The sequence below is a fragment of the Mesorhizobium huakuii genome, from assembly GCF_014189455.1.
GTDB classification, from domain to species: Bacteria; Pseudomonadota; Alphaproteobacteria; order Rhizobiales; family Rhizobiaceae; genus Mesorhizobium; species Mesorhizobium huakuii_A.
The window spans coordinates 2,935,639-2,989,789 of the sequence record NZ_CP050296.1; the positions used below are offsets into that span (position 1 = coordinate 2,935,639).

Genomic DNA, 54,151 nt, shown 5'->3' on the forward strand with positions numbered 1-54,151 from the left:
CTTCCTGATCGTCGTCTTCCGCGACCTGACTGAAGGCATCGTCGTCGGCTTCGCGCTTGGCTCGATCCTGTTCATCGACCGCATGGCCAAGTCCGTCGCGGTCGAGGCGGATCTGCTGCAGGACGATGTCGCCGACAGCGTCAACGCCGCCGGCGCCTATGACGCCAGCGAGGCGAGCGACGCCGACACCGTCGTCTACCGCATTTCGGGCGCCTTCTTCTTCGGCGCCGCCTCCACCGTCGGCAGCGTGCTCGATCGCATCGCCGACCAGCGCAGGAATTTCATCCTCGACTGTTCCGCCGTGCCGCTCTTCGATTCGACGGCGGCCAATGTCATCGAAAGCGCGGCCCGCAAGGCGAGCCGCGCCGGGGTCCGCTTCGTCATAGCGGGTGCGGCGCCGCAAATACGACGGATGCTGATCAACCACGGCGTCAAGCGGCCACTGGTCACCTACGCCGCGTCGATCAAGAACGCGCGGGCGCAACTGGCGGGGACGCCGGCGCGTGCTGTCACGCACTAGGTGGCGGTTCAGATGTCAGCTCCCGCAATTCTTCCGCGTGCGCCTTCGCCAGGTCGGCCATGCTGTCGAAGCGGAAATCCACCGTCGGTACGTCGCCGGGGTTCATCGTGGCGCCGAAGCCCTGATCCGCATGCCGGCGATAGATCCAGCACGATGTCAGGCCGAAGCGGTTGGCGGGAGCGTGATCGTGGAACATGCTTTCCGCGGTGTGCAGGATCCCTCGCTTCTCTATCCCGATTGTACCGAGCTTTTCGAGCATATAGTCGAAGTTCCGGTCGGAAGGCTTGTAGGAGCCGATATCTTCCGCGGTATAGATCGCGTCGAAATCCACGCCGAGCTTCTTGTTGCTGAACGAGAAGCTTTTGTTGTCGACGTTGGAGAGGATGATCAGCTTGTAGTGCTTTTTGAGATACTGCAAGGCTTCCGCGGAGTCGGCAAAAGCCGGCCAATCCTTCACGCTTTCGCCATACGCCACGCATTCCTCAGGAGTGACGATGACACCCCACTCCTCCGCAAGTCGCTTGTAAACGATCGGCAGGAGGTCGCGGTAGCGTTTCCCCGGTGTCCATTTCTGCTGGCTGGCTTCGTGCCGGGCGTGCGCCTCCAGAATGTCGTTGCGGCTCAAGCTGCGGGCCGCCCGTTCGGTCAGCGGTTTCAGGCCGTCGATCATGCCGGATTCCCAATCGATCAGAGTGCCATAGCAGTCGAAAGTCAGGGCTTTGAAATCTGTGAGCTTCATGGGTTTGCCTCCTGTGATTGTCCATGCGTGAAGCGACGCCGGCGTGGATCGCGATCAATCGTAAGGCCGATTTCGCCTCGGGGATTAGCCGATATGCTGCTGACTGGGCTGAAAGTCCTTCAATGCTGCCCTGCCTGACGAGGTGAACCAGACGCCGAACAGTGTCACCGCAAGGCCAACCAACATCGCCTTCGAAAGCGGCTCGCCAAATAGCGACCAGCCCCAGAGCATCGTCACCGGTGGGCTGAGATAGATCACGCTGCTGACCTGTGAGGCGGTGTAGAGGCGCAGGCTTGCATAATACGTGCCGTAGCAGAAGAAGGTCGAAAACAGCACCAGCCAGGTGATACCGAACCCGAAACGGGCATCGAGGGGTGGCATCAGCCCGCCATTCCATTTTGCGCAAGCGGCGAAAAGGATTGCTGCCGTCAGGCATTGAATGCACAGGCTCTGATGGATGGGCATATTGATCGTCCCCATCCGCTTCTGCACCACCGTTGCCAGCGCCATAACCGTCATGGAAGCAACCGTCAGCACATAGGCCCAGACCGGGGCCGTCCCGAGGGCCAAATTGTCCAGCGAGACGATAAGCACGCCAACCACGCCGAGAGCCGTTCCGGTCCATTGTCTGCCGGTCAACCGGTGTCCCAGGACCGGCTGCGACAAGGCCGCAATGGCGAGAGGCACAAGATCGGAAATCAGCGCGACAAGGCCAGTCGGCACGCGCTGACCGATGGCAAGCGCGAATCCACCGAGATAGAGGAACATCGTCGCCGCGCCGAAGATCATCTGCTGGACCAGGGCAAGGGCGCTTATGCGCGGTCCGATCAGGAGAGCAAATGGCAAGAGGATCAATCCGGACATCAGTGTCCGCCAGAACAGCACCAGCATGACATCGGCATTCTCGCTGGCATAGCGGATGCCGACGAAGCCGGAACTCCAGCTTATGACCAGCGCCGTTGCCATCATTGGCCAGACGAGTCGATGGGTTTTGGTAGGCTGGAGCGTCATGGCGTCTCTTCGGTCAGGCGCCCGTATCCCGGAAGCGGATCACGGCCGATTTCGGCGCGGACTATTGACGGCACGCACGCGCCTTTGCACATGACAAATTTCGATACGATCATGAAGAAGCCCCAAAACTGGCATACGAACTTGCCTAAAGCGCATCAGAGGATCAGAAATTGACGCATCATTTTGGTTCCGAGCGAGGATTGTCATGGCCGGACTGATGAACCGCCGCTTGGATGTCGACGCCTTGCGCGCACTGGTCGCGATCGAGAAGCATGGCGGCGTCACGCGCGCGGCCGAAATTCTCGGCCTGTCGCAGTCGGCCGTCAGCCACAAGATCAGGAGGCTCGAAACGAGCCTCGACTGCGAAATCCTCACCCGGAAGGCAAACGCGCCGATATTCACCACGGCCGGACAGGATCTGCTTGGCTATGCGCGGCGCATTCTGGGCATCCATGACGAGGCGGTGCTCAGCCTGTCGAAAAGCCCGCTGCAAGGCAAGATCGCGCTGGGAATGACCGAGGATACGACCTGCACGGACCTGTCGCGCATCCTTGGCCGCTTTCGCCGGCTCTACCCGGAGGTGAGCGTCCGCACGCAGGTGCGCATGAGCCTCGTCCTGCAGGAGCAGCTCAGCCAGGGAGCCCTTGATGCCGCCATCATCCAGGTCTTCCAGCACGAGGTCCGCCCGGCCGATATCCTGCTGTTCCGCGAGACGCTGCATTGGGTGAAATCGCGCGACCTGGTGCTGTCGGCGGGGAAGCCGGTTCCGTTTCTGTCCTTCGACGAAAATTGCTTTTACCGGCGCTGGGGCATCGATGTCGGGCAGGACGAGGATAGAGTGTTCGAGACCGTGTTCGAATGCTCCAGCGCAGCCGGAATTGTTGCAGGCGTGACCGCAGGGCTCGGCGTCGCTCTCCTGAGCCAGCGCTACCTGCAGCCCGACATGGAGATCGTCGACAGCCAATTCCCCAAGCCTCCGGACCTCGCCTATGTCATCAGGCGCGCCCGCGCCCCCCCGGAACCCCGCGCTCGAGACTTTGGTCAGGGAGATCGAGGCCGAGGTAAAGCGTTACGGGGTGCTGCAAATCGCCGTCTGAATGCGCTGCGAAAGCCGGCCGGTCTCCTATTCCTGAAGCGATCTCGGACCGCTGACGAACGGGCTGCCCCTGACGTAGAACCGCAGCAGGCGGTCGGCATCCCTAGTAATGCCGATCCGAGTGCTCTGCCCGATCTCGCCGGGGTCTTGGCCATCCTTGGCGAGCCACAGAGGCCCTTCCTGGCAAAGGTCGATCCCGTCGAGCGAACGATCGATCCGCAAAGCCGCTGCCAGCCGTCCCGGCCCGCGCGCCAGGTCGCGCAAGCGCTCGACGCCGCGATTGCGCTGCATGATTTCAATGCCCTCGAGCGGCTCGAGCGCCCGGATCAGCACGCCGGTGCCGATCCCCGGCATCTCGCTCGAGACATTCAGCATCATGGAGACGCCATAGGCGAGATAGACATAGGCGTGGCCGCGTTCGAGGAACAGCGGGCGGTTGCGCGGGGTCATCCCCCTGAAACCATGCCCGGCGGCGTCGCCGACGACATAGGCCTCAGTCTCGACGATACGGCCGCTGACCATGCCTTCCGGCAGGTCGCGCACCACCAGCTTGCCGATGAGGAAACGGGCGAGGGCGACCGTGTCGTCAGGCAGCGCCGAACGGGCGATCGGCGGATAATGATCCCTATGGTTCACGGTATCCGCTCGACCCATTGCGCGCGCGACGGTCCCGGCTCGAACGAGTTGCCGAAATACTGGGTCTCGCGGGCCACCTTGCCGTCAAGGAATTCCATGATGCTGACGGTATAGGACGGCCGCCCGTCATAGGTCAGGACATATTCGGTGACCCAGAGATCATCGGCGCCGGTGATCCGCCGCACGCTGAAGCGCTTGCGGTTCGGCTGCGCGGCGCGGGACGACTGGATGTTGCGTCGCCCGCGGATGCGCTCGCCCGATTGCGGATAGTCGAGCACCGCATCCGCCCGGTAGATATCGTGCTCCATCTCGAAGTCACCGGCATCGGAGGCAGCCCAGTGATGATCCAGAGCCGCCCGGATATCGCGATCGTCCATGGCAACCTCCTTGACCATCGCCGTGGGATGGACCGTCGTAGCACGGTCCATCCCACGGCTGTTAGCGGGGTGCAGTGGAGGCAGGGCCTCTCAATCGAGCTTCAGCGCCGCGACTTCGCCCTCGTTCATCAGCGGCACGTAGAGGATCGACTTGCCGTCGGTGCCGATGTCGGCGCTGCCCGGCTTGAAATGCGCCACCGCTTCCGGCGCACCGCCGGCTCTGTAGCGGTAGAGCGTGCCGGTCATGTAGGCGGTGGCATAGATGCTGTCGCCAATGGCGATGACGCCGTCGAGGTCGGCGAATTTCTGCGCGCCGGGCAGCGGTGAAATCGCCTTGCTGGCGAGGTCGACCGACAGCAGCCCGCCCGGCTCCGCCGTGCTGAAGTCGGGCTTGATACCCTTGCCCCAGGAGGCGACGATCAGCCTGTTACCATCGGCGAAGACGCCGTTGGGCGAGGCCAGCATCGGGTCCCTGACGAACAGCTCCGGCTGGTCACCATCGATGCGGTAGATCGTGTCGGCCAGCATGTCGCTGACATAGACCTTGCCTGTGCTGTCCGAGGTCATGTCGTTGAGGAAGACGGCATTCGGCACCACGATGCTGGCAACGAGCTTGCCGCTGGCGAGATCGACGACGCGGACCTTGGTGATGTCGGCGACATAGAGCTTGCCGCCCGATATCGCCATGCCCTTGGGCGCGTCCATGCCGTCGGTCCAGTGCTGGGTGATAATCTTGCCGTCCAGGGACAGCACCGACAAATAGCCGTTGCCGTCGGCCTCGCCCGGATTGCCGACGATGTTGGATACGACGATGCGATTGTTGGCGGCGTCGAACAGTGCCGATTCCGGCTGTTCGAGGCCCGTGACGCGCCAGAGTTCGCCGGCCCGGGCGGCTGGCGCGGCGGCGATGCCAATGGCGGCGGCAAAGACTGAGAGGATGAGGCGGTTCATGGCTGTTCTCCTGTGATGACAGGCGGAGAGCTAGGATTTTCGATACTTTTCTGGAAGCTCGATTACCGCTAGTATCGAATATCGATACGAAATCGCTGGCAAGAGGTGCATGCCATGAACGGCCTGATCTTCGAGGCGCTGAAGCGGACGCTGAAAGCCAGGGGTGTCACCTATCGCGAGCTTGCCGAACGCATGGGCGTTTCCGAGCCGACGGTGAAACGCATCTTCCACGAGCGCAACTGCAAACTCGACCGGCTGATGGAGATCTGCATCGCCGCCGGCGTCGAGTTGGAAAACGTGCTGGGGTCGATGAACCGCGGGCCGGGACCGGTCAACCACATCGCGCCCGAGATCGAGCGCCGGCTCGCCGGCCGTCCGGCGCTGCTGTTCATCTTCGTCATGCTGTCGGAAAAATTCACGCCCGAAGGCATCATGCGTTCGCAAGGCCTGAGCGAAGCCTCGATGTTCCTCTATCTGCGCGACCTCGAGGAGCTTGGCCTGATCGCGCTTGGCCGGGGTCTTACGGCAAGATTGCTGGTCGAGACGCCGATCCAGTGGAATTTCGAGGGCCCGCTGCGGCCGCTGTTCGAGATGACCAACAAGAATTTCATCGGCTGGGCCATCACCCATATCGACAAGGAGGCGACCTTCGTCAGCTTCTCCAGGCGGATGCGGCCGGAGACGGCGGAGATGGTGCGCCGCGAGGCCGAAGAGTTGGCCGAGCGCGCCAAACTGCTCGCCCATCACGACCAGCACACGACGCCCGAGGACGGGCTCATCGGCTACAAATTTACATTTGCCTTTGGCGCGACGCCGTTCCAGGCGATCATGCCGATCGGCCCGCACCCGCGCGATGCCGGTGCACAGGTGGGCAGGCCGCGTATGCCGGCATAGCGATTGGCCGGCCGAAGGCTCGACGGCCTCGGCGTCTCAGGGCACACCGCCCTTGGGTTGAAGTCGCGCTCCAGCATCGGTGATGGCGAAAGCGGTGGCGGATGGGTACAAGATCTTCTGGCGCAAGGGCGGATTGCGCTGAATCATAAAGATACGATTCGCAATATCTCCGGCCACTCTCATTCCTGAAAGACCTTGCTCTTGCCCCTCCTTGTCGCTGCCTCCGCATTCATTGGCGCCTGGATAAGCCTGGTCCTGCATGAGTCTTCTCATGCTCTCGCCGGACATCTGGCAAAATTGCAAATAAGAGAAATTCATCTCGGCTTGGGACCAACAGTATTCCGCACCCGCCTGCTGAGAATGGAGGTCAGCGTAGGAACTATTCCGCTTACGGGCTGGGTGAGAACGGCTCCTCAACTATCCTTTTCGAAGCCCGCTAACCTGTTTTTTGTGGCCGCTGGGCCGATTATGGACATTGTTTGGTTGGGTGTTCTGAGCGGTGGAATGACTATCTATCGCGGCACAGAACTTGCAGGCACTATCTTGGCGCCGGCCGTTATAGTTCAGATGATGATAGTCATCGGCAACGGTCTTCCGCGTCATGCCAAGGTTGACGGCCAGCGAGTGCCCAACGATATGCTGGCCTTGTGGAAAATTGCCCGAGGTCGCGATCCGTTCGAGGTGCTCCGGCAGCAGTATCTGAACCGATTGCGGCCGTATATGAGTCCGGACGATCCTCCGTGGCACCCCACGGGTCAGTCGGATCGCGTTGCTTTCCATGTGTTCAAACCTGACCTGACGTACGAGGACATTACAGCGCTCGAAGATGAGCTGACCCACACGGCGTCCGCAAGCGAACGACTTCTCCTCATTGACGCCGCCGCGACGAAAATCCTCGCTCAACCTACCCAGCCGAACTCTCGTCTCGATGCCTTACTCGACCGCCTAACGGAAAGTGCCGTCGCCATGTCTCCGGAGCTCCCTACGCTGAAAGGCACACGCGGCGCGGCGCTCGCCCGATTGGGGCGCCACGAGGAGGCGCTGAATGTCCTTGCGCAGGCCGATAACTCCAACGACTTCAATCGCTGCTTGAATGCGGCCTTCCGGGCATTGGCGCATTCCCACGCCGGTCAAAAAGAAATGGCCGCCGCCGAGTTTGAGACATCCATCGCCATCTTGCGATCTCACGACTGGGCGGGCGGGATCGCCCATAAAATAGTAAGCGCTGTCTGCGTAGAAGCCGGATACCCCACTCCCTAAGAGTGCGAAACGCCGAAACCGTCTGCAGAAGACGGTCCACCTCCAAGCTAAGGCACCAGCAACGAGGCAAGACCATGATCAGGCCGCGTTCGCTTCTTCCTGCGGCGCGGCAAGATCGTCGCGCGCCTTGCGGGCCAGTTTTTCGTCGAGCGCTTGGGGCTGTCGCCGAACAGCTCGGCGGCCTCGGCAAGACACGATTTTCTCAGGCTCCCTTCCGAGCGCTTCAAGAGCTTGCCGAGAAGCTTTGTGTCCTCGCGTGGTCCCAGCGGCTCACCGCTCCGGCGGCGCCGACTGCCGCCATTCACCACCAGCTTGCCGCCCGGACCAGCCATGCGACCAGCGATGCCGACCGCCCCCGTCGGCGCGTTGGGATAGAACAGATCCGCCACCAGCATTCATGATAGAATTCGCAGACTGATTTGCCAGACCGTAGAGGGCGGGTTGCCGAATGCGTGACACGTCCCCGTGAAATCGAAGTGAAGCCTATGCCGACCGCACCAACACTTGAACGTCGCCGCTATTCGCGCCTGAAAAATTTGCGGGCGCGCGCAGAACGCCAGGGCGCTGCATTGCAGTTCTGGGCGCGTACGGCATCGCTCGCTGTGATCTCCTGCTTCTTTTCATTGATCAGCCGCTGGGATGCCTCACTGCTCTTCGTGCTGGCGGGCCTCGTGCTGTTCCAGCTCGTCGGCCTGATCCAGTTTCTCTTTGCGCGCCGTCGCACGGCGCCATGGTGGATCGGTTACCTCGTCGGTACGCTGGACATCATTCTGTTGACCATTCTGCTGGTAACGCCCAACCCGTTTTCCCAGGAGGTCGCGCCGGCCGCGATGCAACTGCGCGAGGGCAGCTTCAAATTCCTGCTGATTTTCGTATGCCTTGGCGCGCTGACCCTTTCGACACGATTGGCGCTCTATCTCGGCGCGCTCGCGGCCTTGACGTGGACGATCGGGGTGGGATGGGTGATTTCTCATCCAGGAACCGTCATCCCGGCGACGAACCTCTATTCGCTGCCGGTGACAGAGCGACTGAACCTCTATCTCAACCCCAATTTCGTCGATACATTCGCGCAGGCGACCAACGTGTTGGTTGTGCTGATTATCGGCGCGATCATGGCGCTGGTCGTCTTTCGTTCCCGACGTCTGTCGGAAGACTATGTCAAGGCAGAGCGCGCCCGCGCCAATCTCGCCCGGCATTTTTCGCCCAACGTCGTCGACCAGCTTGCCACGGACGACGAGCCGTTCGGCCCGGTCCGCCGGCAGGATATCGCGGTGCTGTTCGCCGACATCGTCGGCTTCACACACTATTCCGAGGATCATCCGGCCGAAGCAGTGTTCGAACTTCTGCGCCAGTTCCACCGTCGCATGGAGCAGGTCGTTTTCGACCACCATGGCACCGTCGATAACTATATCGGCGATTGCATCATGGCGACATTCGGGGTTCCGCAAGCCAGCCGTGACGACGCGACGCGCGCCATCCAGTGCGCTGAAGCGATGATCGCCGCTCTCGAAGACTGGAATGTGCAGCGTGTGTCCAGGGGATATCCGCCGCTGGACGTTCGCATCGGTGCACAATATGGCGCGGTCGTCATCGGCGCGGTCGGCAGCGAGCGCAACCTGTCCTTCGCGGTCGTGGGCGACACCGTCAACGTCGCCAGCCGTTTGCAGGCGCTCTGCCGTGAGCTTCAGGCGAATATTTGCTTTGGGTCACGACTGATTGAGGCCGCGAAGGCGGAATCGCCCACGACACGGTTGAATGCGCGCGATCATGGACCGGTGAGCATCCGCGGCCGGGACGAACCGGTCCATGTCTGGGTCGAACGCAAAGCCGAAAACCAGGGCGCTGTTGCGGTTTCGGCATGATCTAGGCCGCCATGTGAAACGCCTGCACCTCGACTGGCTACGCCGCGCTATAGGGGCATGTCCTGACCCAGGCCGAAGCCATCACGTGTCTGAGGCGATTGCTCCAGCCTTTGCGGCTTCGGCGTCTGTGCTGGCCTTGTCGTCCCAGACCATCTGCCGGTAGTCGAAGCCATATTCCAGCGTCGGCTTGACGATGCGGAAAAACGGCGACAGGTCGAAGTCGCGCGGCGTGTAGAGCGAGTGGTGGCGAATGTGCAGGATTTCCTTGCGCATATAGGTCGACTGCGCCGAGGCGCGGCCGGGCGCGCGAGTGATCTCGGGCAGGATCGGGTAGTGGATCTGGCCATAGGCCTCGGCGATGAGCGAGGAGCAGATGGCCCGCGTCGGGTCGCCGGAGCCGAAGGCCAGCATGCGCCGGCGCCAGCGCACCGGCACCGGCGGCGTCGGCAGGAAATAGCGCAACATGTCGAAAATGTTCTTGAGGTCGTATTTCAGGCCAAGCTTGCCGATCATGAAGGCGACCACCTTGTCGCGGTCCTCCGGCGCCAGCCCGCTCGCCCGGCAGATGCGGGTGTTGTAAGTGCGATAGCGCGACAAGGGTACGGCGACGCAGCCTTCGCCCATCGTCACCTCGATCAGCCGCGCCGCTCCGTTCCGTCTTGCGGCTCCGGCAAGGCATCGCCGACATAGAAGGCCGCGTGCGACCAGGTCGACTGGGTGAGATACTTGATCGCTGCCGAGATCTTCTGATTGCCCTCGATCAGCAGGATGTCGCCCGGCTCCAGCGTGCGGCGCAGCGTTTCGGCGTCGGACGGGGTATAGGGCTCATAGCCGGAGGATTCTTCCTGCAGCCGGCCGGCGAGCCAGCGGCCAAGTCGGTCCAGGAGGGTGTCGCCGGGCGCGGTCATGATAGAGCGTGACTAACACGGGCCGGCAGGCAAGTGCCAGCGCGCCCGTGCTTCGTCAGCTGGCGGCGGCGCTCGTCTCGTCATGCGGCGCCGGGCTGGCCAGGTCGTCGCGCGCCTTGCGGGCCAGTTTTTTCGTCGAATGCTTGGGGCTGTCGCCAAACAGCTCGGCCGCCTCGGCAAGACAGGATTTTTTCAGGCTCTTTTCAGAACGCTTCAAGAGCTTGGCGAGAAGCTTTGTGTCCTCGCGCGGCCCCAGCGGCTCGTCGTCGGCCTCGAGCAGGGCGCGCAGGACGAACAAATCATGCAGGTCGCCGAGCCGTTCGCCCAGCGCGTCGACCGCCTTGCGCCGCGCCTTGATCGGCGTCGGCCAAAGCCTGCCGAGCAGCGACAGGTGCATGCCATGCGTCTTGGCCGCCTTGCGCAAATCGTGGAAATCATCGGCCGCGCCGCGCGCGCCGGCCCTGTCGAGCGCCTTCCTGGCGCGGCGCAAGGTGACGCGGGCGCCTTCGGCAAGCACGTCAGCCGCCTGTTCCGGCTGGTCGGGCAAGGCGAGGCTCTCGATCCGCTTCACGCCGTCTTCGCAGGCGGCGGTCGCAGCGCCGATCGCCGCTTCGAGGCCGGCGCCTTCATGCAGATCGTGCTGACGCGCAATCAGCCTGTCGCGCACGGCATCGAGCCCGCCATCGGCGCATTCCTTGGGGAACCCTGCCGCCAGCCGGTCGATGGTCTCGATCAGCGCCGTCGCCTCGCGTGGTCCGGCAAGCAGCGCCGCCACGTTGCGATAGCACTGATTTTCGGTCGTGCAGAATGTTTCGTCACCGGAATGAACCAGGCGCAGCAAGGCACGCGCGCTCTTCAGCCGCTTGCGGCATTTGTGCAGTCCCTGCTCCGGCCGGCTGCGCGCCGCATCCAGATGCTGCAGCGCCTTGCCGATTTCCTCGGCAAGGATGCGCCTGACCTCGCCGGTCAGCGGCAGGCGCGGGTCGATGCGAAAGCTCATGCGGCGATCTCCGGTATCCCCCGAGGGCGAGCGACGCGTTGTAGAATTTCTGCTCGCCGGTCACTTCACGGCCAAGCCAGTCAGGCAGCATTTCGTCCGGCACATCTTCCGGAGTCTCGAGTTCGGCCACCACAAGTCCCGCGAGTGCGCCGCCAAAGACATCGACTTCATAGAGATAGCCGCGATGCGTAACATGGTGACGTGTCTTCTCGATGACACGCCCAACGGCGAAGTCCAGCATCTCCACCGCCTCGGCAAGCGGGATCGGATATTCGAACTCGTCGCGCTCGCGCCCCCTGCTGCCGAATTTGAGCGTCAGCTTGGCGGAAGCGCCGTCGCTGATGCGGATGCGGACGGTCCGCCCAGGCGCCGTGGCGAGATAGAACTGGAGAATGCGGATATCCGCCTCGACCAGGTTCCGCCATGCGGTGCTGGAGACCAGGAACTTGCGCTCGACTTCCTTGCCCATGGCCGCGCACTAAAGCGTTTGCCGCGGGCGATGGCAAGACAACTCTGCACACAAGTTGACTTTAATCAATCGATTGATTAAAGTCTGGCCATGATCAAGCTGCCTGACACCAAAAATCCACGCCGCGAGACCTCTCCGGCAGATCTGACGCGTGCCGCTCTCGTCCGCGCGGCGCTGAAACTGTTCGGCCGGCAAGGTTTCGACGGCACCTCGACCCGCGAAATCGCGGCGGAGGCGCAGGCCAATATCGGTTCGATCGCCTATCATTTCGGCGGCAAGGAAGGCCTTCGTGCCGCCGCCGCCGACTATATCGTCGAAACCATCCAGACGGTTGCTGGCCAAGCGCTGGGCGCCGGCCAGGCAGCGATGGCGAGCGATCCGGAAGCGGCACGCGCGCAGCTGTTCGCGGCGTTGGAGCGGATGGGCAGCTTCATCCTGGCGCAGCCGCAGGCCGGCGAGATCGTGCAATTCGTGCTGCGCGAGCTGTCGCATCCGACGACCGCGCTCGACCGCATCTATGACGGCGTGTTCGAGCCGACGCATCGCCGGCTGTGTCTGATCTGGGAGCAGGCGACCGGCGAGCCGGCCGAAAGCGAGCGGACCCGGCTCACCGTGTTCACGCTGATCGGCCAGGTCATCTATTTCCGCATCGGCCGCGAGGCGGTGATGCGCCGCATGGGCTGGCACGACATCGGCGCCGCCGAGGCCGCCAAGGTCGTGGCGGTCACGACGGACAATCTCAGCGCCATATTGGCCGCCCGAATGCGATCAAAACCCGCAATGGGATCAAAACCCCCAAGTGGATCAAAACAATGAGTTTTCTCTGCTCCTTGCCGCTTGCCGCGCAGCTCCTCAGTGCCTGTGCCCCCGCCACGCCACTCGCCGTCGGCTATGTCGAAGGCGACTATGTGCTGCTGGCACCGATCGAGGTGGCGCAGGTCGAGACCGTCTCGGTCAAGCGCGGCGATCGCGTCACATCAGGCGCGACGGTGGTGACATTGGAAAGCGCCGACGCCAAGATCGCGGTGGCGCAGGCGCAGGCGAGCCTCGCCCAGGCGCAAGCGCAGCTCGCCGACCTGCAGGTCGGCAAACGGCCGGAAGAAATCGCCGCACTCAAGGCACAGGTCGACATGGCCAAGGCGCAGGCCGACGATGCCAAGCGCAAATACGACCGCGCCGCCGACCTGTTCAAGCGCGGCACCGGCACCCAGGCCGACTACGACACCGCCTCGGCGACGCTGGAGACCGCAGAAGCCCAGGTCGGCCAGGCCGAGGCCAATCTCGCGGTCGGCGGCCTGCCGGCGCGCGCCGAGACGATCAAGGCCGCCGACAATCAGGTCAAGCAGGCGCAGGCAGCACTCGAGCAGGCTCAGTGGCGGCTGTCCAAGCGCACGCTCGCGGCGCCCTCGCCCGGCCGCGTCAACGACGTCATCCGCAATCCCGGCGACACGGCCGGCCCGACCGCGCCGGTCATCTCGATCCTGCCTGACGGCGCCGTGAAGCTCAGCGTCTATATACCGGAGGCCGCCTTCTCCTCGGTCAAGATCGGCAGCCTGCTCGCCGTTCATTGCGACGGCTGCGGCGACGGCGTGAAGGCGCGCGTCAGCTATGTCTCGCCCGATCCCGAATTCACCCCGCCGGTGATCTATTCGCTCGAGAACCGGCAGAAGCTGGTCTATCTGGTCGAGGCACGGCCGGAGGGCGATGCCGGCTTGCTGCAGCCCGGCCAGATCGTCGACGTCGATCTTGCGGAAACGGCAAAATGAACGCCATCGACGTTCATGGCCTGGTCAAGCGCTTCGGCGACAAGACCGTCGTCGACCACGTGACGATGTCGGTCGCCGAGGGCGAGATCGTCGGCTTCCTCGGCCCGAACGGTTCGGGCAAGACCACCACCATCCGCATCATGTGCGGCCTGCTGACGCCCGACGAAGGCGAAGGCACGGTGCTGGGCTTCAACATCCGCACTGAGTCGCTCAGGATCAAGCGCGAAGTCGGCTACATGACGCAGAAATTCTCGTTCTACGAGGATCTGACGATCGGCGAGAACCTCGAATTCGTGGCCCGGCTCTACCAGCTGAAGCCGGTAGGCGAGTACGTTGCGAGGACGTTGGAAGAGCTCGGCCTGACCTCGCGCCGCAACCAGCTGGCCGGCACGCTGTCCGGCGGCTGGAAGCAGCGGCTGGCGCTCGCCGCCTGCATCATGCACAAGCCGAAGCTGCTTTTGCTCGACGAACCGACGGCCGGCGTCGACCCGAAGGCGCGGCGCGAATTCTGGGACGAGATCCATCGCCTCGCCAGCGGCGGGCTGACCGTGCTGGTCTCAACCCATTACATGGACGAGGCCGAGCGCTGCCACCGCATCAGCTACATCTCCTACGGCAAGATGCTGGCCACCGGCACCGTCGCCGAGGTGGTGAAAAACGCTGGCCTGACCACCTTCGTGGTGCAGGGGCCACAGCTCGCCAAGGTGGCGGAAGAGCTGCAGGGCCGCCCCGGCGTCGACCAGGTGGCGCCGTTCGGCGCGACGCTACACGTCGTCGGTTCCGACAGGAAGAAGCTCGAAGCAGCGCTTGCCGACGTCGAGAAGGAGCACAAGGGCGTGACGGTCGCGCCAGGCGAAACCAGCCTCGAGGACGTCTTCATCCAGTTCATGTCGGGGTCGAAGGACAACATGGCATGAACAGCATCTTCTCCTTCGCCCGGCTTGGCGCGCTGCTGATCAAGGAGTTCATCCAGATGCGGCGTGACCGCATCACCTTCGCCATGATGCTCGGCGTGCCGCTGCTGCAGCTGGTGCTGTTCGGTTTTGCCATCAACAACGATCCGAAGGGCCTGCCGACGGCGCTGGTGGCGATGAGCAACGACCAGTATACGCGCGCCATGGTCTCGGCGCTGCAGGTGACGGGCTATTATCGTTTCGACCATGTGACCGAGAGCGCCGAAGAGGCGGAATTCCTGATGGCGCGCGGCGACGTTTCCTTCGTCGTCACCATCCCGGCCGACTTCGCCAGCCGAGTCGAGCGCGGCGACAATCCGCAGATCCTGATCGAGGCGGACGCCACCGATCCCTCGGCGGCGAGCGGCGCCATTTCCACGCTGAGCACGGTGGCGAGCCAGGCGCTGCTGCGCGCGCAAGGCATGCAGGCTGCCGCTGCCGAGGATGCCAGGCAGCAGCTGCAGGTGGTGGTGCACCAGCGCTACAATCCCGAAGGCATTTCGCAATACAACATCGTGCCCGGCCTGCTCGGCGTCATCCTGCAGATGACCATGGTGATGATGACGGCCATGGCGCTGACCCGCGAAACCGAGCGCGGCACGATGGAAAACCTGCTCGCCATGCCGTCCAGCCCGGCCGAGATCATGCTGGGCAAGGTGCTGCCCTTCCTCGTCGTCGGCGCGGTGCAGGTCGCGGTGGTGCTGGTGGCGGCGAAGCTTTTGTTCGATATCCCGTTCGTCGGCAGCCTGACGCTTCTGTTGTCGTCGGTGCTGGTCTTCGTGCTGTCGCTGGTGCTGCTCGGCTACACCATTTCGACCATGGCCCGCTCGCAGATGCAGGCGATGCAGCTGACCTTCTTCTTCTTCCTGCCGTCGCTGCTCTTGTCGGGCTTCATGTTCCCCTATCGCGGCATGCCGGGCTGGGCCCAGGCGCTGGGCGAAATCTTCCCGCTGACGCATTTCCTGCGCATCACCCGCGCGGTGATGCTGAAGGGCGCCGACTTCCATGCCATCGCCACCGAGATCGGCTGGCTGGTCGTGTTCGTGCTGGTGTTCGCCGGCACCGCGCTGTTGCGGTTCAGGCGCACGCTGGATTAGAATCAAAACCCATTCACTCTGAACGACCGAATTCGAATATTCCTGCTTTCGAAAGAAGGTCCGGAAATCCAGCTTAAAAAGCGGCGAGCAAGCCCGCCGCTTTCCAAAATGCGCCGCCTGCCGTCAGTGCTCAAATTGCGGCTTGATACTGTTCGTCGTTGGGATTTCCGCCTTGTCGCCCGTCGCCATGGCATGGCTGCCCATGATGGCCGTGTTCCGCACTGTGATGGACTGGGTGTGGAACTCGGCGGCGCCGGCAGACGCCTTGGTGCTGTTGGTGGATCCATAGTGGTCGCTTCCGCCTGCGGCAAACGCGGTGCCGGCAGCAACTAGAAACGCGGCTGAAAGAGCAATCGTTCTCATGGTGAACTCCATTGTCAGGTTGTGAGGTAGAGCGGCGGACGCTCCGACCAGGTCGGAGCCGCCGCTCCAAATTTCTCTGGGTCAGGCGACCGCTTTCTCGGGGTCGGCGCGAACGATGACCGTGTCCATGACCGGCAGGATCTCGTCCGCTGGCATGCCGACGCGGCTGGCGTGCTCCTTGATCGACTGGGGATCGCGAGCTTGGTAGATGCAGACGGTGCCAAGCCGACCGTCGGCCTCCTTGACCACGTAGCTGCGAATCCAGCGGACGCGGTCGGGCATCTCCTCATTGCCGATGCGGCCGGATTTCTCGGCCGCGGCCTTCAGCTCGACCGGATTGCCCCAGGCGGTCCTGCGGCGGATGACATAGAGATCCATGGTCTTCTCCCTGGTTTGTGGATCGAATTGGCCGTGAGACGGTGCTTTCCCTGAAGTCGCCGGCGACGTCCAATGGCCTATTAGCTATAGTGCCGCGTTCGGGGCTTGAATGACCGGGCCGCCGGAACACTTGACCGACTGACGGAAGGGAATTGATCTTGGACGCGCTTGGGGAAGTGCTGCGTGCCGTCAAAATGACGGGCGGCGTTTTTCTCGATACCCATTTCACCGCACCTTGGTGCGTGTCAGCCAGGTTCACTTCGGACCAGTGCCGCCCTTTCCTGACCGACGCCGTCCAGATCATCGCCTATCATTATGTCATCAGCGGCCGCATGCTGGCCACTGTCGAAGGCGAGAGCCCGTTCGAGGTCCGCGCCGGTGAAACGGTGGTGTTGTCCCGCAACGACCCACACCTGCTCGGCAGCGCCCTGGATATGCGCCCGGTCGGCACCGAGCATCTCATTCAACCCGGAGAGCGCGGCGGCCTTGCCCGAATCGTTCACGGGGGAGGTGGCGAGCCCACGCGGCTCATCTGCGGCTTTCTCGGCAGCGACGAGCAACGCAATCCGCTGATTGCCACGCTGCCACGGATGTTGAAGGTCGACATGGTAACGGCGGGCTCAAGCGACTGGATCGAGGCCTCTCTGAACTTCGCCCTCAAGGGCCTGCAGGAGGGTCAGGTCGGCTCGCCAGCGGTGATGTCTCGCCTTTCGGAGTTGATTTTCGTCGAAGCCGTGCGCAGCTACGCGGCGTCGCTTGTGCCAGAGCAAAAGGGATGGCTCGCCGGCATGCGCGACCCGGCCGTGGGGCGCGCGCTCGCCCTGATGCACGCAGGGGTGAACCTTCACTGGACCGCGGAGCAGCTGGCGCGCGAGGTTGCGCTCTCCCGCTCGACTTTCTCCGATCGTTTTGCCGGCCTCGTCGGGATGCCGCCTATGCGCTATCTCACCGCCTGGCGCATGCAACTCGCCAAGGAGCAGCTGCGCAGCGGCCATCGGTCGATCGCGCAGGTGGGCTATGAAATCGGCTACCAGGCGGAGGAGGCTTTCACCCGCGCCTTTAAGCGCGAATTCGGGATACCGCCCGCGGCATGGCGGAAGGCAAAGCAGCTACTGGGATGACCGTACACAGGAAGACTCCGCGCCAACCTGCGCACTGCAGATAGCGGCCCGACGCCGTTGCATCGCGGCCAATCGCGACTTTATGCAGCGGCCATGATCCCGGCGTAAGTCCCGAAATCGACATTGCCGCCGGACAGCACCACGGCAACACTTTTGCCCGACAGCTCGATCTCGCCTGACGACAGCGCCGCCAGCGCGACGCAGCCGCCCGGCTCGACCACCAGCTTCAGATAGGCCATGGCGTCGCGCATCGCCTGTGCCGTCGCTCTGTCGGAGACGGCAATGGCGCCGGCGAGGTTCTTGCGGTTGATTTCGAAGGTGATGGCGCCCGGCTCGGCGGTCAGGATCGCGTCGCAGATCGAGCTGTGACCCGGCTCGTTCGAAACCCGGGCGCCGGCGGCGAGCGAGCGTCGCGTGTCGTCGAAATGCTCCGGCTCGACCGCCCAGACCGCGGTGCCGGGCGAGGCATCCTTGACCGCGACCGAAATGCCGCTCGACAGGCCGCCGCCACCGCAGGGAATGACGACAGCGTCGAGGCTGACGCCGAGCGCCTTGGCCTGGCGCATCAGTTCGAGGCCGATCGTGCCCTGGCCGGCAATGATGGCCGGATCGTCGAAGGGCGGCACCAGCACCATGCCCCTGTCGATATAGGGGCGAACCACGGTCATGCGGTCATCGCGAAAACGGTCGAAGGGCACCACCTCGGCGCCCATCTTGCGGACATTGCCGATCTTCATCGCCGGCGCGTCCGCCGGCATGGCGATGACCGCCTTGACGCCGAACATGGCGGCGGAGGCGGCGACCCCTTGCGCATGATTGCCGGAGGAGAAGGCGACGACACCACGGTTGCGCTCCTCTTCGCTCAGCGACGACAGCTTGTTGTAGGCGCCGCGGAACTTGAACGAGCCGGTGCGCTGCAGCGTCTCCGGCTTGAACAGGATACGCCCGCCGAAGCGCCTGTTCAGTTCCTGCGATTCGATCAACGGGGTTTCGACGATCAAGCCGGAGAGGCGGGCTGCGGCGGCATGGATGTCGGCGATGCCGGGAGGGGTGATGGCGGTCATGCGAGGTCCAGCAAAAGAAAGTTGCGTCCTCGCATGATGCCCGCAAAGGCACATGGCACACCAATGAAAAAATGTGACCGTTACAATGTTGGAAGGGGCACTGCCGGCGAAGCTGCCAATCTCCCCCCTTGTGGGGGAGATGTCCGGCAGGACAGAGGGGGGAGCTGTCCCGCCGACATCTCTAGTTTCACCCCAACAACGTTCGCTCCCTCTTACTCCCACCCAGCTTGCGCCAATTGTTGAAGCGATGTGTCGCGGCGGCAAACGAGATCTTCATCTGCTGCGACACCGAATAGCGCGACTTGCCTTCGTCGAACATGCGGTAGCAGCACTCGACGCCCTCTTCGGTCAGCTTACCGTCCGGCGCCTTGTTGTGCGGGTTGGCGGGGTCGAATTTTTCGACCTGCTGCTCGACCAGACCCTTCAGGCGCTGCAGATCGGCCTCGATGCTGACGATGAGATCGAGAACGGGTTTTGGGTCGAAATGCTGTGCGTGCGGTTTCGTCATGCGTTGATCCTCGTCCTTGTCTTAGGTTCAGCTATATAGGCGAATCTTTGCTAATAATGAAGAGGCGAGACTGATCGAGCGGTTCAACAATTCTTGACCGCGCGGCCAAGCACGCGGTTGACCTTGGGCATGCCAAACCCTAGTTTAGAACTATTCTAAACTAGGGTCATTTCCTCATGCTTTCCCGCGTTTTCGGCTTCGGCCGCCGCCCCTTCGAATCGCTCTCCGAACAGGAGATCCTGGCACTTGCCATTTCATCCGAGGAAGATGACGGGCGCATCTACCGGGCCTATGCCGACGGGTTGGCGGAAAGCTTTCCGCAATCGGCAAAAGTGTTCGAGGAGATGGCCGAGGAAGAGGACGGCCACCGCGACTCCCTGATCGAGCTCTTCCGCAAGCGGTTCGGCGAGCGCATCCCGCTGATCCGGCGTGAGCATGTGAAGGGCTATTACGAGCGCAAGCCCGACTGGCTGGTGAGGCCGCTCGGCATCGAGCATGTGCGCCGCCAGGCCGAGGCGATGGAGCAACAGGCCTACCGTTTCTATGTCGAAGCGGCCAAGCGCACCACCGACGCCTCAACGCGGAAACTGCTCGACGAGCTGGCGGCGGCCGAGCAGGGGCACGAGAACTCGGCGCAGCGGCTGGAGCAGAAGCATGTGCCCGGCGACGTGAAGGATGAAGAGGCCAGCGCCGAACAGCGCCAGTTCATCCTCACCTATGTGCAGCCGGGCCTGGCCGGGCTTATGGACGGTTCGGTGTCGACGCTGGCGCCGATCTTCGCCGCCGCCTTTGCCACGCACGACACCTGGCAGACGCTGCTGGTCGGCCTTGCCGCCTCGATCGGCGCCGGCATTTCGATGGGCTTCACCGAGGTCGCCTCCGACGACGGCAAACTGTCGGGCCGTGGCTCACCGCTCAAGCGCGGCCTGACCGTCGGCATCATGACGACGCTCGGCGGTCTCGGCCACGCACTGCCCTATCTCATCCCGAGCTTCTGGACGGCGACCGCCGTCGCCGCGGTCGTGGTGTTCTTCGAACTGTGGGCCATCGCCTTCGTCCAGAACCGCTACATGCAGACCCCCTTCCTGCGCGCTGCCTTCCAGGTGGTGCTGGGTGGCGCGCTGGTGTTTGCGGCGGGTGTGCTGATCGGGAATGCGTGAGCTTCTTCCTTCCCCCCTTGTGGGGGAAGGTGGATCGGCGCGCAGCGCCGAGACGGATGAGGGGTGTTCCAGCGGAGTGAGACGGTGGTGTTGTGCCGCAGTGCCCCGGTTCAGTTGAAAGGTCGCGCCAAGCTGGAGCACCCCTCATCCGTCGCCTTCGGCGACACCTTCTCCCACAAGGGGAGAAGGAAGGGCGCTACCCATTCACCGCCCGGCTGTCCGCCGGCGCCTCATCTCTCTCGGTCAACCCATAATCCCTCACCACATGCGCGATGCGTAGTCGATAGCCGGCAAAGATACCGCCGCGCCCGGCCTGCTGCGCCTGCCGGTGTTCTTCCGTGTTGCGCCAGGCCTTCACCGCTTCCTCGTCGCGCCAGAACGACAGCGACAGGATGCGGTTCGGGTCGACCAGGCTCTGAAACCGTTCGATCGAGATGAAGCCGTCAATGCCGTCGAGCAAGGGACGGAGATTGGCGGCGACGCCGAGATAAGCATCGCGTTTGCCCTCCGCCGGTTGGACCTCGAAGATGACGGCGATCACGGCAGCACCAGCTTGGCGTGCGGCCCGGAGACGTGTTTCAGGAACATGCGGTCCTCCTTGAGGATGAATCGTTCACGCTTGGCGAACTCATAATTTGCCTTGCCGGCGGGATCGGCGGCAAGCCGGGCGCGATAGGCCTCATAGGCCGCCAGGTTCTCGATGTTGTAGGCGGCGTAGGCCGTCGTCGCCGACCCTTCGTGCGGGGCATAGTAGCCGATCAGATCGGCGCCGCAGCGCGGAATGGCCTGGCCCCAGTTGCGGGCATACTCCTCGAAGGCGGCCTTGCCGAACGGGTCGATCTCATAGCGGATGAAGCAGGTGATGGTCATGGTCGTCTCCTTTGGGTTGTGTTTTCACGCCGATGGTTCGAGCCGCGTCGAAACGTCGTGCCGCCCGATCTGCTAGGCAATTCCCTTGCGGGTCATGACCGCCAGAAGGACTTCGCGCATTCGCGGCGCACGTCTTCCCTGGTCAGGCCGAGGTCGCGCAGCAGATGGTCGTCGATCTCCGAAAGATCGCGGCGCTGCAGATGGCGGTCATACCAGCGGGCCAGCAATCGCGAGCGGACCCAATTGATGAATGGAAATGATTGGCGGCGAGCGAACGGTACGGGGGGTGAGGGCGGTTCGTGCGGTCATCGTCGTCTCCTTGATCTGATCGGAGAATAGTGCTTATCTGACAAGAATGCTTCGATGAGGAACGAACTATGCGTGAAGGACCTGATATCGCCCGCATCGCCAGCCTGGTAGGCGATCCGGCCCGCGCCAACATGCTGAACGCCCTGATGGGCGGCACGGCACTGACCGCGAGCGAACTGGCGCTGGAAGCTGGCGTGTCGCTGCCCACCGCCTCGTCACATCTGTCGAAATTGATGGAGGGCGGGTTGCTGACCTTGGCCAGCCAGGGCAGGCATCGCTATTACGGCCTCGCCGGTCCGCAGGTCGCGGGCATGATCGAGGCCATCACCGGTGTCGCGGAGGCGGTTGGCCCGAAGCGCGTGCGGCCAGGCCCGCGCGACGGCGCCATGCGTGTCGCCCGCGTCTGCTACGACCACCTCGCCGGCGAGCAGGCCGTGGCGATGCTCGACCGCCTTGTCGAGAAGGACATATTGCTGCGTGACGACAAGGAGATCAGGCTCGGCCCATCGGCGGCATCGCATTTTTCCGCGATCGGCATCGATGTCGAGGCCAGACCACGCCGCCCGGTCTGCCGCGCCTGCCTCGACTGGAGCGTGCGTCGCTCGCACCTCGCCGGCACGCTGGGCGCCGCCATCCTCGACAAGATACTCGCCGAGAAATGGGCGCGCCGCGAAAAGGATAGCCGCGCGGTGGTGTTCTCGCCGCCGGGGAGACAGGCGTTCGAGAGGATGTTTTTGAGCTGAGCCGGCGAATTACCCCCGCTTCAACACCTTCCCCTGCTCGAAAAACCCCTTCCACGGATCGGCTTCCGCCAGCTTCGCCAGCGTCGTCTTGTCGCCGATCGGGAACGCGTTCGGCGCCAGCCCGGCCTCGATCTCGGCCCAGGTCACCGGCATCGATACGGTCGCGCCCTTCTTGGCGCGTGACGAATAGGGCGCGACCGTCGTCGAGCCCCTGCCATTGCGCAGATAGTCGACGAAGATTTTGCCGGTGCGCGCCTTTTTGGACAGCGTCGCAGTGTAGCGGTCGGGGGCACCTTGTTCGAGTGCCTTGGCAAAATCATGCGCGAAGGTCTTTACCGCATCCCAATCCGCCGATGGCTTCAGCGGCACCAGCACATGATACCCCTTGCCGCCCGAGGTCTTGACGAAGTTCGGCAGCGACAGCTCGTCAAGCTTGCCCCTGATATCGAGCGCCGCCTCGCGCACCGCTTTCACGTCGACGCCTTCATCGGGGTCGAGATCGAAGATGACCTGGTCGGGCTGCTCGAGTTTGTCGATCGTGCAGCCCCAGATATGGATCTCGACCACGCCGTACTGGACGAGCGCCGCGACACCGTCGAAATCCCGGACGAACAGGATCTCCTCGCCATCGGTCGGGTCTTTCATGCGGGCGATTTTTTCGTTCATGCCGGCCGAGGCGTGTTTCTGGAAGAAGCGCGGGCCGCCGACGCCGTCCGGCGCCCGCACCAGGCTGAGCGGCCGGTTGACGACGAATGGCTCCATGCGCGGCCAAACCTCGGCGTAGTGGTTGAGCAGGCCCTGCTTGGAGATCTTTTCCTCGGGCCACAGCAGCTTGTCGGGATGGGAGAGTTTTACGCTGGTCGTCATCGTTCCGGTGCCGGTGCCGGTGCCGCTTGACGCTGGCTTGGCCTTGCCTGTCGCTGCCTTGGGCTTTTCCTGCACAACGTCCTCCGCCGGCTTGTCCTCGCGCAGCCCCTGGAACGAGGCATGGCGTATTATACGGTCCGATGTCCAGCTGCGAAACTCCACTTCGCCGACAAGCTCCGGCTTGACCCAGACCAGGCCCTTTCCCTTGGGCACGGCCTTGTCGAAAGGCGAATCCATCGCCTTCAAGGCTTCGAGCTTTTTCTTGAGCTCAGTGGCGCCCTTGGCGGAGAAACCGGTGCCGACACGGCCGGCATAGTGCAGTTTGCCGTCCTCATAATAGCCGACCAGCAGCGAGCGCAGCCCGCACCCGGTCTTGTCCGACGGCAGGTAGCCGCCGATGACGAATTCCTGCCGCGCCGTGCATTTCGACTTCACCCAGGTCGGGCCGCGCCCGCTGCGATAGGGTGCGTCGGCACGCTTCGAGACGACGCCTTCCAACCCCATGCGGCAGACATGCTCCAACATGATCTTGCCGGGCTCGGAAAAGTGGTCGGAGAAACGCACCGCTGGATTGTCCGACTGCTTGCCGAGCAGCTCCTGCAAGGCCTGGTTGCGCTCAATCAGCGCCTCGCCGCGCAAATCCTTACCGTCAAGCCGCATCAGGTCAAAGACGTAGTAGATGAAGCGGTTGGTGCGGTTGGCAGACAGGTCCTGCTGCAGCAGCGAGAAAGAAGAAACGCCGCTGTCGGCCAGCACGACGATCTCGCCGTCGAGGATGGCGTCGCTGCATTTCAGTCCGGCGAGTTCTGCGGCGATCTCGCTGCCGAATTTCTCCGTCCAGTCGAGGCCGGTGCGGGTCAGCAGCCGCACATCGGTGCCGGCGATCTGCGCCTGCATGCGATAGCCGTCGAATTTGACCTCGTGCAGCCAGTCCTTGCCCGGTGGTGCATCCCGTCCCAGCGTGGCGAGTTGTGGTTCGACAAAGTCGAGGCGCTTCCCAGCCTTCGCCTTGCCGGCGGCCGGCTTGTTGGAATGCCAGACTTCTGGCTTTTCACCCGTGGCCGCCTTGCCGTCGCCGACCTCTTCGATCGTCAGGCCCGACTTCACCGATTCTGGCGCATCCTTCAGGATGTCCTCGCCGGGGCGCGCGGCGGCATCGTCCGACTTGATCAACAGCCAGTTGTCGCGTTTTTCCCCGCTCGTGGCTTCAGCCGCACCAGATGCCAGAGCCCATGCAGCTTGTGGCCCTTGAGCTCGAAGCTGATATGGCCTTTCTTCATCGCCTTGGCCGGATCGATCTCGGGCACCCACGTGCCCTCGTCCCAGACGATGACCGAGCCGCCGCCATATTCACCCTTGGGGATCGTGCCCTCGAAGGAGGCATAGTCGATCGGATGGTCCTCGACATGGACGGCCAGCCGCTTTTCGTGTGGATCGAGGCTCGGGCCGCGCGTCACCGCCCAGCTCCACAGCACGCCGCCATGCTCGAGGCGAAAATCATAGTGCAGTCTCGTCGCGGCATGTTTCTGGATGACGAAGATGCCGCCGGCTTTCGCGCCGCGAACAACCTTGCCGGCCGGCTCCGACGTCTTCTTGAAATCGCGCTTGGCGTGATATTGTTCGAGACTGGCCATTGTCCCCTTATCCTCAGGCCGATTTGCGCTTGGGCGCGGCGGCTTTCGGCTTGGCTTTCGCGGACGATGCTTTCGGCGAGCTGGAATCCCCGGAATCCGACGACAGGCTCTTCTTCAGCGCGTCGAACAGGTTGACGACGTTGGAGGGTTTGGGCTCGGCCTTGGCCTTCGGCGCCTCGTGGCCGGCCTTCTTGGCGCGGATCAGTTCGAGCAGGGCGTCCTCGTATTTGTCGTCGAATTTCGACGGATCGAAAGTGGCCTTCTTCTTGTCGATGATCAGCTCAGCCAGGTCGGTCATCTCCTGGTCGGTCTTCACCGCCTTGATCTCGCCGAACACGCTGTCCGGCTGGCGCACCGTATTGTCATAGCGCAGCGTCGTCAGCACCATGCCCTTGCCGAGCGGCTCGATGACCACGGGACGCTCTCGGCTGTAGAGCACGATGCGCGCCAGCCCGGCCATCTTCTTCGCAACCATCGCGTCGCGGATGACGGCGAACGCCTCTTCCGACATCTTGTCGGCCGGCGCGACATAATAGGGCGTGTCGAGATAGATCTGCTGGATTGAGGCTTTGTCGACGAAGCCGTCGAGGCTCATCGTGTGCGAGGACTCGATCTGCACCGCCTCGATCTCGTCTTCCTCGATGTGGACGAAATCACCGTCGTCGAGTTCATACCCCTTGATCTCGTCGCCATCGCTGAGCGGCTTGCCGGTCTCGGCATCGACATAGATGCGCTTCACCGTGTTGCCGGTCTTGCGGTTCAGCACCCGGAACGAGACCTTTTCGGTATGGGTGACGACATTGGTCAGCTCGACCGCGCAGGTGACCAGCGACAGCTTCAAATAACCCTTCCAGGCGGGGCGCGGTGCCATGGCAATTTCCCTTCAGCAATCAGATGAAGGTCAGAACGGGCAGGGCTCACTCCAGTTCCGCCGGCGCACGACAATTGGCATGTCAGGCGCGCCCGAGCCATTGTGGCGGCGAGAACGGAAATTTCACGGGCGCCTGAGAAATTGAAACAGAACCGCGCGCAGGCGACATTCAAACGAAACATATGTGATGCAAAAGTCACACTGGGCGGAATGGCGACAAAGAGCACGGAAACACCCCGAATCAGCCGCATTCCGGCCACGAAGCAACGGGTTTTCGACCAGATATTAACATCGTGTTCACCGACTATTCACGCCTCGACGCTATGATGTCCGTCAATCGGAAGGGACATCCGAAAATCGGGACAGGGACAGGGTAAATGAACTTCCTCACGCACCTCATCGGCTATGCCGCAGCCATCCGCGAATTCATCGCGCCGACCTATCGGCCCGAGCGCTATTACATGCGCGGCCCTGGTCCGGCTTGCGCCCGCCGCGGCACCTCGCTGGGCGCGCACTGACCATGACCTTCGAGAGCCGCCACAACAGCCGCATCTGCAGGCCGGGCGCCGACTCCCGAGCCACCACCTATCGCTCCGAGCGCCCGGCTCTGAGCGACAGGCGGCGTGCGACAACGCCACGTCTTTGATCCCGCCTTCGGCTGGCCTAGTGTCATAGGACACGAGCAGCCGAGGCCCGCGTGACCGACCTTCCCCAGTCAAGTCTGTCCCAATCAATTCTGGCCAAGTCAAATCCGGCCACGCCCAGTCCTCTCGCTGAACCATCCTTCGATGCACGCCAGCCGCTGATCGTCTTCGACGGCGTCTGCGTGCTGTGCTCCGGCTTCGTACGCATGGTGGTCAGGCTCGATCGCCAAGAGCGCTTCCGCTTCGCCACCGCGCAATCGCCCTTCGGCGAAGCGCTGTTCCACAAGCATGGACTGCGCACGGACTCCTACGAAACCAATCTCGTCCTCGTCGACGGCCTTGCCTTCACCAAGCTCGACAGCTTTGTCGCCGTGATGTCGGAACTCGGCTGGCCATGGCGCGCGGCGAAGGCGCTGTTGCTGCTGCCGCGCCCGCTGCGCGACTGGCTCTACAATCGCATCGCCAGGAATCGCTATGCGTTGTTCGGCAGGAAGGACAGTTGCGAGGTTCCGTCGGCCGAGCTGCGCGGGCGCCTGATCGGCTGAAGGCCAATGCGTATCGCCCAAAAGTGACTTCGGTTTGGGAGAACGACATGCATAAAACAGAGAGCCTGAAGCGCGCCGCAAGAATCTGTTTCAACGCGACGCGCCTCCGGGCCGCAGTGCATGAACCCGGGCTCGATTGAGCAGCTCGGGTGCGAGCTCTGCGCTTGCGCCGTGCCCGATCAGGGCCGAAAGTTTTTTCTTGCGGCCTGTCGAAATCGGTCGCCGCCGCGCGACATACGTCTGGCCCCGCAAGGACGCGGCCTTCGAAATCACGGGAGAAGACCCATGCGATACATGCTTATGATCAACAACGACGAATCCGCACTGGCGGCTATGCCGATCGAGAAGACCCAGCAGATGAGCGCGGCCTATAGCGCCTATACCGAAGCGCTGAAGAAGTCCGGCGCGTGGCTGGCCGGCGAACGGCTGCGCCCGACCCAGGCGACCACCTCGGTGCGGATCGCCGACGGCAAGACCAACGTCATCGACGGTCCCTATGCCGACACCAAGGAGCAACTCGCCGGCTTCTACATGATCGAGGCGGCCGACATCGATACCGCCATCGAATGGGCGGCGCGCTGTCCGGCGGCCAGCACCGGCACGGTCGAGTTGCGGCCGATCTGGGAAATGGCCGACTACCTGCCCAAGACATGACCGTGTGATGGAAAGTCGACCGGAGATCGCCCGGGCGGCCGCCGAGGCCGCCGCCCGGCAAAGCTATGGCAAGCTGGTCGCGTGGCTCGCGGCGCGCACGCGCGACGTGGCCGCCGCCGAGGATGCGCTGGCTGATGCCTTTGCCGCGGCGCTCGAACGCTGGCCGAAATCAGGCGTGCCCGAAAAGCCGGAAGCCTGGCTGCTGGCAGTGGCGCGGCGCCGCCGCGTCGACGCGGTGCGGCGGCGGCTGACGCGGGAGGCGGCCCGCGATCATCTCCAGCTGATCGCCGAAGAGATTGAGGCGCGCATGACTGACGAAGAGCTGCCCGACGAACGGCTGCGGCTGATGTTCGCTTGCGCGCATCCGGCGATCGAGCCGGGCGTGCGCGCACCGCTGATCCTGCAAACCGTGCTCGGCTTCGATGCCGCGACGATCGCCTCTGCCTTCCTGGTCTCGCCGGCAACGATGGGCCAGCGCCTGGTGCGCGCCAAGGCGCGCATCCGCGAAACCGGCATTCCGTTCCGCGTGCCGGAGCGGGCTGAACTCGGCGAACGGCTGGATGCGGTGCTGGAGGCGATCTACGCGGCTTTCGCCGAAGGCTGGTCGGATCCGGCCGGCACCGAGACGCGGCGGCGCAACCTCGCCACCGAAGGCATCTGGCTTGGCCGCCTGGTGGCGACGCTGATGCCGCAAGAGCCGGAAGCGCTTGGCCTGCTGGCGCTGATGCTGTTTGCCGAAGCGCGCCGCACTGCCCGGCGCAGTGCCGAAGGCGACTTCGTGCCGCTGGCCGAGCAGGATTGCGACCAGTGGGACCGCGCCCTCATCGACGAAGCCGAGGCGCTTCTGTCCCATGCCGCGGCGAGCGGCGTCGTCGGCCGCTACCAGCTCGAGGCGGCCGTCCAGTCCGCTCATGCGGCGCGACGGTTGACCGGCCGCACCGACTGGCCGGCGATCCGCGCGCTCTACGACGCGCTGTTTTCGATCGTGGGATCGCCGGTGGTGGCGATCAACCGCGCCGTGGCGCTCGCCGAGACGGAGGGCGCCATGGCGGGGCTGGCGGCGCTTTACGTGCTGGGCGACGACAAGCGGCTCGACGAATATCAGCCCTATTGGGCGGCGCGCGCCGGTCTCCTGGCCAAGCTTGGTCAGGTGCCGCAGGCAAGCGAGGCCTATGACAGGGCGATCGGCCTCGAGCGCGACCCGGCGGTGCGCCGGTTCCTGCAGGGAAAAAGGGCGGCGCTGCGAAATTGACCCTCAGCCGGGCCACATCTTGTGCGATGTGTTGAGCGTCTTCAGCAGCGGATGTTCACGCAGCTTCGCCCACAAGCGTTCAATATTAGGCCATGCCGCCCGCGCGCTGTCGATGTCGGGATGCCAGGCAATGAGCATGATGAGATAGATGTCGGCCAGCGACATCTGGTCACCAACCAGCCACTCACGGCCCTTCAGAGCGGCATCGACGACGGCAAAGCCACGGTCCATCTCGGCGATTGCCGCCTGCTTGACGGCTTCCGTGCCGTCGGCGTCGGCCGTGTAGCGATAGGCGTAGTAGAGCCGCAGTACCGCCGGGTAGAGTACCGACGACATGAAAGCCATCCAGCGCAGGAAATCGGCGCGGGCAGGCGCATCGACCGCCGGTGCCAGGCGGGCCTCCGGATGGCGCTCGGCGAGCAGGATGCAGATCGCCGCCGATTCGGTCATCGAGCTTCCGTCCGGCAAGTCAGCACCGGCACCTGGTTCAGCGGGCTGATGTCGAGGAAGGCCGGATCGGGCCGGTCGGTCTTCGGCACGTCGATCTGCTCGAACGGCGCGTTCGCCAGGGCCAGTGCCGCCTCGACGACGAAGCCGCCGCTGCCCGGGCGGGTATAGAGCTTGTACATGAAATCCTCCCCCGGCCCGAACAATGCGGGCCGGTGGCGATATGAACCGGAAGCAGGGGTCTGCTCAAGCCGGAGGCAGACGCCACGGAGGATTTTTCGGCGGGCCAGCCGATCCGCAGAAAGCGCGGCGGCCTAAGCCCCCAGCCCCTCGAACAAAATCGTCGACAAATAGCGCTCGGCGAAGTCCGGGATGACCACGACCAGGGTCTTGCCCTTGTTCTCCGGCCGCGAGCCGACGACGATTGCCGCCTGCAGGGCAGCACCCGAAGAGATGCCGACCGGCACGCCTTCCAGGCGGGCGACGAGGCGTGCATTGGCAACGGAGTCCTCGTTGGAAACCTTGACGATCTCGTCATAGATCGTGGTGTCGAGGATCTTTGGCGCGAAGCCGGCGCCGATGCCCTGGATCTTGTGCGGGCCGGGCTGGCCGCCCGACAGCACCGGCGAGGCTTCCGGCTCGACAGCCACGACATGCAGCGAAGGCTTCAGCTTCTTCAGCACCTGGCCGACGCCGGTGATGGTGCCGCCCGTGCCGATGCCGGCAACGAAGATGTCGATCTCGCCCTGGGTGTCGTTCCAGATCTCCTGCGCCGTCGTCTTGCGGTGGATTTCGGGATTGGCGGGGTTTTCGAACTGCTGCGGGATGACGGCGTTGGCGATCGTCGCGGCCAGCTCGTCGGCCTTGGCGATGGCGCCCTTCATGCCTTTCGGACCTTCGGTCAGCACCAGTTCGGCGCCGAGCAGCGCCAGCATTTTTCTACGCTCGACCGACATCGTCTCGGGCATGGTCAGGATCAGCTTGTAACCCTTGGCGGCGGCGGCGAACGCCAGCGCGATGCCGGTGTTGCCCGAGGTCGGTTCGATCAGCGTCGTCTTGCCGGGCGCAATCTTGCCGGCCGCCTCCAGCGCCTCGATCATCGCCACGCCGATGCGGTCCTTGACCGACGCGATCGGGTTGAAGAATTCGAGCTTGGCGACGAGATTGGCGACAACGCCCTTCTCCTTGGCGAACTTGTCGAGCCGAACCAGGGGCGTGTCGCCGATCGTGTCGGTGATGGAACTGTAGATGCGGCCGCGGCCGGGGACGCGGGCAGAGGTGACGGGCTTGTTCATTGGTTTCGCTCCCAGGATTTCAGGCAAGTGGCATTGCAGCCGGCAAGATAGGGCTTTCAGCCGCGCAACATAAGCTGTCGGCCGGAAATATCCGAGTGGAGCCTGTGTCTAAAACGCCCTTGTCCCGGAAAAGCATTTCGCGGGGAAGCCTGGCCCCGGAATGTTTTGGCTGAAAGGGTGCTACTGGCGGGCCGCGATCGCTGCCGCGGCGCCGACCATGAAGCCGGCGGCGGTGCGGTTCAGCAGCTTCAGCGCGCGCGGCGATTTCAGGAACCAGCGCGCCTTGGCGGCCAGTGCCAGGTAAGGCACCAGCACGACGAACAGGACCACGACGGTCAGCGCGGCGAGAATGCCGTAATCGGCCAGCGTGATCGTCTTCAGGTCGACGATGGTTGGCGTGATGGCGAGATAGAAGATCATCGTCTTCGGATTGCCCAGCGTCACGGTCAGGCCGGCGACAAAGCTCGACACCAGCCCGCCCTTGCCCTTTTTCGCTTCGACCGTTTCGGGCGTGATGCCGGCGGTCCAGAAGCGCCAGCCGAGGAAAGCGAGATAAGCGACGCCAAGCCATTTGATGGCGAGGAAAACCATGCCGAAGGTCTGCGCGACGAAGGCGAGGCCGAGCACCACGGCGGTCAGATAGGTCAGGTCGCCCAGCATCAGGCCAAAGGACATGGCCAGCGACGAGCGAAAGCCGGAGCCCAGCGCCCGCGCGACAAGCGCGGTGACGCCGGGGCCGGGAATGGCGGCGGCGATGCCGAGGGCGGCACTGTAGGCGAGGAAGCCGGTGAGGGTCATGGGCGAGCCTTGCGTCCGTGGAACGCTATTGGGACGCCCGCCTTGTCGCACAAAGTCAGGCCTGCTGGAATCCCCTGAAGCCGGATTCGATTGCACCACGCCGAAATGGGTCAGGACCGGCCGCCATCATAGGTTACGCGCCAGATGGTGCCGTTGCCGTCCTCGGTCATGATCAGCGCGCCGTCGGCCGCCACGGCCACGCCCACCGGCCGGCCCCAGACCTCGCCATTCGAGACGACGAAACCGGTCATGAAGTCCTCATACTCGCCGGTCGGCTTGCCATCCTTGAAGAGCAGGCGGACGACCTTGTAGCCGGTCCTGTTGCCGCGATTCCATGAACCGTGCAGGGCAACAAAGGCGTCGCCCCTGTATTCCTTGGGAAAACCGCTGTCGGCGGGCAAGTCCTTGCGGTCGTAGAAGGCAATGTTGAGCGGCGCCGAATGCGCCTGCATCAGCACGTCGGGAATGGTCGCTTTTCCGGCGAGATCGGGGCGCGCGCCCTTGTGGCGCGGATCCTCATGGTTGCCGATGTAATACCAGGGCCAGCCGTAGAAGGCGCCGTCCTTGACCGAGGTGGCGTATTCGAAGGGCACATTGTCGCCAAGCGCGTCGCGCTCGTTGACGACGCACCACAGCGCGCCGGTCGCCGGTTGGATGGTCATGCCCGAACAGTTGCGCAGGCCGGTGGCGACGATGCGGCCGTTCTTGCCGTCCGGGTCGAAGGCCTGCACGTCGGCGCGCCCCTCTTCGGAGCCCCAGGTCGCACCCAGCGGCTTCGATTTCACCCACGCTTCCAAGCCGCCATCCGGCGCCTTGCCCATGTCCTCGGCGACATTCGAGCCCGAGCCGACCGACAGATAGAGCGTCTTGCCATCAGGCGAAAAGACGATGTCGCGGGTCCAGTGATGGTTTGAGGGAATGTTGTCGACGATGGTTTCCGGTTCGCCAGCTGCCTTCAGGTCACCCTTGCGGTAGGCAAAGCGCACGATGCTGTCGCTGTTGGCGACATAGACCCATTGCGGGTCGTCGCCCGGCGGATAGAAGGCAATGCCATAGGGCTGGTTGAGATTGCCGGCAAAAATGCCTTCTTCGGCGGGCTTGGCGCTGTCCTTGGCCAGGCTATAGACGCGGATCTGGTTGGCTTCGCTGTCGGCAACGAACAGGTCGCCGTTCGGTGCGACGCGCACGACGCGCGGATTGTCGATACCGGATGCGATCAGCTCGGCCGAAAAACCCGGCAGCAATTGCGGTTTCGCGCCCGCCGGCATGTCGGCAAGGCCGGCGCTGTTCGAGGCCGACTTGGTGAGATAGGGCTTCGGCAAATCTTCCGGCTTGATCAGGCGCCGAACGCCCGGTCTGTCGGCACGCCAGTCGCCAAAGGCGGCAGCGCCCTTCAGCACCGGCTGGTCCGCCTGCTGGGCGAATGCTGCGCTTGTGATAAAAAGGGCTGGAACCACCAGTCCGGCCAATCGGATCATTTTGTCCTCCATCTGGTCGCGAAGGAAACGGCCGATTTGTCCCTGGGTTCCGCCCCACACGACGAGGGAAGCGGTTCCCTGTCTATGTCCCGGCAGCCAAGAAATCGTCGTCGAGACGTTTTTCCAGCGCGACGAGATCGGCCGGCAGCGGCAGGCCCATGGCGCGCATTTCCTGCAGCTTTTCGCGCAATTGTTCCTGGATTTCGTGCTGGTCTTCCGGCTGGTTGACCATCTCCTCGAGCAGCAGGCTGATCCGGGCCTTGAGTTCTTCGAGCGCCATTGTTTTTCTCCTTGCTGCCCGTCTCTTGCTGTCCGGGACCCTACCTTAACATGCGCGATATCAGCTGCGCGGTATAATCGACCATCGGCACGATGCGGGCGTAGTTCAGCCGGGTCGGGCCGATGACGCCCAGCGCCCCGACGACGCGGGCATCCTTGTCGCGATAGGGCGCGACCACCAGCGACGAGCCCGACAGCGAAAAGAGCTTGTTTTCCGAACCGATGAAGATGCGCACGCCCGATCCCTGCTCGGCGAGATCGAGCAGCTGGATCAGCCCGTCCTGCGTCTCCATGTCCTCGAACAAATGCCTGAGCAATTCGATATCGGCCTGGGCGGTGACGTTTTCGAGCAGATTGGCGCGGCCGCGCACGATGAGCCGCGCCGGCAGGCCGCTTTCCGCACCCGCCCACACCGCCAGCCCCTTCTCGACGAGGTCCTGTGACAGCGTGTCGAGAGCGGCTCTCGTCTCTTCCTTGATGCGGGCGATCTCGGTGCGCGCTTCCGCCAGTGTGCGGCCGCGAATATGCGCGTTGAGGAAATTCGAGGCCTCGTGCAGCTGCGAGACGGTGATGCCGGCGGGCAGCTCGACGACGCGGTTCTCGACGTCGCCATTCTGCGACACCAGCACGGCAAGCGCCTTGGTCGGCTCGAGCTGTATGAATTCGATATGCTTCAGCGCCACCTCATTCTTGGCGGCGAGCACCAGGCCGGCGCCGCGCGACATGCCCGACAGCATCTGGCTGGCCTCGGTCAGCATATGTTCCAGCGTCGCGCCCGAGCCGGAGGCCCGCACCTGCGCCTCGATGGTGCGGCGCTCCTCGTCGGAGAGGTCGCCAAGTTCCATGAAGGCATCGACGAAGAAACGCAGGCCCGCCTGCGTCGGCAGCCGGCCGGCCGAGATATGCGGCGCATAGATCAGCCCGAGATGCTCGAGGTCGCTCATCACATTGCGGATGGTGGCCGGCGACAGGGAGGAGGGCAGGATGCGCGACAGGCTGCGCGAACCCACGGGTTCGCCATCCCTGAGATAGGAATCGACGATCCGCCGGAAGATGTCGCGTGAGCGCATGTCGAGTGATTGAAGTGCAAGCGACTGCGAACCCGGATCGATTGCCTTGGTCATTCGGCCAAAAACCTCCTGCTTCAGGATATAGACTTCGGCACGGTGGGCGCAACCCGGTCTCTGTATCAGATCGCCCGGTCCGTTTTCCTTTGCGCGCTGCCCCCCATACGTCTAAAAGCCGGCCACGATTCCGAAAAATGACTGGAAAGAAGCCTGAATGCGCCCCTCCAAACGCCAATTCGACGAAATGCGCGCCATCTCCTTCGAGCGCGGCGTCTCCAAGCATGCCGAAGGCTCGTGCCTGGTGAAGTTCGGCGACACCCATGTCCTGTGCACCGCCAGCCTCGAGGAAAAGGTGCCGGGCTGGATGCGCAATTCCGGCAAGGGCTGGGTGACGGCCGAATACGGCATGCTGCCGCGCTCGACCGGCGAGCGCATGCGCCGCGAGGCCTCCGCCGGCAAGCAGGGCGGCCGCACGCTGGAGATTCAGCGCCTGATCGGCCGTTCTCTGCGCGCCGTGGTCGATTTGCAGGCACTGGGCGAACAGCAGATCACCGTCGACTGCGACGTCATCCAGGCCGATGGCGGCACCCGTACCGCCTCGATCACCGGCGGCTGGGTGGCGCTGTATGACTGCCTGCGCTGGATGGAAGCGCGGCAGATGGCCAGTGTCGCCAAGGTGCTGAAGGACCATGTCGCGGCGATTTCCTGCGGCATCCATGACGGCCAGCCGGTCATCGACCTCGATTATCTCGAGGATTCCGCGGCCGGCACCGACGCCAATTTCGTCATGACCGGCAAGGGCGGCATCGTCGAGATCCAGGGCACCGCCGAGGGCGAGCCTTTTTCCGAAGGACAGTTCGCCGAATTGATGGGCCTGGCGAAGAAAGGCATCCAGCGCCTGGTCAGCCTACAGCAGATGGCGGTGGCGTAAGCCATCGATTTTCTGGTGACCCCCTCCGCCATCCTTGAATCAGCTCTCTACGTCACCGATCTGGCGGTGGCGGAAGAATTCTATGTCGGCGTGCTCGGCCTCGATTTGCTCGGCAAGGTCGACGGCAGGCATCTTTTCTTCCGCTGTGGCCCAGGCGTGCTGCTCATCTTCAACGCCGAGGCGACCAAAATTCCTCCGGCGCCGGACGCCCGGCTGAAAGTGCCGCCACATGGCACGGTTGGCGAAGGTCATCTCTGCTTTGCGGCAACCGCCGCCGAAATCGTGGCCTGGAAAATGCATTTGGGGGCAAAAGAATCGCCATCGAAAGCGAATTCGAATGGCCGCAAGGCGGCCGTTCGCTCTATATACGCGACCCCTCGGGCAATTCGATCGAGTTCGCCGAGCCGAGAATCTGGGGCCTTTGATGCATACTCTCGATGGCAAGAAGATCGTCGTCGCCAGCCACAATGCCGGCAAGCTGCGCGAATTCGCCGATTTGATGGGGCCTTTCGGCTTCGAGGCGAAGTCGGCCAAGGACTATGGCCTGCCGGAACCGGACGAGACCGGCACCACTTTCGAGGAAAACGCCTATATCAAGGCGCTGGCGGCGGCGCAGGCGACCGGCCTGCCGGCGCTGTCGGACGATTCCGGCCTGTGTGTCGACGCGCTCGATGGCGCGCCCGGCGTGTACACCGCCAACTGGGCCGAAACTCCTGATGGGTCGCGCGATTTCGCCATGGCCATGCAGCGCACCGAAGTGGCGCTGCAGGAAGTTGGCGCCGCCTCGGCCGAACAGCGCAAGGGCCGCTTCGTCGCCGTCATTTGTCTCGCCTTTCCCGATGGCGAGGCCGAATATTATCGCGGCGAGGCCGAAGGCACGCTGGTCTGGCCGCCGCGCGGCGAGCTTGGCTTCGGCTATGATCCCGTGTTTTTGCCCAATGGATTCGACAAAACCTTCGGCGAGATGACCGCTGAGCAGAAGCATGGCTGGAAACCCGGCCAGCCGACGGCGCTGTCGCACCGCGCCCGCGCTTTCCAGAAGTTCGCCCAGGCACGGTTGAATACGCCGGGATTGGGCTCGGCATGACTGGATCCGGCATCACCATGCCGCTTGACCGGACGCCCGGCTTCGGCGTCTACATCCATTGGCCGTTCTGCGCGGCCAAGTGCCCCTATTGCGACTTCAACAGCCATGTCCGCCACCAGCCGGTCGACCAGGAGCGCTTTGCCGCCGCCTTCGAGGCGGAGCTGGCGACGATGCGTGAGCGCACCGGTCCGCGCGAGGTCACCAGCATTTTCCTCGGTGGCGGCACGCCGTCGCTGATGAAGCCGGAAACCGTGGCCAGGGTTCTGGACGCGGTGGCGAAGAACTGGACGGTGCCGGACGGCATAGAGGTGACGCTGGAGGCCAACCCGTCCTCGGTGGAGGCCGAACGCTTTCGCGGCTATCGGGCGGCAGGCGTCAACCGCGTCTCGCTGGGCGTGCAGGCGCTGAACGACAAGGATTTGCGCTTTCTTGGCCGCCTGCACAATGTCGAGGAAGCGCTGCATGCCATCGGGCTGGCGCGCGAAATCTTTCCGCGCCTGTCCTTCGACCTGATCTACGCCCGGCCCGGTCAGACGCCGGAGGCCTGGGCATCCGAGCTCGAACAGGCGATCGGCCACGCCGCCGACCATCTGTCGCTCTACCAACTGACCATCGAGGAAGGGACGCCCTTCCACGCGCTGCATGCAGCGAGAAAATTCATCATCCCCGACAACGACCACGCCGCCGACCTCTATGCGTTGACGCAGGAGATCACCATGGCGCATGGCCTGCCGGCCTATGAGATTTCCAACCACGCCCGGCCGGGCGCGGAAAGCCGGCACAATCTGACCTATTGGCGCTATGGCGAATATGTCGGCGTCGGCCCCGGCGCGCATGGCCGCTTCGTCGAGAATGGCCGCCGCACGGTGACCATCGCCGAGCGGATGCCGGAAACCTGGGCCAACCTCGTCGAGGCCAAGGGCCATGGCGTCACCGGCGGCGAAATCCTGACACGCTCGGAGGAAGCCGACGAGTTCCTGCTGATGGGGCTGAGACTCGCCGAGGGTATCGACCTCTCGCGCTACGAGGCGTTTTCCGGCCGCGGCCTGTCGAGCGCGCGGCTGTCGGTGCTGCAGGGCGAGGGACTGGTGGCGCCGATCGGCAATGCGCGCCTGCGCGCCACGCCGGCCGGCATGATCGTGCTCGACGCCGTGGTGGCGGATCTGGCGCGCTAATCCTTTGAAGAACGTCCTCTTCGTCTGCAGCCAAAACCGCTTGCGCAGCCCGACGGCAGAGCAGGTGTTTTCAACGCGCCGGGACATTGAGGTTGCGTCGGCAGGCACAAACCACGATGCCGACACGCCGCTGACGCATGAGCTCGTCGCCTGGGCCGACATCATCTTCGTCATGGAAAAGGTGCATCGCACCAAGCTGCAGAAGAAATTCAAGACGAGCCTGAACAAGGTCCGGGTCATCTGCCTCGATATACCGGACAACTATGAATTCATGGATCTGGAGCTGATCGACGTTCTAAAGGCGCGCGTTTCACGCTATCTGGGGTGACCCAGACGAAGTTAGAACGGTCTCGGCCAGTCGCGCTTGTCAGGCGTCGTGCTTGAAACGGCGCTTGCCGCGATCCTTCTCGGCATGCGCCTCTCCGTTCCGGGCCGGTTTGGCGTCGGCCTTTTCGCGGCGAACGCTGTGCTGGTCGTTCATCGGATGCGGGGGCACGCCTTCCCTGGCGGTTTTCGTTTCAAGACGGGTGATGAAGATATCGAAGCGATTGGGCATCGTTCGGTCAGTGCTCCGTCGTGCGGTCGGGGTTGTTGTCGGAAAGCCTGACATTCGTCGGCAGGGCGGTTGTCGCCTGCTTGGTCGGGCTGGTGTCGGTCTTGGCAGGCAGGCGCTTGTCCCTGGGGGCGGCAACGCGCTTGCGGCCGGCATAGTAGGGCTCGAAAGCGTCCTGTATCTTCAGGCTATCCATCCTGTCCTCCTCCGGAATCAGGGGCTAAATCTGCCAATGCCGGTTTGGTTCCCCACTGTGGCAAAGGAATGGCGAGTTCCTTACATCGACGACAGCTTTTGCAAGGCCGCGCCAGCCATGCCAAACAAGGTTTGGCAGGCCAAACAGGCTGAATGGAGACGGTATCAGTGACAGACGAGACGGGCAGACGCAGCTATGTGGTCGGGCAGACCGAAATTCCCGCCCGTCCGCTCGAGCCGGCGCTCTATCTGGTGGCGACCCCGATCGGCAATCTCGCCGACATCACCTTGCGCGCGCTGGAGACGCTGGCCGCCGCCGACATCGTCGCTTGCGAGGACACCAGGGTGTCGCGCGTGCTGCTCGACCGCTACGGCATCCGCCGCCGCACCACGGCCTATCACGAGCACAATGCCGGCGAGGCCGGGCCGAAACTGATCGCGGCGCTTCAGGCCGGCCAGAGCGTGGCGTTGATTTCTGATGCCGGCACGCCGCTGGTCTCCGATCCCGGCTATCGCTTGGTGGGCGAGGCCATCGACCATGGCATTCGCGTCGTGCCGATTCCCGGCCCGTCGGCGCCACTGGCCGCGCTGACGGCATCCGGCCTGCCGTCCGACGCTTTCCTGTTCGCCGGCTTTTTGCCGGTCAAATCAGGCCAGCGGCTGACACGGCTGGAAGCGCTGAAGGCGGTACCGGCAACGCTGATCTTCTTTGAATCGCCGCGCCGGCTGGCCGAATCGCTCGGCGCCATGGTCGAGGCGCTCGGTGGCGAGCGCAAGGCCGCCATCGGCCGCGAATTGACCAAGACCTTCGAGGAAATGCGCATCGGCACGCTGCGGGCGCTCGCCGACCACTATGCGACGTCCGACACGCCGAAGGGCGAGATCGTCGTTTGCGTCGGTCCGGCTGAGGCCAAGGCGGACGAACCGGCCGATATCGATCGCCTGTTGCTGTCGCTCGCCGCCGAAATGCCGGCCTCCAAAGCGGCGGCGGAGGCCGCGAAGATGACTGGTGGCCAGAAGCAGGCGCTGTATCGGCGGCTGCTGGAACTCAAGGATGCCGCTGGAGAGGATGTTGGCTGAACGCCCCAGCGCCAGCCGCCAAAAGGCCTATCGGCGCGGCCATCGCGGCGAATGGCTGGCGGCTGCCGCGCTTATGTTGAAGGGTTATCGGATCCTGGCGCGGCGCCATCGCACCCGCTTCGGCGAGATCGACCTGATCGCGCGGCGGGGCGACCTCGTGCTGTTCGTCGAGGTCAAGGCGCGTCGCACCTTAATGGAAGCCATGGAGGCAATCGGCCACGAATCGGAACGCCGCATCGAGGCGGCCGCCGACATCTGGCTCTCGCGGCAGCCCGACTATGGGAAACTGTCGATGCGTTTCGACATGGTCGCGGTTCTGCCGTGGCGCTGGCCGGTGCATGTCGAGAATGCGTTTTATGGACGGAATTAGGGGAGCGACGGCGCGGCTAGTGGGCAACGTCCCAGCGCGCCTTCCATTGTTTGACAGTAGCCACTGCGGTCGCCAGCATCTCGTTCAATTCCGAAACTGGCCCCTGCCACGTCCGATCCATTTCCATCTCGGAATCGTCGTAGGTGTCGATTGCTCTTGCGGACACAGCAATCTCATTGGAATCAGGGAGGCCGATAGAAATTTGAAAGCACTCGAACTGTCGAGAGCCGCCAATATGAAAAAATCTCGCGGGCTTGCCTGCCCACTCGGTAAAGAGGGTTGAATCCGTCGCCCTAACCCAAGCGTCGATGACGACATCCACATCGGCATACGTGGTCATGTGCTGGAGTATGCAGTTTCGGTGAGCCTCCGCAACTGGCGGGGGTCACCCCCAGATCATCAACGCCACCAACCCGACAATCCCAACCACCAGCCGCCACCAGCCGAACAGCGAGTAGCCGTTGCGCGAGACGTAATCGAGGAGGTAGCGCACCACGACCAAGGCGGTGACGAAAGCGGCGACGAAGCCGATGGCGATGATCGGCAGGTCGGCTGAGGTCAGCACGTTGCGGTTCTTGAACAGGTCGAAGGCGAAGGCGCCGACCATGGTCGGGATGGCGAGGAAGAAGGAAAATTCCGCCGCCGCCCGCTTGTCGACGCCCAGAAGCAGCGCGCCGACGATGGTCGAACCCGAGCGCGACGTGCCGGGGATCAGCGACAGACACTGGAACAGGCCAATCTGCAGGTAAAGCCTGGTCGGGAAGCGCTCGACGTCGCGATAGACGGGTTTCAGGTTCATGCGGTCGACCGCCAAAAGCACGGCGCCGCCGATGATCAGCATGATGCAGATCAGCCTTGGCGATTCGAACAGCACCGTCTTGATGAAATCATGCGCCAGCGCGCCGATGATCGCCGCCGGCAGGAAGGCGATGAGGATGCCGATGACAAAATGCCGCGTCAGCCGGTCATGCGGCAGGTCGAGCAGCATCTGCCACAGGCGGCGGAAATAGACGCTGAGGATCGCCAGGATGGCGCCGAGCTGGATCAGGATCTCGAAGGCCTTGCCGGTGGAATTGAAGCCGAGGAAATGGCCGGCAAGCAGGATATGGCCGGTCGAGGACACCGGTATGAACTCGGTCAGGCCCTCCAGCAGGCCGAGCAGCAGGGCTTCGACGATGGTCTGGCTTTCCATGGCTACCTCGGCTTTGCGCGACGGCTAACAGAACGGCTTGCTTGTCATGGCGTTGAACTGCCCCTATAGGTCGCAACACCCTGACGGCCCGCTAACCGGGCGGCCAAGACTTACCGGTGCGCCCGGCGATTCGCCAGTGCGCTTTATCATAGCGGAACCATGCTGACGCTTTTCCACCATCCCATGTTCGCCACCTGCCGCTTCGTCCGCCTCGCTTTCGGCGAGTATGGCGAGGAACTGGCGTTGATCGAGGAAAAGCCGTGGACACGGCGCAAGGAGTTTTTGGCGCTGAACCCGGCCGGCACGCTGCCGATCCTGCTCGCCGAAGGCGACGTGCCGATCGTCGGCGCAACGGTGATTTCGGAATATCTCGACGAGACGCGCGGCGTCTTGAAGCGCGACAAGCGGCTGTTCGCCGAGGACCCAATGCAGCGCGCCGAAATCCGCCGGCTGATCGACTGGTACTTGAACAAGGCCGAAAGCGAAGTCACCCGCCATCTGGTGCGCGAACGCGTGCTGAAGCCGATCATGCCGGAAACGGCGGGCGGCGGCTCGCCTGATTCGGGCGCCATCCGCGCCGCGCGCGCCAACATCCGCCAGCATATGAAATACACCAACTGGCTGGCCGGCACCCGCCATTGGCTGGCCGGCGGCAGGGTCACCTATGCCGACCTCGCGGCCGCCGCGACGCTGTCGGTGCTCGATTATCTCGGCGAGATCGACTGGCGCGAACACACTGCTGCGCGCGAATGGTACACGCGGGTGAAGTCGCGCCCCTCCTTCCGGCCGCTCCTGACCGACCGCGTGCGCGGCCTGTCGCCGGTGTCGCATTATGCGGACCTCGACTTCTGACGCCGCAAAACTGCGCGCGCTGATCGACGCGGAGGCGCATCGCGCCGGCTTCGATGCCATTGCCGTCACCTCTCCCGATGCCATCCCGCTGGCGCCGGCCCGGCTCGCCGAATTCGTCGCCGACGGTTTTCACGGCTCGATGGACTGGATCGCCGAGACGATTGCGCGGCGCAGCGAGCCTTCCACGCTGTGGCCTGAAGTGCGCTCGATTATCGTTCTGGCGATGAATTATGGGCCGGACCATGATCCGCGTGCGATGCAGGCCAGGCACGACCGGGGCGCCATCTCCGTCTATGCGCAGAACCGCGATTATCACGATGTGATAAAAGGCCGGCTGAAGGAAATCGCCGGCAAGATCGTGGCGCGTGCCGGCGGCGACGTGAAAGTGTTTGTCGATACCGCACCGGTCATGGAAAAGCCGCTGGCGGAGGCCGCAGGCCTTGGCTGGCAGGGAAAACACACCAATCTGGTCAGCCGGGAGCATGGTTCCTGGCTGTTCCTCGGCATCATCTTCACCACGGCCGAACTGGTCCCCGATCGCGCCGAGATCGACCATTGCGGCTCCTGCCGCGCCTGTCTCGACGCCTGCCCGACCGATGCTTTCCCGGCGCCCTACCGGCTCGATGCGCGGCGCTGCATTTCCTACCTCACCATCGAGAACAAGGGACCGATCCCGCATGAATTCCGCGAAAAGATCGGCAACCGCATCTATGGCTGCGACGATTGCCTGGCCGCCTGCCCTTGGAACAAGTTCGCCCGGGCGGCGTCCGAAGCAAAACTCGCCGCACGTGACGATCTGCGCGAGCCGCCGCTCGCCGAGCTATTGCAACTGGACGACGCGGCCTTCCGCGCCTTCTTCTCCGGGTCGCCGATCAAACGCATCGGCCGCGACCGCTTCATCCGCAACGTGCTGATCGCCGCTGGCAATTCTGGCGATATCTCGCTTGCCGGTCCTGTGCGAGCCTTGCTGGCGGACGCCTCGCCACTGGTGCGGGGCGCGGCAATATGGGCGCTGGCGCGGCTGGTGCCGGATGCCGAATATGCCGAGCGGTCTGCGATCGGCCTGAAGACCGAAAACGACGGCGTCGTACGCGAGGAATGGCGTCTGGCGCGGCCAACCAGGACACATGCATGAGCGAAAGACAGGTCTTCATCTTCGGCGCCGGCTACTCCGGCAAGGCTTTTGCCCACGCCAACAAGGATACCGCCACGATCTTCGGCACGACGCGTTCGCCCGACAAATTCGCGGCCTTGCGCCAGGCGGGGATCGCCCCGCTGCTGTTTGACGGCACGTTGACGGGCGAAATTGACAAGGCGCTGGAGAAAACGACGCATCTGGTGATTTCGGTCGCCCCGGAAGAGGCCGGCGACCCCGTCTTGAATGCCGCCCGGGAGGCAATCGCGGGGATGCCGGCGCTGGAATGGATCGGCTATCTCTCGACCGTCGGCGTCTATGGCGACTATGGCGGCGCCTGGGTCAACGAAAGGACCACGTGCCGGCCGGTGTCGAAACGCTCCGTCATGCGGGTCGAGGCCGAGCAGCAGTGGCTGAAGCTCGGCGAGCATATCGGCCGGCCGGTGGCGATCCTGCGCCTGTCCGGCATTTACGGCCCTGGCCGCAACGCGCTGGTCAATCTGGAAAACGGCACCGCGCGGCGGCTCGTCAAGCCGGACCAGGTGTTCAACCGCATCCATTGCGACGACATTGCCGGCGCATTGTGGCAGTTGATCAAGGGCAACACAGGCGGCATTTTCAACGTCACCGACGATGAGCCGGCGCCGCCGCAGGATGTCGTCGCCTATGCCGCATCGCTGATGGGGGTTGAGCCGCCGCCGGAGATTCCTTTCGACACCGCCCAACTTTCGCCCATGGCGCGGTCCTTCTATGGCGAGAACAAGCGTGTCGCCAATGCGGCGATCAAGGCGGCGGGCTATTCCCTGCGCTTTCCCGACTACCGCGCCGCCTTCGACCATATGTGGGCAAGCGGCGACTGGCGTGATGGCGAGGCGCGCAGCCCGATGAAGCGCTGACGATCGAAGCTGCGGTCGTGGCGTGCTATGATTCGGCTTCGGGATTGCGGTGGGGATCCGGTTTCATGAAGACAGCGATACGGCTGGGCAAGAAATCACTGCTGGCAGTGGTGCTCGGGTTGCTTGGCTTCGCCGTCCAGCCAGCATTCTCTGAGGAACGGGCGAAAGACCTGTTCGGCGCCGAGAAACTGCCGACCGCGACCGCGGCGCAGTCGATCGGCTTCTATTCCAAGGGCTGTTTTGCCGGCGGCGTCGCCATTCCCATGGACGGCCCGACCTGGGAGGTGATGCGGCCCTCGCGCAACCGCCGCTGGGGTCATCCGGCGATGATCGCCCTGATCGAGAAACTGTCGCGCGACGCTGCCGCCGACGGCTGGCCGGGCCTGCTGATCGGCGACATTTCGCAGCCGCGCGGCGGCCCGATGATGACAGGCCATGCCTCGCACCAGATCGGGCTCGATGCCGACATCTGGCTGACGCCGATGCCCAGCCGTCCCCTGTCGATGGCGCAGCGCGAATCGATGAGCGCAACCTTGATGGTCGACGAGAAAACGCATCTGGTGAAGGACGCCCTGTGGACGCCGCAGCATACCGCGCTGCTGAAGCGGGCGGCGAGTTACTCCGAGGTCGAGCGCATCCTGGTCAATCCCGGCATCAAGAAAAAGCTCTGCGACACCGTCAAGGGCGACCGCACCTGGCTGCGCAAGATCCGGCCGTTCTGGGGCCACGACTATCATTTCCACATGCGCATCGGCTGCCAGCCGGGTTCGCCCAACTGTAAGGCGCAGGAGACGACGCCGGATGATGACGGCTGCGGCAAGCCGCTGGCCTGGTGGTTCACGGAAGAGCCTTGGCGGCCCAACAAGAACCCGGACGCGCCCAAGGCCCGTGACGTGATGACCATGGCCAACCTGCCCAAGGAATGCCGCGCCGTGCTCGACGCGCCGGGTCCTGCCTCGGCCGAGGCGGCGACCTATCACGGCGGCGCCATGCCGGTCGCGGTCGCGGCGCCCGAACCGGAAGCGCCGTCGCAGCCTGCCACCGCGGCCAGTGGCGGCGGCGATTTGCCAGGCGCGGCAAATGCTTTCGCGGCGACGCCCAGAATGGGTGCGCCGGTTCCGCGGCCACGGCCGCCTGCGAACTGATCGCCGCTGCGCCATCGCAGTCTCAATCGGTTTAGCGGACTGTTTTTCGGGAAATAGTGGCCGTTTGGCCGCAGAAGCCCACTGCGCGCGCGGTGGGGTTCGAAAACCGTTTCCCTTTTCAAACTCATGCGCTAGTCAACGGAAGAACGGCGAGACGCCGTCAGGGGGCGCCGGGGACGGACGAGAGCATGCCAAGCGTAAGCGATACCGACACCTCGTTGCGGTTTCCGATCCTGATCGGCGACATTGGCGGCACCAATGCGCGCTTTTCGATCGTGCTCGACGCCAATTCCGAACCGACCGAGCCGCAAATCGTCCAGACCGCAAATTTCAACACCATCGACGAGGCGATCCAGGCGGCGGTGCTCGACCGCTCGTCGGTCCGCCCCAATTCGGCGGTGCTGGCGGTGGCCGGCCCGGTCGACGGCGACGAGATCGAGCTCACCAACTGCCCGTGGGTCGTCAAGCCGAGGCAGATGTTCGCCAATCTCGGCTTGAGCGACATTGTCGTGCTCAACGATTTCGAGGCGCAGGCGCTGGCCGTCGTGGCGCTCGGCGAAGAGCATATGGAAAAGATCGGCGGCGGCACGCCGGAGCCCAATGCCGGCCGCGTCGTGCTCGGACCCGGTACCGGTCTCGGCGTCGCCGGGCTCGTCTATGCGCTACGCCACTGGATACCGGTGCCCGGCGAGGGCGGCCATATGGATATCGGCCCGCGCTCGGCCCGCGACTTCCAGGTGTTCCCGCATATAGAGAAGCTCGAAGGCCGCATTTCGGGAGAGCAGATCCTGTGCGGGCGCGGTCTCGTCAATGTCTACCGGGCGGTGGCCAAGGCCGACGGCAAGCCGTCGCCCTTCACCACGCCGGCCGAGATCACCGCTGCGGCGCTGGCCAAGACCGATGCGGTGGCGCAGGAAGCGCTGGAGACCTTCGTGACCTGCCTTGGGCGCACCGCCGGGGATCTTGCTCTGGTGTTCATGAGCCGCGGCGGCGTGTTCTTGACCGGCGGCATCGCGCAAAAGATCGTGCCGGCGCTGAAAGAAGGCAATTTCCGCGCCGCCTTCGAGGACAAGGCGCCGCACAGCGCGCTGATGCGCACCATGCCGGTCTATGTCATCACCCACCCGCTGGCCGCCCTTCTCGGCCTTGCCGCCTATGCCCGAAACCCATCGCTGTTCGGCGTCCAGACCGCCGGCCGGCGCTGGCAGGCCTAGTTTCTGCTACAGGACCCCATGGGAGACGCGCTAAAGCCCCGCGACGAAGTTAACCAGCCCCGGGCATAGGCAATCAGGCCGCAGGGCGTTAAGAGGGGTGCCGAATTCGCAGCCCGGTCCCACGAGGCGGAAAACCACAAAGCGCTCCCGATTTGACACTCCAAGCCCCCAAACAAAAAGTCCAGCCCGGCGAGGTCACGGCGGTGCTCCGCCGCATCCTCGCTGAAAATGGCGATGAATATCGCTGGACCTATGTCGTTGCCGTCACCTGCTTGCTGATTGTTTCCGGCACCACTGCCTTCACGGCGTGGATCATGGCCCCGATGATCAACCAGATCTTCTACGAACGGCGCGGCGATATGATCGTCTGGATCTGCGCCGGTTTCATGGGAGCCTCCCTGCTGCGCGGCTTCGCCGGTTACGGCCAGGCCGTGGCGTTGGCCAAGATCGGCAACAATCTGGTCGCGCGCTACCAGAAGCGCAGCTTCGACCATCTGATGAAGCTCGGCGTCAACTTCTTCAACGATACACGTTCCGGTCGGCTGGCGGCACAGGTCAGCGAGAATGTCGGCGGCGTCCGCGATCTGCTGTCGCTGACACTGACCTCCATCAGCCGCGACGCGGTCACGCTGGTCGCCCTCGTCGGCGTCATGATCTACCAGGATCCGGTGTTGTCGCTCAGCTCGCTGCTGATCGGGCCGCCGCTGATCTGGGCCGTCGTCTACATCACCCGGCGACTGCGGCGTATCAACCGGGAATCCGTGCTGATCAACTCGCGGCTGAACGGGTCCGTGCAGGAGGCCACGCAAGGCATCGCCATCGTCAAGGCCTTCACCCTGGAGGACGAGCTGGCGCGCCGCATCGGCATCATGGCTGATACGGCCGAGCAGCGTAACAACAAGATCGCCCGCGTCGCGGAGCGGCTGTCGCCGATTTCCGAGATTCTGGGCGGTCTCGCCATTACCTCCGTGCTTGCCTATTCCGGCTACCGGGCACTGGTGCTTGGACAACCACCGGGCGCGGTGTTTTCCTTCATCACCGCGCTGATCATGGCCTACGATCCGGCAAGACGCCTGGCGCGCACGCAGGTCGGGATGGAACGTGCGCTGGTCAACGCGCGCATGATCTACGAGTTGCTCGACCTGGAGCCGAAACAGGGCGATGCCCCCGACGCTGTCGAGGCCAGGATCACCACTGGCGAGGTGCGCTTCGACAATGTGACGTTCGGCTACAACGCCGACATGCCGGTGCTGAGGAACCTGAGCTTTACCGCCGCGGCCGGCAAGGTCACCGCCATCGTCGGCGCATCGGGCGCCGGCAAGTCGACGATGGTGGCGCTCTTGCAGCGCTTCTACGACGTCGACCAGGGCAGCATCGAGGTCGATGGCCAGGACATCTCGAAGGTGACCAAGCATTCGCTGCGCCAGTCGATCGCCTATGTGGCGCAGGCGCCCTATCTGTTCGAGGGCACGATCCGCGACAACATCCGCTACGGTCGGCTGTCGGCCACGGACGCCGAGATCGAGCAGGCGGCGAAACAGGCGGCAGCCGATGAGTTCATCCGCCAGCAGCCGCAAGGTTACGACACGCCGGTCGGCGAAGGCGGCTCGACGCTGTCGGGCGGCCAGCGCCAGCGCGTCTCGATCGCCCGCGCCATCGTGCGTCAGGCGCCGATCCTGCTGCTCGACGAGGCGACCTCGGCGCTCGACAATGAGGCGGAGGCGCGCGTCCAGGAGGCGCTGGCCCATGTCATGCAAGGCCGCACGACGATCGTCATAGCGCATCGGCTGTCGACGGTGGTCAATGCCGACCACATCATCGTGCTGGAAGAGGGACGGTTGGTCGAGGAAGGCACCCATGCGACGCTGATGGCTGACCCGGACAGCATCTATGCCCGCTTCCACCGCATACAGGGCGTCAAGGGTCTGGGGCTTGTCGACGACAGCGTATCGATCCAGACTTCGTCCAAGGACTTTGAGACGCGGAACATCGCCCGGAGCACGGCATGAGCGAGACATCGGCAACCGGCAAGCCGGCAAGCGATATGGGCCTTGTGGTGGTCGGTGCCGCCGGCCGCATGGGCCAGACGCTGGTCCGCGCCATCCATACCATCCCCGGCGCGCGCGTCATCGGCGCGGTCGAGCGCGCGGACTCACCTCATCTGGGCAAGGATGCCGGCGAGCTGGCAGGCATCGGCATCATCAATGTGCCGATATCAGACGATCCGCTGCCGATCTTCGCCAAGGCCGATGGCGTCCTCGATTTCACCACGCCGGCCTCGTCAGTCGAATTCGCCGGCTATGCGGCGCAGGCGCGCATCGTCCATGTCATCGGCACCACCGGCTGTTCGGCCGACGACAATGCCAAGATCGCGGCCGCGGCGCGCCACGCGACGATCGTCAAGTCGGGCAATATGAGCCTCGGCGTCAACCTGCTGGCGGTGCTGGTCGAACAGGCGGCACGCGCGCTCGATGCCGACGATTTCGACATCGAGATCCTCGAAATGCATCACAAGCACAAGGTCGACGCACCATCGGGCACCGCATTGCTGCTCGGCGAGGCCGCCGCCGCCGGGCGCGGCATCGCGCTGGCCGGCAATGACGTGCGTTCACGCGACGGCCATACCGGCGTGCGAAAAACCGGCACGATCGGCTTCGCCACGCTGCGCGGTGGTTCGGTCGTCGGCGACCACAGCGTCATCCTGGCCGGCACCGGCGAGCGCATCACGCTGTCCCACCATGCCGAGGACCGCGCCATCTTCGCTCGCGGCGCCGTCAAGGCGGCCCTTTGGGCCCGTGGCAAGAAGCCGGGACTGTATTCGATGCGGGACGTGCTCGGCCTGAGCTGAGCAAATCACAACCAGCTAGTAGGAGCAAAAATGTCGAGAACCCTCGTGCTCGTGCGCCATGGCCAGAGCGAATGGAATTTGAAGAACCTGTTCACCGGCTGGCGTGATGTCGACCTGACCGAGCAGGGCCATGCCGAGGCCAAGGCCGCCGGCCAGAAACTCAAGGCGCGTGGCCTGAAGTTCGACATCGCCTTCACCTCGGCGCTGACCCGGGCGCAAAAAACCTGCCAGCACATTCTCGACGCGGTCGGCCAGAGCGATCTGAAGACCATCCGCGACCAGGCGCTCAACGAGCGCGACTATGGCGACCTTTCCGGCCTCAACAAGGACGATGCCCGCAAGAAGTGGGGCGAGGAGCAGGTGCATGTCTGGCGCCGCTCCTACGACGTGCCGCCGCCCGGCGGCGAAAGCCTGAAGGACACCGGCGCGCGCGTCTGGCCCTATTATCTGCATGACATGCAGTCGCACGTGCTGCGCGGCGGCACCGTGCTGGTCGCCGCCCACGGCAACTCGCTGCGCGCGCTGATCATGGCGCTCGACGGCAAGTCGGGCGAGGAGATCGTCAAGCTGGAACTCGGCACCGGCGTGCCGGTCATCTACCAGCTCAACGCCGATTCGACCGTGGCGTCGAAGGAAGTGCTGGAGGGCTAAAGCAATTCCAGGAAAAGTGTGTGCGGTTTTCCGTCCGGAATTGCGTCAAGCAGAGAGTCCAAGCTTGCTGAGCCGGCAAGCGGAAGTCTGGGCTCCGGCTGGGACATGCGCCTTTGCCAAGGCCGGGATTCCAGCTTTCGGCGGCATGGTCCAAAAAGCGCGTTGACAGCAATCGCTTGCCCGCTTACATGAGCCCGCACCAGCCCAGATGGCGGAATTGGTAGACGCGCACGGTTCAGGTCCGTGTTCCGCAAGGAGTGGAGGTTCGAGTCCTCTTCTGGGCACCAAATTCCCGTTTCGAACCGTTCTTTGGTTCAGAGACCCCTGAGAAAAAGCCCGGCTTGTCCGGGCTTTTTCTTTGTCCGGCATGTCGGCGTTGTCCGGTGCCCGACTGTCAGCGAATTGACAGGTTCCTCCGGCCAATGTCCCGCCAGATCACGATCGCCAAAGCCCGATTCCAGAACCGCTCTCGTCGGACGAACCGCCGCTGCCTCCTCGATTGCGGTCGAAAGGGCCGCCCGACAAAGCTTTGACATGATCGCGGCTAGTTTAAAAACATTCAAAACTGGAATTCGCGGATGAATCCTACCTACACAAGCGCCCAGAAGGCCATGCATTGGGCCGTGTTTCTGCTGGTTATCGGCCTTTACGGCCTGACTTATGTCGCGGATATCTTTCCACGCAACGACCCTGGCCGGGCGCTCGTCTGGTGGTTCCACATCTCGTTTGGGATGCTGCTGTTCGCGCTGGTCGTCATCCGTATTGGCCTGCGCCTGGCCTTGGGAACGCCGGGGCTGCCGCAGGAAATGTCGGAGCTGGAACGATGGGTGGCCAAGGTCGCGCATCTCGTGCTTTACGGGCTGCTTGTCGCCATTCCGGTCCTTGGCGTCCTGGTGACCTGGTACCGGGGCGACGCCTTGAGCTTCTTCGGCCTCTTCACCATTCCGGCTCCGGTGTCTCCCGACAGCGCCACGGCCCGATCCATCAGGGAACTGCACAGCCTCTGCGCCAATCTGATCCTCATCCTTGCCGGACTGCATGCGGCGGCTGCGCTCTGGCATCATTATGTCCGCAAGGACGACGTGCTCAAGCGAATGCTGCCGGGGACAAGTGGCTCCTGATCACCAGTCAAACGCTGGCGGCCCGATGCCCTTTGTCGTGTTTCCGGACCAGCGACTGACCAGATGACGAGCCGGATTGAAACACAAGGTCTGCTATATGGCCTTTGGATGAAACCGATACTGAAACGTTTGGCGATGGCGAGCCTGGTCGGCCTTGTCCTGCTTCGACCGCTCCACGCCCGCGCGGACGAGGATGACGACGGCGATCACGACCGGGCGCGGGACCTTTACGAGCGCGGGGGAAATAAAGGGCCTGTCCAACATCCTGGGCGTGGTTCACGCCGAAGCTCCCGGCGACATCGTGGCTCTCGATTTTATCCGGATAGGCGACCGGTGGGTCTATCGGTTCCAGGTCGTTGCCGCTGACGGACGCCGCAGGATCGTCGACGTGGACGCCGGCGCCGGAGTGCTGATGCGCGGCAGGGGCGGTGACTGATGAAGATACTCCTTGCCGAGGATGAACCCCGTATCGCCGGCGACATAGCGGCGGTGCTCAAGGCCGCGGGAATGGCCGTCGACACCGTGCGCGACGGAGAAGCCGCGTGGTTCGCGGGTGACGTCGAGAACTACGACGCAGCGATCCTCGATCTTGGATTGCCGAAACTCGATGGCCTGACGGTGCTGAAGCGCTGGCGGGCCAATACGCGCCGCTTTCCCGTCCTGATCCTGACGGCGCGGGGCCTTTGGACCGAGCGCGTCGAAGGCATAAATGCCGGCGCCGACGACTACCTGCCCAAGCCGTTCGAAATGGACGAGCTGCTGGCGCGGCTGCGCGCGATCCTGCGTCGTTCAACGGGCCAGGCGGCACCGGTGCTGAAATCCGGACCGCTGCTTCTCGACACGCGCCAGATGCGCATTTCGCTGCGCGGCGTTCCCGTCGCACTGTCGCCGCTGGAATACCGGCTGATGGCGTTCCTGATGCATCATGCCGGGCGCGTGGTGGCGCCGACCGAGCTCGCCGAGCATCTCTATGATTCCGGCAATGATCGCGATCCGAACGCAATCGAGGTCATAGTCGCGCGCCTGCGCCGCAAGCTCGGCAACGACGTGATCGAGACACGGCGCGGGTTCGGGTATTTCGTGCCCGACGAGCCGTCCTGATGGGCAATTCGATCCGCTTCAGGCTCTGGTCGGCGGCAACCATCTCGATCCTCGTCGCTCTTGCCATCGCGGGGGTCGGGCTGCGCTATCTGTTCGAAAAGAACGTCGAACGACGCATCGTCGGCGAACTGACCGTCGATCTCAACGAACTGATCGGCGCGACCAGCTTCGCGGCCGACGGCCGGCTGTCGGTCGCGCCGGACCTTACCGACCCGCGTTTCATCAGTCCACTGTCTGGTCACTACTGGCAGGTGGAAGACCTGGTCAGCCATAGCCTGGTGCGCTCGCGTTCGTTGTGGGACGCAACGCTTGCGCTGCCCGATCAGGGGGCGAGCGGCGAACTGAGAAAGATCGAGGAGCTCAAGGGGCCTGGCGGCGAACTCACCGTAGCCGTGGTGCGCACCATAACCGATGCCGACGGCCGGTCGTTTCGCGCCATCGTGGCGGAAGACCATCACAGCGTCACAGTGTCGGTGCGCGAATATGTCCGCGATCTTGTCCCCGCGCTCGTCCTGCTTGCCGCCGCCCTCATGGCGGCCTTCTTCATCCAGATCACCGTTGGCCTCGCGCCGCTGGAAAACCTGAGGGTCGCCGTTCGAAACGTGATCGCGCAGCGAACCGCGCGGCTTGACGTGGCGGCGCCGAGCGAGGTGCAGCCGCTCGCCGACGAAATCAACCGCCTGCTCGATGCGCAGGAGAAGGCCCTTGCGCGCGCCCGGTCGCGCGCCACCGACCTGGCGCACGGCCTCAAGACGCCACTGCAGGTGCTGTCGGCCGACATCCGGACCTTGCGCGGGAAGGGCGAAACCGAGCTGGCCGACGAGATCGAGAAGAGCGCCGGAGCGATCCGACGTCATGTCGAGCGGGAACTCGCGCGCGCCCGTCTGGCGCCCGGCGTTTCCGGCAAGGCATCGTGCCGGGTCAGGGAAGCCGCGGCCGGCGTCATCGCCGTCATCAAGCGCACGCCGGGCGGCAAGCAGCTCTCGTTCCTGATCGACGTCGCGGAGGATTTTGTGGCGCCGGTCGAAGAAGGCGACCTTTCGGAGATCCTGGGCAATCTGGTGGAGAACGCGGCGCGCTTCGCAAGATCCTCGGTTCAGGTCAATGCGTGGGCAAGCGAGGGCGAGGTGTCGATCGCCGTCGCCGATGACGGCCCGGGCATCCCTGATGCGGACCGGGAATCCGCACTGTCACGCGGCGTGCAGCTGGACAGCAAGGGCGGCAGCAGCGGGCTGGGCCTGGCCATCGTCTCGGACATTGTCGAAGCCTATGGCGGACGCCTGACGATGACCAACGCCGATCCGGGCCTGGTGGTGACCATAGCCTTGCCCCGGCACGGCTGACCGACGCTCAGGCAAAGCCGGGGAAATAGTCGACCTTTATCTTCGAACGGCGAACGCCCATGGCCAGCAGCGTGTCGCGCAGCGCCTTGACCATGGCCTGGGGCCCGGAAATGTAGAAGGTCCGCCCCAGATAGTCGGGGATGGCGAGGCGCACTAGGCGCGCGTCGATGTAGCCGGGATACTGGCCGCGCTCGGCCCCCGAGCCACGGCAAACACCGTCCTGATGCCCAGTTCCCGCCTCGCCTCGCCGAGCACATCGCGATAGGCGATGTCCTGCCGGGTCTCGGCTCCGTAGAGGACGACGATCGGCCGCTTTTCACGGCTGTCGATGAGATATTGCAGCATCGAGCGGAATGGCGTGATGCCGATGCCGCCGGCCAGGAAGGCAATCTTGGTCTCGGGATTGGCCGGCAGGGTGAAGTCGCCGGCCAGTTGGGAGGCGTGGATCGTGCTGCCCGGCTTCATCGTGCCCAGCATTTGCTTGAAGGCGCTCGATTGCGGGTAGAACTTGACGCCAAGTCGTATGGATTGCTCCGTGGGCGCCGATGCGACCGTGAAATAGCGGCGGTTGCCGCGATTGTCCGATCGGTCGAGACCAAGCGTCCATTCCAGATACTGGCCGGCCTGGAAGGCAAGCTTTCGCGGTGAGCTGAAGATGAAATCGTATCTGTCTACGGCCGATTGCTCGATGCGTTCGAGCGTCAGCACGAAACGTCCTTTCGGGCTCACGGCGTAGGCAAAGAGATTGCCGGTCAGAAGCGCCAGTTCCGGTGTGAAATAGAGCGAGCCGACATGGATGTTGGGCGCGAACAGGAAGCCGACGATGGCGGCGAAGGCGATGCGCGGCCACCGTGTCGTTGGCGCCGTCAGCGGCTCCGTCAGCATCACGAAGGCGAAGAACAGCAGCGGCGATGAGCCCAGCGTCTCCGTCAACGCGGTGGCGTATTGCGACGGCTCGGTGGTCGCCAGAATTGTCGCCAGCGCGACCACACCGAAGGTGGCGACCAGATCGAGCCGGCGCAGCTTGCGCACGATGAGGATGCCGCCGGCAAGGACGACGGGAAGCAATGGCAAATTGCCGCCCACCCACCAGGTGGCCGGCTGGTCGAGAAGCAGCGCGGTCAGCGCCACGCCCAGTGCGGCGGGATTGAAGAGGTGTTTCCTGCCGATGGCGAGGATGAACTTGGATGAAATCGCCCAGACGCAGGCGAACACCACCGCGCCTATCCCCTTGAGGTCCGTGGCGGCCACCGGATCGAGGATGAGCGCCAGGATGAGAGCTGTGATGTAGACCGACTCGTTGTTGGCCGGAACCTTGAAGACGGCGGCAAAAACCCTGTTGGCGATCCAGCAGGCGGCCAGCATCAGCCCCGTCG

At 64.0% G+C, this 54,151-nt stretch carries 57 protein-coding genes, 1 tRNA gene and 8 pseudogenes (2 of these 66 running past the window's edge); 36 read left to right on the forward strand and 30 right to left on the reverse strand.

Going from position 1 to position 54,151, the window contains the following annotated elements; genetic code table 11:
• Positions 1–520, forward strand: a pseudogene (locus tag HB778_RS14555) (SulP family inorganic anion transporter) (it extends 1,249 nt beyond the left edge of the window).
• On the opposite strand, the gene HB778_RS14560 reads toward HB778_RS14555, so the two are convergent.
• Positions 510–1,259: a haloacid dehalogenase type II gene (locus tag HB778_RS14560; protein WP_183464492.1), complete on the reverse strand. Its 750-nt coding sequence runs from the start codon at positions 1,257–1,259 to the stop codon at positions 510–512. The pseudogene HB778_RS14555 and the gene HB778_RS14560 sit on opposite strands and share 11 nt — an antisense overlap.
• A gap of 84 nt (positions 1,260–1,343) precedes the next feature.
• Complete coding sequence (locus HB778_RS14565; RefSeq protein ID WP_183464493.1) at positions 1,344–2,270, reverse strand: DMT family transporter; 927 nt, start codon at positions 2,268–2,270, stop codon at positions 1,344–1,346.
• A 205-nt stretch (positions 2,271–2,475) separates the two neighbouring features.
• Here HB778_RS14565 and HB778_RS14570 point away from each other — a divergent pair.
• Positions 2,476–3,367, forward strand: a pseudogene (locus HB778_RS14570) (LysR family transcriptional regulator).
• Positions 3,368–3,393: 26 nt separating this feature from the next.
• Here the strand turns inward: HB778_RS14570 and HB778_RS14575 are convergent.
• The 3 genes from HB778_RS14575 to HB778_RS14585 all read right to left on the reverse strand — a co-directional run bounded on the left by HB778_RS14575 (position 3,394) and on the right by HB778_RS14585 (position 5,330).
• Positions 3,394–4,020 carry a DNA-3-methyladenine glycosylase gene (locus HB778_RS14575; RefSeq protein WP_183464494.1) on the reverse strand — a complete coding sequence of 209 codons (627 nt, stop codon included), beginning with the start codon at positions 4,018–4,020 and terminating at the stop codon, positions 3,394–3,396.
• On the reverse strand, positions 3,999–4,379 hold the full coding sequence (locus HB778_RS14580) for a nuclear transport factor 2 family protein (RefSeq protein WP_183464495.1): 381 nt from the start codon (positions 4,377–4,379) through the stop codon (positions 3,999–4,001). The genes HB778_RS14575 and HB778_RS14580 overlap by 22 nt, the downstream gene beginning before the upstream one ends.
• A gap of 90 nt (positions 4,380–4,469) precedes the next feature.
• The gene (locus HB778_RS14585) at positions 4,470–5,330 is read right to left on the reverse strand and encodes an SMP-30/gluconolactonase/LRE family protein (RefSeq protein ID WP_183464496.1); all 861 of its coding nucleotides are present in this window, start codon (positions 5,328–5,330) and stop codon (positions 4,470–4,472) included.
• A gap of 114 nt (positions 5,331–5,444) precedes the next feature.
• Here HB778_RS14585 and HB778_RS14590 point away from each other — a divergent pair, with 114 nt between their 5' ends.
• A complete protein-coding gene (locus HB778_RS14590) occupies positions 5,445–6,224 on the forward strand; it encodes a helix-turn-helix domain-containing protein (RefSeq protein ID WP_183464497.1) in 780 nt (259 codons plus the stop codon).
• A 195-nt stretch (positions 6,225–6,419) separates the two neighbouring features.
• Positions 6,420–7,484 carry a site-2 protease family protein gene (locus tag HB778_RS14600; protein WP_210308074.1) on the forward strand — a complete coding sequence of 355 codons (1,065 nt, stop codon included), beginning with the start codon at positions 6,420–6,422 and terminating at the stop codon, positions 7,482–7,484.
• A gap of 78 nt (positions 7,485–7,562) precedes the next feature.
• Here the strand turns inward: HB778_RS14600 and HB778_RS14605 are convergent.
• Positions 7,563–7,756, reverse strand: a pseudogene (locus HB778_RS14605) (CHAD domain-containing protein); the annotation flags it as partial.
• Between the two features lie 213 nt (positions 7,757–7,969).
• On the opposite strand from HB778_RS14605, the gene HB778_RS14610 reads away from it, so the two are divergent.
• Positions 7,970–9,346 carry an adenylate/guanylate cyclase domain-containing protein gene (locus tag HB778_RS14610; protein ID WP_183464500.1) on the forward strand — a complete coding sequence of 459 codons (1,377 nt, stop codon included), beginning with the start codon at positions 7,970–7,972 and terminating at the stop codon, positions 9,344–9,346.
• A gap of 81 nt (positions 9,347–9,427) precedes the next feature.
• Here HB778_RS14610 and HB778_RS14615 read toward each other — a convergent pair.
• The 3 genes and pseudogenes from HB778_RS14615 to HB778_RS14625 form a co-directional block, all read right to left on the reverse strand.
• Positions 9,428–10,254, reverse strand: a pseudogene (locus HB778_RS14615) (lipo-like protein).
• 55 nt (positions 10,255–10,309) lie between these two features.
• Positions 10,310–11,254 (reverse strand): CHAD domain-containing protein, encoded by a 945-nt coding sequence (locus tag HB778_RS14620; RefSeq protein ID WP_183464501.1) that lies wholly within the window; start codon positions 11,252–11,254, stop codon positions 10,310–10,312.
• Positions 11,251–11,723: pseudogene (locus HB778_RS14625) on the reverse strand (CYTH domain-containing protein). Before HB778_RS14625 ends, HB778_RS14620 begins: the two are co-directional and overlap by 4 nt.
• A gap of 90 nt (positions 11,724–11,813) precedes the next feature.
• On the opposite strand from HB778_RS14625, the gene HB778_RS14630 reads away from it, so the two are divergent.
• From HB778_RS14630 to HB778_RS14645, 4 genes are read left to right on the forward strand one after another with little or no spacing between them, the layout of a single operon-like run.
• Complete coding sequence (locus HB778_RS14630; RefSeq protein WP_183464502.1) at positions 11,814–12,539, forward strand: CerR family C-terminal domain-containing protein; 726 nt, start codon at positions 11,814–11,816, stop codon at positions 12,537–12,539.
• On the forward strand, positions 12,536–13,489 hold the full coding sequence (locus HB778_RS14635; protein ID WP_183464503.1) for an HlyD family secretion protein: 954 nt from the start codon (positions 12,536–12,538) through the stop codon (positions 13,487–13,489). Before HB778_RS14630 ends, HB778_RS14635 begins: the two co-directional genes overlap by 4 nt.
• Positions 13,486–14,406: an ABC transporter ATP-binding protein gene (locus HB778_RS14640; RefSeq protein WP_183464504.1), complete on the forward strand. Its 921-nt coding sequence runs from the start codon at positions 13,486–13,488 to the stop codon at positions 14,404–14,406. Before HB778_RS14635 ends, HB778_RS14640 begins: the two co-directional genes overlap by 4 nt.
• Positions 14,403–15,539, forward strand: a complete 1,137-nt coding sequence (locus HB778_RS14645) for an ABC transporter permease (RefSeq protein WP_183464505.1) — start codon at positions 14,403–14,405, stop codon at positions 15,537–15,539. The genes HB778_RS14640 and HB778_RS14645 overlap by 4 nt, the downstream gene beginning before the upstream one ends.
• Positions 15,540–15,662: 123 nt before the next feature.
• On the opposite strand, the gene HB778_RS14650 is transcribed toward HB778_RS14645, so the two are convergent.
• Positions 15,663–15,902 carry a hypothetical protein gene (locus tag HB778_RS14650; RefSeq protein WP_183464506.1) on the reverse strand — a complete coding sequence of 80 codons (240 nt, stop codon included), beginning with the start codon at positions 15,900–15,902 and terminating at the stop codon, positions 15,663–15,665.
• A gap of 81 nt (positions 15,903–15,983) precedes the next feature.
• A complete protein-coding gene (locus tag HB778_RS14655; RefSeq protein WP_095202860.1) occupies positions 15,984–16,280 on the reverse strand; it encodes a DUF4242 domain-containing protein in 297 nt (98 codons plus the stop codon).
• Between the two features lie 158 nt (positions 16,281–16,438).
• On the opposite strand from HB778_RS14655, the gene HB778_RS14660 reads away from it, so the two are divergent.
• Positions 16,439–17,401: an AraC family transcriptional regulator gene (locus HB778_RS14660; protein ID WP_244661914.1), complete on the forward strand. Its 963-nt coding sequence runs from the start codon at positions 16,439–16,441 to the stop codon at positions 17,399–17,401.
• A gap of 80 nt (positions 17,402–17,481) precedes the next feature.
• Here the strand turns inward: HB778_RS14660 and HB778_RS14665 are convergent, their stop codons facing one another.
• Both HB778_RS14665 and HB778_RS14670 read right to left on the reverse strand, forming a co-directional pair.
• Complete coding sequence (locus HB778_RS14665; RefSeq protein ID WP_183464507.1) at positions 17,482–18,465, reverse strand: threonine/serine dehydratase; 984 nt, start codon at positions 18,463–18,465, stop codon at positions 17,482–17,484.
• A gap of 187 nt (positions 18,466–18,652) precedes the next feature.
• Positions 18,653–18,973: a hypothetical protein gene (locus HB778_RS14670; RefSeq protein WP_183464508.1), complete on the reverse strand. Its 321-nt coding sequence runs from the start codon at positions 18,971–18,973 to the stop codon at positions 18,653–18,655.
• Positions 18,974–19,149: 176 nt separating this feature from the next.
• On the opposite strand from HB778_RS14670, the gene mbfA reads away from it, so the two are divergent.
• Positions 19,150–20,133 carry an iron exporter MbfA gene (mbfA, locus tag HB778_RS14675; protein WP_183464509.1) on the forward strand — a complete coding sequence of 328 codons (984 nt, stop codon included), beginning with the start codon at positions 19,150–19,152 and terminating at the stop codon, positions 20,131–20,133.
• A 196-nt stretch (positions 20,134–20,329) separates the two neighbouring features.
• Here mbfA and HB778_RS14680 read toward each other — a convergent pair whose 3' ends face one another.
• The 3 genes from HB778_RS14680 to HB778_RS14690 all read right to left on the reverse strand — a co-directional run bounded on the left by HB778_RS14680 (position 20,330) and on the right by HB778_RS14690 (position 21,230).
• A complete protein-coding gene (locus HB778_RS14680; protein WP_183464510.1) occupies positions 20,330–20,674 on the reverse strand; it encodes an antibiotic biosynthesis monooxygenase family protein in 345 nt (114 codons plus the stop codon).
• The gene (locus HB778_RS14685; protein WP_019862263.1) at positions 20,671–21,003 is read right to left on the reverse strand and encodes an NIPSNAP family protein; all 333 of its coding nucleotides are present in this window, start codon (positions 21,001–21,003) and stop codon (positions 20,671–20,673) included. Before HB778_RS14685 ends, HB778_RS14680 begins: the two co-directional genes overlap by 4 nt.
• A 92-nt stretch (positions 21,004–21,095) precedes the next feature.
• A complete protein-coding gene (locus HB778_RS14690) occupies positions 21,096–21,230 on the reverse strand; it encodes a DUF1127 domain-containing protein (RefSeq protein WP_244661915.1) in 135 nt (44 codons plus the stop codon).
• 150 nt (positions 21,231–21,380) lie between these two features.
• Here HB778_RS14690 and HB778_RS14695 point away from each other — a divergent pair, with 150 nt between their 5' ends.
• Positions 21,381–22,055 (forward strand): ArsR/SmtB family transcription factor, encoded by a 675-nt coding sequence (locus tag HB778_RS14695; RefSeq protein ID WP_183464511.1) that lies wholly within the window; start codon positions 21,381–21,383, stop codon positions 22,053–22,055.
• 9 nt (positions 22,056–22,064) lie between these two features.
• Here HB778_RS14695 and ligD read toward each other — a convergent pair.
• Both ligD and HB778_RS14705 read right to left on the reverse strand, forming a co-directional pair.
• Positions 22,065–24,556 (reverse strand): annotated as a pseudogene (ligD, locus tag HB778_RS14700) (DNA ligase D).
• Between the two features lie 13 nt (positions 24,557–24,569).
• Complete coding sequence (locus HB778_RS14705) at positions 24,570–25,427, reverse strand: Ku protein (protein ID WP_183464512.1); 858 nt, start codon at positions 25,425–25,427, stop codon at positions 24,570–24,572.
• A 377-nt stretch (positions 25,428–25,804) separates the two neighbouring features.
• Here HB778_RS14705 and HB778_RS14710 point away from each other — a divergent pair, with 377 nt between their 5' ends.
• The 4 genes from HB778_RS14710 to HB778_RS14725 all read left to right on the forward strand — a co-directional run bounded on the left by HB778_RS14710 (position 25,805) and on the right by HB778_RS14725 (position 28,522).
• Positions 25,805–25,945, forward strand: coding sequence for a hypothetical protein (locus HB778_RS14710; protein WP_080680878.1), 141 nt, complete (start codon positions 25,805–25,807; stop codon positions 25,943–25,945).
• 218 nt (positions 25,946–26,163) lie between these two features.
• Positions 26,164–26,616: a thiol-disulfide oxidoreductase DCC family protein gene (locus tag HB778_RS14715; protein ID WP_183465090.1), complete on the forward strand. Its 453-nt coding sequence runs from the start codon at positions 26,164–26,166 to the stop codon at positions 26,614–26,616.
• 285 nt (positions 26,617–26,901) lie between these two features.
• Complete coding sequence (locus HB778_RS14720; RefSeq protein WP_183464513.1) at positions 26,902–27,270, forward strand: YciI family protein; 369 nt, start codon at positions 26,902–26,904, stop codon at positions 27,268–27,270.
• Positions 27,271–27,277: 7 nt separating this feature from the next.
• A complete protein-coding gene (locus HB778_RS14725; protein WP_183464514.1) occupies positions 27,278–28,522 on the forward strand; it encodes an RNA polymerase sigma factor in 1,245 nt (414 codons plus the stop codon).
• Between the two features lie 3 nt (positions 28,523–28,525).
• Here HB778_RS14725 and HB778_RS14730 read toward each other — a convergent pair.
• The 6 genes and pseudogenes from HB778_RS14730 to hrcA all read right to left on the reverse strand — a co-directional run bounded on the left by HB778_RS14730 (position 28,526) and on the right by hrcA (position 33,943).
• Positions 28,526–29,151: pseudogene (locus HB778_RS14730) on the reverse strand (glutathione S-transferase family protein).
• A 132-nt stretch (positions 29,152–29,283) separates the two neighbouring features.
• Complete coding sequence (gene cysK / locus HB778_RS14735; protein ID WP_183464515.1) at positions 29,284–30,264, reverse strand: cysteine synthase A; 981 nt, start codon at positions 30,262–30,264, stop codon at positions 29,284–29,286.
• Positions 30,265–30,444: 180 nt separating this feature from the next.
• Positions 30,445–31,062: a LysE family translocator gene (locus HB778_RS14740; RefSeq protein ID WP_183464516.1), complete on the reverse strand. Its 618-nt coding sequence runs from the start codon at positions 31,060–31,062 to the stop codon at positions 30,445–30,447.
• 110 nt (positions 31,063–31,172) lie between these two features.
• Positions 31,173–32,540 (reverse strand): PQQ-dependent sugar dehydrogenase, encoded by a 1,368-nt coding sequence (locus tag HB778_RS14745; protein ID WP_244661916.1) that lies wholly within the window; start codon positions 32,538–32,540, stop codon positions 31,173–31,175.
• Between the two features lie 82 nt (positions 32,541–32,622).
• A complete protein-coding gene (locus tag HB778_RS14750; protein ID WP_095202875.1) occupies positions 32,623–32,820 on the reverse strand; it encodes a hypothetical protein in 198 nt (65 codons plus the stop codon).
• 40 nt (positions 32,821–32,860) lie between these two features.
• Positions 32,861–33,943, reverse strand: coding sequence for a heat-inducible transcriptional repressor HrcA (gene hrcA / locus HB778_RS14755; RefSeq protein WP_041164512.1), 1,083 nt, complete (start codon positions 33,941–33,943; stop codon positions 32,861–32,863).
• A 157-nt stretch (positions 33,944–34,100) separates the two neighbouring features.
• On the opposite strand from hrcA, the gene rph reads away from it, so the two are divergent.
• The 5 genes and pseudogenes from rph to HB778_RS14780 all read left to right on the forward strand — a co-directional run bounded on the left by rph (position 34,101) and on the right by HB778_RS14780 (position 37,407).
• Positions 34,101–34,817, forward strand: coding sequence for a ribonuclease PH (gene rph, locus HB778_RS14760; protein ID WP_095202876.1), 717 nt, complete (start codon positions 34,101–34,103; stop codon positions 34,815–34,817).
• Between the two features lie 15 nt (positions 34,818–34,832).
• A pseudogene (locus tag HB778_RS14765) lies at positions 34,833–35,242 on the forward strand (VOC family protein).
• Positions 35,242–35,904, forward strand: a complete 663-nt coding sequence (gene rdgB / locus HB778_RS14770; RefSeq protein ID WP_183464518.1) for an RdgB/HAM1 family non-canonical purine NTP pyrophosphatase — start codon at positions 35,242–35,244, stop codon at positions 35,902–35,904. Before HB778_RS14765 ends, rdgB begins: the two are co-directional and overlap by 1 nt.
• Positions 35,901–37,079, forward strand: a complete 1,179-nt coding sequence (gene hemW / locus HB778_RS14775; RefSeq protein WP_183464519.1) for a radical SAM family heme chaperone HemW — start codon at positions 35,901–35,903, stop codon at positions 37,077–37,079. The genes rdgB and hemW overlap by 4 nt, the downstream gene beginning before the upstream one ends.
• Before the next feature lie 4 nt (positions 37,080–37,083).
• A complete protein-coding gene (locus tag HB778_RS14780) occupies positions 37,084–37,407 on the forward strand; it encodes a low molecular weight protein tyrosine phosphatase family protein (protein ID WP_183464520.1) in 324 nt (107 codons plus the stop codon).
• A gap of 39 nt (positions 37,408–37,446) precedes the next feature.
• Here the strand turns inward: HB778_RS14780 and HB778_RS14785 are convergent, their stop codons facing one another.
• Complete coding sequence (locus HB778_RS14785; protein WP_095202880.1) at positions 37,447–37,635, reverse strand: hypothetical protein; 189 nt, start codon at positions 37,633–37,635, stop codon at positions 37,447–37,449.
• 7 nt (positions 37,636–37,642) lie between these two features.
• Positions 37,643–37,828: a hypothetical protein gene (locus HB778_RS14790; protein WP_183464521.1), complete on the reverse strand. Its 186-nt coding sequence runs from the start codon at positions 37,826–37,828 to the stop codon at positions 37,643–37,645.
• A gap of 152 nt (positions 37,829–37,980) precedes the next feature.
• Between HB778_RS14790 and rsmI the strand changes: the two genes are divergently transcribed.
• On the forward strand, positions 37,981–38,907 hold the full coding sequence (rsmI, locus tag HB778_RS14795) for a 16S rRNA (cytidine(1402)-2'-O)-methyltransferase (protein ID WP_183464522.1): 927 nt from the start codon (positions 37,981–37,983) through the stop codon (positions 38,905–38,907).
• The gene (locus tag HB778_RS14800; protein WP_183464523.1) at positions 38,900–39,277 is read left to right on the forward strand and encodes a YraN family protein; all 378 of its coding nucleotides are present in this window, start codon (positions 38,900–38,902) and stop codon (positions 39,275–39,277) included. The genes rsmI and HB778_RS14800 overlap by 8 nt, the downstream gene beginning before the upstream one ends.
• A 16-nt stretch (positions 39,278–39,293) precedes the next feature.
• Here the strand turns inward: HB778_RS14800 and HB778_RS14805 are convergent, their stop codons facing one another.
• The gene (locus HB778_RS14805) at positions 39,294–39,617 is read right to left on the reverse strand and encodes a hypothetical protein (RefSeq protein ID WP_095202884.1); all 324 of its coding nucleotides are present in this window, start codon (positions 39,615–39,617) and stop codon (positions 39,294–39,296) included.
• A 45-nt stretch (positions 39,618–39,662) separates the two neighbouring features.
• The gene (locus HB778_RS14810; RefSeq protein ID WP_183464524.1) at positions 39,663–40,469 is read right to left on the reverse strand and encodes an undecaprenyl-diphosphate phosphatase; all 807 of its coding nucleotides are present in this window, start codon (positions 40,467–40,469) and stop codon (positions 39,663–39,665) included.
• Between the two features lie 159 nt (positions 40,470–40,628).
• Here HB778_RS14810 and HB778_RS14815 point away from each other — a divergent pair, with 159 nt between their 5' ends.
• The 13 genes from HB778_RS14815 (at position 40,629) to HB778_RS14875 (ending at position 52,775) form a co-directional block, all read left to right on the forward strand.
• Complete coding sequence (locus HB778_RS14815; protein WP_095202886.1) at positions 40,629–41,321, forward strand: glutathione S-transferase family protein; 693 nt, start codon at positions 40,629–40,631, stop codon at positions 41,319–41,321.
• The gene (gene queG, locus HB778_RS14820; RefSeq protein WP_183464525.1) at positions 41,302–42,456 is read left to right on the forward strand and encodes a tRNA epoxyqueuosine(34) reductase QueG; all 1,155 of its coding nucleotides are present in this window, start codon (positions 41,302–41,304) and stop codon (positions 42,454–42,456) included. The genes HB778_RS14815 and queG overlap by 20 nt, the downstream gene beginning before the upstream one ends.
• Positions 42,453–43,352 carry an SDR family oxidoreductase gene (locus tag HB778_RS14825; protein WP_183464526.1) on the forward strand — a complete coding sequence of 300 codons (900 nt, stop codon included), beginning with the start codon at positions 42,453–42,455 and terminating at the stop codon, positions 43,350–43,352. The genes queG and HB778_RS14825 overlap by 4 nt, the downstream gene beginning before the upstream one ends.
• Positions 43,353–43,417: 65 nt before the next feature.
• Positions 43,418–44,497, forward strand: a complete 1,080-nt coding sequence (gene mepA / locus HB778_RS14830) for a penicillin-insensitive murein endopeptidase (RefSeq protein ID WP_183464527.1) — start codon at positions 43,418–43,420, stop codon at positions 44,495–44,497.
• A gap of 188 nt (positions 44,498–44,685) precedes the next feature.
• Positions 44,686–45,711 (forward strand): glucokinase, encoded by a 1,026-nt coding sequence (locus HB778_RS14835; RefSeq protein WP_183464528.1) that lies wholly within the window; start codon positions 44,686–44,688, stop codon positions 45,709–45,711.
• Between the two features lie 152 nt (positions 45,712–45,863).
• Entirely contained in the window at positions 45,864–47,720 is a 1,857-nt protein-coding gene (locus tag HB778_RS14840; protein WP_183464529.1) for an ABC transporter ATP-binding protein, read from the forward strand.
• Positions 47,717–48,559, forward strand: coding sequence for a 4-hydroxy-tetrahydrodipicolinate reductase (gene dapB, locus HB778_RS14845; protein ID WP_183464530.1), 843 nt, complete (start codon positions 47,717–47,719; stop codon positions 48,557–48,559). The genes HB778_RS14840 and dapB overlap by 4 nt, the downstream gene beginning before the upstream one ends.
• A gap of 30 nt (positions 48,560–48,589) precedes the next feature.
• Entirely contained in the window at positions 48,590–49,210 is a 621-nt protein-coding gene (locus HB778_RS14850) for a 2,3-bisphosphoglycerate-dependent phosphoglycerate mutase (protein ID WP_096452162.1), read from the forward strand.
• Positions 49,211–49,412: 202 nt separating this feature from the next.
• Positions 49,413–49,497: transfer RNA gene (locus tag HB778_RS14855), tRNA-Leu, on the forward strand.
• Positions 49,498–49,788: 291 nt separating this feature from the next.
• A complete protein-coding gene (locus tag HB778_RS14860; protein ID WP_183464531.1) occupies positions 49,789–50,331 on the forward strand; it encodes a cytochrome b in 543 nt (180 codons plus the stop codon).
• A 193-nt stretch (positions 50,332–50,524) separates the two neighbouring features.
• Positions 50,525–50,767, forward strand: coding sequence for a PepSY domain-containing protein (locus HB778_RS14865; protein ID WP_244661917.1), 243 nt, complete (start codon positions 50,525–50,527; stop codon positions 50,765–50,767).
• Complete coding sequence (locus tag HB778_RS14870) at positions 50,767–51,432, forward strand: response regulator transcription factor (protein WP_183464532.1); 666 nt, start codon at positions 50,767–50,769, stop codon at positions 51,430–51,432. The genes HB778_RS14865 and HB778_RS14870 overlap by 1 nt, the downstream gene beginning before the upstream one ends.
• The gene (locus HB778_RS14875; RefSeq protein ID WP_183464533.1) at positions 51,432–52,775 is read left to right on the forward strand and encodes a sensor histidine kinase; all 1,344 of its coding nucleotides are present in this window, start codon (positions 51,432–51,434) and stop codon (positions 52,773–52,775) included. Before HB778_RS14870 ends, HB778_RS14875 begins: the two co-directional genes overlap by 1 nt.
• 7 nt (positions 52,776–52,782) lie before the next feature.
• Here HB778_RS14875 and HB778_RS41470 read toward each other — a convergent pair whose 3' ends face one another.
• Together HB778_RS41470 and HB778_RS14880 are read right to left on the reverse strand one after the other, a co-directional pair.
• The gene (locus HB778_RS41470; protein WP_244661918.1) at positions 52,783–52,929 is read right to left on the reverse strand and encodes a hypothetical protein; all 147 of its coding nucleotides are present in this window, start codon (positions 52,927–52,929) and stop codon (positions 52,783–52,785) included.
• Positions 52,929–54,151, reverse strand: the 3' portion of a protein-coding gene (locus tag HB778_RS14880; protein WP_244661919.1) for an RnfABCDGE type electron transport complex subunit D. Its footprint extends 142 nt past the window's final position; 1,223 of the gene's 1,365 nt are visible here — the last part of the coding sequence; the start codon falls outside the window, past its right edge; its stop codon occupies positions 52,929–52,931. The genes HB778_RS41470 and HB778_RS14880 overlap by 1 nt, the downstream gene beginning before the upstream one ends.

Excerpts from the sequence above, each read along its gene's own strand:
- HB778_RS14685 (WP_019862263.1), bottom strand. The coding sequence starts at position 21,003 with ATGACCATCACCTGCTTCATCCGCTATGAGATCGACCCGTTCGGCAAG.
- rdgB (WP_183464518.1), top strand. The coding sequence starts at position 35,242 with ATGCATACTCTCGATGGCAAGAAGATCGTCGTCGCCAGCCACAATGCC.
- mbfA (WP_183464509.1), top strand. The coding sequence starts at position 19,150 with ATGCTTTCCCGCGTTTTCGGCTTCGGCCGCCGCCCCTTCGAATCGCTC.
- rsmI (WP_183464522.1), top strand. The coding sequence starts at position 37,981 with ATGGAGACGGTATCAGTGACAGACGAGACGGGCAGACGCAGCTATGTG.
- HB778_RS14725 (WP_183464514.1), top strand. The coding sequence starts at position 27,278 with ATGGAAAGTCGACCGGAGATCGCCCGGGCGGCCGCCGAGGCCGCCGCC.
- HB778_RS14805 (WP_095202884.1), bottom strand. The coding sequence starts at position 39,617 with ATGACCACGTATGCCGATGTGGATGTCGTCATCGACGCTTGGGTTAGG.
- rph (WP_095202876.1), top strand. The coding sequence starts at position 34,101 with ATGCGCCCCTCCAAACGCCAATTCGACGAAATGCGCGCCATCTCCTTC.
- mepA (WP_183464527.1), top strand. The coding sequence starts at position 43,418 with ATGAAGACAGCGATACGGCTGGGCAAGAAATCACTGCTGGCAGTGGTG.
- hrcA (WP_041164512.1), bottom strand. The coding sequence starts at position 33,943 with ATGACCAAGGCAATCGATCCGGGTTCGCAGTCGCTTGCACTTCAATCA.
- HB778_RS14565 (WP_183464493.1), bottom strand. The coding sequence starts at position 2,270 with ATGACGCTCCAGCCTACCAAAACCCATCGACTCGTCTGGCCAATGATG.
- HB778_RS14745 (WP_244661916.1), bottom strand. The coding sequence starts at position 32,540 with ATGATCCGATTGGCCGGACTGGTGGTTCCAGCCCTTTTTATCACAAGC.
- HB778_RS14560 (WP_183464492.1), bottom strand. The coding sequence starts at position 1,259 with ATGAAGCTCACAGATTTCAAAGCCCTGACTTTCGACTGCTATGGCACT.
- HB778_RS14835 (WP_183464528.1), top strand. The coding sequence starts at position 44,686 with ATGCCAAGCGTAAGCGATACCGACACCTCGTTGCGGTTTCCGATCCTG.
- HB778_RS14750 (WP_095202875.1), bottom strand. The coding sequence starts at position 32,820 with ATGGCGCTCGAAGAACTCAAGGCCCGGATCAGCCTGCTGCTCGAGGAG.
- HB778_RS14825 (WP_183464526.1), top strand. The coding sequence starts at position 42,453 with ATGAGCGAAAGACAGGTCTTCATCTTCGGCGCCGGCTACTCCGGCAAG.
- HB778_RS14710 (WP_080680878.1), top strand. The coding sequence starts at position 25,805 with ATGAACTTCCTCACGCACCTCATCGGCTATGCCGCAGCCATCCGCGAA.
- HB778_RS14870 (WP_183464532.1), top strand. The coding sequence starts at position 50,767 with ATGAAGATACTCCTTGCCGAGGATGAACCCCGTATCGCCGGCGACATA.
- HB778_RS14635 (WP_183464503.1), top strand. The coding sequence starts at position 12,536 with ATGAGTTTTCTCTGCTCCTTGCCGCTTGCCGCGCAGCTCCTCAGTGCC.
- HB778_RS14580 (WP_183464495.1), bottom strand. The coding sequence starts at position 4,379 with ATGGACGATCGCGATATCCGGGCGGCTCTGGATCATCACTGGGCTGCC.
- HB778_RS14790 (WP_183464521.1), bottom strand. The coding sequence starts at position 37,828 with ATGGATAGCCTGAAGATACAGGACGCTTTCGAGCCCTACTATGCCGGC.
- HB778_RS14610 (WP_183464500.1), top strand. The coding sequence starts at position 7,970 with ATGCCGACCGCACCAACACTTGAACGTCGCCGCTATTCGCGCCTGAAA.
- HB778_RS14630 (WP_183464502.1), top strand. The coding sequence starts at position 11,814 with ATGATCAAGCTGCCTGACACCAAAAATCCACGCCGCGAGACCTCTCCG.
- HB778_RS14620 (WP_183464501.1), bottom strand. The coding sequence starts at position 11,254 with ATGAGCTTTCGCATCGACCCGCGCCTGCCGCTGACCGGCGAGGTCAGG.
- HB778_RS14705 (WP_183464512.1), bottom strand. The coding sequence starts at position 25,427 with ATGGCACCGCGCCCCGCCTGGAAGGGTTATTTGAAGCTGTCGCTGGTC.
- HB778_RS14875 (WP_183464533.1), top strand. The coding sequence starts at position 51,432 with ATGGGCAATTCGATCCGCTTCAGGCTCTGGTCGGCGGCAACCATCTCG.
- HB778_RS14670 (WP_183464508.1), bottom strand. The coding sequence starts at position 18,973 with ATGACGAAACCGCACGCACAGCATTTCGACCCAAAACCCGTTCTCGAT.
- hemW (WP_183464519.1), top strand. The coding sequence starts at position 35,901 with ATGACTGGATCCGGCATCACCATGCCGCTTGACCGGACGCCCGGCTTC.
- HB778_RS14575 (WP_183464494.1), bottom strand. The coding sequence starts at position 4,020 with ATGGGTCGAGCGGATACCGTGAACCATAGGGATCATTATCCGCCGATC.
- HB778_RS14720 (WP_183464513.1), top strand. The coding sequence starts at position 26,902 with ATGCGATACATGCTTATGATCAACAACGACGAATCCGCACTGGCGGCT.
- cysK (WP_183464515.1), bottom strand. The coding sequence starts at position 30,264 with ATGAACAAGCCCGTCACCTCTGCCCGCGTCCCCGGCCGCGGCCGCATC.
- HB778_RS14695 (WP_183464511.1), top strand. The coding sequence starts at position 21,381 with ATGCGTGAAGGACCTGATATCGCCCGCATCGCCAGCCTGGTAGGCGAT.
- HB778_RS14785 (WP_095202880.1), bottom strand. The coding sequence starts at position 37,635 with ATGCCCAATCGCTTCGATATCTTCATCACCCGTCTTGAAACGAAAACC.
- HB778_RS14650 (WP_183464506.1), bottom strand. The coding sequence starts at position 15,902 with ATGAGAACGATTGCTCTTTCAGCCGCGTTTCTAGTTGCTGCCGGCACC.
- HB778_RS14665 (WP_183464507.1), bottom strand. The coding sequence starts at position 18,465 with ATGACCGCCATCACCCCTCCCGGCATCGCCGACATCCATGCCGCCGCA.
- HB778_RS14810 (WP_183464524.1), bottom strand. The coding sequence starts at position 40,469 with ATGGAAAGCCAGACCATCGTCGAAGCCCTGCTGCTCGGCCTGCTGGAG.
- HB778_RS14815 (WP_095202886.1), top strand. The coding sequence starts at position 40,629 with ATGCTGACGCTTTTCCACCATCCCATGTTCGCCACCTGCCGCTTCGTC.
- queG (WP_183464525.1), top strand. The coding sequence starts at position 41,302 with ATGCGGACCTCGACTTCTGACGCCGCAAAACTGCGCGCGCTGATCGAC.
- HB778_RS14850 (WP_096452162.1), top strand. The coding sequence starts at position 48,590 with ATGTCGAGAACCCTCGTGCTCGTGCGCCATGGCCAGAGCGAATGGAAT.
- HB778_RS14645 (WP_183464505.1), top strand. The coding sequence starts at position 14,403 with ATGAACAGCATCTTCTCCTTCGCCCGGCTTGGCGCGCTGCTGATCAAG.
- HB778_RS14655 (WP_095202860.1), bottom strand. The coding sequence starts at position 16,280 with ATGGATCTCTATGTCATCCGCCGCAGGACCGCCTGGGGCAATCCGGTC.
- HB778_RS14590 (WP_183464497.1), top strand. The coding sequence starts at position 5,445 with ATGAACGGCCTGATCTTCGAGGCGCTGAAGCGGACGCTGAAAGCCAGG.
- HB778_RS14585 (WP_183464496.1), bottom strand. The coding sequence starts at position 5,330 with ATGAACCGCCTCATCCTCTCAGTCTTTGCCGCCGCCATTGGCATCGCC.
- HB778_RS14865 (WP_244661917.1), top strand. The coding sequence starts at position 50,525 with ATGACGACGGCGATCACGACCGGGCGCGGGACCTTTACGAGCGCGGGG.
- HB778_RS14740 (WP_183464516.1), bottom strand. The coding sequence starts at position 31,062 with ATGACCCTCACCGGCTTCCTCGCCTACAGTGCCGCCCTCGGCATCGCC.
- HB778_RS14640 (WP_183464504.1), top strand. The coding sequence starts at position 13,486 with ATGAACGCCATCGACGTTCATGGCCTGGTCAAGCGCTTCGGCGACAAG.
- HB778_RS14860 (WP_183464531.1), top strand. The coding sequence starts at position 49,789 with ATGAATCCTACCTACACAAGCGCCCAGAAGGCCATGCATTGGGCCGTG.
- dapB (WP_183464530.1), top strand. The coding sequence starts at position 47,717 with ATGAGCGAGACATCGGCAACCGGCAAGCCGGCAAGCGATATGGGCCTT.